47 protein-coding genes (1 of these 47 running past the window's edge) are annotated in these 57,671 nt (G+C 50.2%); 30 read left to right on the top strand and 17 right to left on the bottom strand.

Translation table 11 applies throughout. The features are described from left to right. Window positions 1-338: 338 nt before the first annotated feature. Window positions 339-2,033, top strand: a complete 1,695-nt coding sequence (locus ACO0LI_RS26215; RefSeq protein WP_423036355.1) for a thiamine pyrophosphate-binding protein — start codon at window positions 339-341, stop codon at window positions 2,031-2,033. A gap of 20 nt (window positions 2,034-2,053) precedes the next feature. Here the strand turns inward: ACO0LI_RS26215 and ACO0LI_RS26220 are convergent, their stop codons facing one another. Next, window positions 2,054-2,242 (bottom strand): hypothetical protein, encoded by a 189-nt coding sequence (locus tag ACO0LI_RS26220; RefSeq protein ID WP_423036357.1) that lies wholly within the window; start codon window positions 2,240-2,242, stop codon window positions 2,054-2,056. A gap of 85 nt (window positions 2,243-2,327) precedes the next feature. Between ACO0LI_RS26220 and ACO0LI_RS26225 the strand changes: the two genes are divergently transcribed. Next, on the top strand, window positions 2,328-3,161 hold the full coding sequence (locus ACO0LI_RS26225) for an alpha/beta hydrolase family esterase (protein ID WP_423036359.1): 834 nt from the start codon (window positions 2,328-2,330) through the stop codon (window positions 3,159-3,161). A 196-nt stretch (window positions 3,162-3,357) separates the two neighbouring features. Continuing rightward, window positions 3,358-4,266, top strand: coding sequence for a hypothetical protein (locus ACO0LI_RS26230; RefSeq protein WP_423036361.1), 909 nt, complete (start codon window positions 3,358-3,360; stop codon window positions 4,264-4,266). 268 nt (window positions 4,267-4,534) lie between these two features. Here the strand turns inward: ACO0LI_RS26230 and ACO0LI_RS26235 are convergent, their stop codons facing one another. Then, window positions 4,535-4,987: a TM2 domain-containing protein gene (locus ACO0LI_RS26235; protein ID WP_423036363.1), complete on the bottom strand. Its 453-nt coding sequence runs from the start codon at window positions 4,985-4,987 to the stop codon at window positions 4,535-4,537. A gap of 184 nt (window positions 4,988-5,171) precedes the next feature. Here ACO0LI_RS26235 and rpsP point away from each other — a divergent pair, with 184 nt between their 5' ends. The 9 genes from rpsP (at window position 5,172) to ACO0LI_RS26280 (ending at window position 11,666) form a co-directional block, all read left to right on the top strand. After that, complete coding sequence (rpsP, locus tag ACO0LI_RS26240) at window positions 5,172-5,423, top strand: 30S ribosomal protein S16 (protein ID WP_110255824.1); 252 nt, start codon at window positions 5,172-5,174, stop codon at window positions 5,421-5,423. 17 nt (window positions 5,424-5,440) lie between these two features. Continuing rightward, window positions 5,441-5,983: a ribosome maturation factor RimM gene (gene rimM, locus ACO0LI_RS26245; RefSeq protein WP_422953011.1), complete on the top strand. Its 543-nt coding sequence runs from the start codon at window positions 5,441-5,443 to the stop codon at window positions 5,981-5,983. 25 nt (window positions 5,984-6,008) lie between these two features. Continuing rightward, entirely contained in the window at window positions 6,009-6,755 is a 747-nt protein-coding gene (gene trmD / locus ACO0LI_RS26250; protein ID WP_423036365.1) for a tRNA (guanosine(37)-N1)-methyltransferase TrmD, read from the top strand. Window positions 6,756-6,887: 132 nt separating this feature from the next. Then, the gene (rplS, locus tag ACO0LI_RS26255; RefSeq protein WP_186947495.1) at window positions 6,888-7,271 is read left to right on the top strand and encodes a 50S ribosomal protein L19; all 384 of its coding nucleotides are present in this window, start codon (window positions 6,888-6,890) and stop codon (window positions 7,269-7,271) included. A gap of 125 nt (window positions 7,272-7,396) precedes the next feature. After that, the gene (locus ACO0LI_RS26260) at window positions 7,397-8,065 is read left to right on the top strand and encodes a CoA pyrophosphatase (protein WP_423036367.1); all 669 of its coding nucleotides are present in this window, start codon (window positions 7,397-7,399) and stop codon (window positions 8,063-8,065) included. Between the two features lie 118 nt (window positions 8,066-8,183). Further along, window positions 8,184-9,134, top strand: a complete 951-nt coding sequence (locus ACO0LI_RS26265; protein WP_423036369.1) for a CobD/CbiB family protein — start codon at window positions 8,184-8,186, stop codon at window positions 9,132-9,134. A gap of 103 nt (window positions 9,135-9,237) precedes the next feature. Continuing rightward, complete coding sequence (locus ACO0LI_RS26270) at window positions 9,238-9,807, top strand: GNAT family N-acetyltransferase (protein ID WP_423036371.1); 570 nt, start codon at window positions 9,238-9,240, stop codon at window positions 9,805-9,807. 58 nt (window positions 9,808-9,865) lie between these two features. Continuing rightward, a complete protein-coding gene (locus tag ACO0LI_RS26275) occupies window positions 9,866-10,939 on the top strand; it encodes an acyltransferase family protein (RefSeq protein ID WP_423036373.1) in 1,074 nt (357 codons plus the stop codon). Window positions 10,940-11,030: 91 nt separating this feature from the next. After that, window positions 11,031-11,666: a tetratricopeptide repeat protein gene (locus ACO0LI_RS26280; RefSeq protein WP_423036374.1), complete on the top strand. Its 636-nt coding sequence runs from the start codon at window positions 11,031-11,033 to the stop codon at window positions 11,664-11,666. A gap of 172 nt (window positions 11,667-11,838) precedes the next feature. Here ACO0LI_RS26280 and ACO0LI_RS26285 read toward each other — a convergent pair whose 3' ends face one another. From ACO0LI_RS26285 to ACO0LI_RS26300, 4 genes are read right to left on the bottom strand one after another with little or no spacing between them, the layout of a single operon-like run. Then, window positions 11,839-12,543 (bottom strand): hypothetical protein, encoded by a 705-nt coding sequence (locus tag ACO0LI_RS26285; RefSeq protein WP_422953004.1) that lies wholly within the window; start codon window positions 12,541-12,543, stop codon window positions 11,839-11,841. 1 nt (window position 12,544) lies between these two features. Further along, a complete protein-coding gene (locus ACO0LI_RS26290) occupies window positions 12,545-13,042 on the bottom strand; it encodes an RNA polymerase sigma factor (protein ID WP_423036376.1) in 498 nt (165 codons plus the stop codon). A 20-nt stretch (window positions 13,043-13,062) separates the two neighbouring features. Beyond that, window positions 13,063-14,328 carry an acyltransferase family protein gene (locus ACO0LI_RS26295; protein WP_423036378.1) on the bottom strand — a complete coding sequence of 422 codons (1,266 nt, stop codon included), beginning with the start codon at window positions 14,326-14,328 and terminating at the stop codon, window positions 13,063-13,065. A 6-nt stretch (window positions 14,329-14,334) separates the two neighbouring features. Next, entirely contained in the window at window positions 14,335-15,114 is a 780-nt protein-coding gene (locus ACO0LI_RS26300) for a hypothetical protein (protein WP_423036380.1), read from the bottom strand. 346 nt (window positions 15,115-15,460) lie between these two features. Between ACO0LI_RS26300 and ACO0LI_RS26305 the strand changes: the two genes are divergently transcribed. The 7 genes from ACO0LI_RS26305 to ACO0LI_RS26335 all read left to right on the top strand — a co-directional run bounded on the left by ACO0LI_RS26305 (window position 15,461) and on the right by ACO0LI_RS26335 (window position 33,353). Further along, window positions 15,461-17,689, top strand: a complete 2,229-nt coding sequence (locus ACO0LI_RS26305; RefSeq protein ID WP_423036382.1) for a peptidase domain-containing ABC transporter — start codon at window positions 15,461-15,463, stop codon at window positions 17,687-17,689. Window positions 17,690-17,775: 86 nt separating this feature from the next. Beyond that, on the top strand, window positions 17,776-19,281 hold the full coding sequence (locus ACO0LI_RS26310; protein WP_423036384.1) for an HlyD family type I secretion periplasmic adaptor subunit: 1,506 nt from the start codon (window positions 17,776-17,778) through the stop codon (window positions 19,279-19,281). 2,168 nt (window positions 19,282-21,449) lie between these two features. After that, window positions 21,450-30,857 (top strand): putative Ig domain-containing protein, encoded by a 9,408-nt coding sequence (locus tag ACO0LI_RS26315; RefSeq protein WP_423036386.1) that lies wholly within the window; start codon window positions 21,450-21,452, stop codon window positions 30,855-30,857. Between the two features lie 177 nt (window positions 30,858-31,034). Beyond that, the gene (locus tag ACO0LI_RS26320; protein ID WP_423036388.1) at window positions 31,035-31,451 is read left to right on the top strand and encodes a DUF2946 domain-containing protein; all 417 of its coding nucleotides are present in this window, start codon (window positions 31,035-31,037) and stop codon (window positions 31,449-31,451) included. A 113-nt stretch (window positions 31,452-31,564) separates the two neighbouring features. Beyond that, a complete protein-coding gene (locus ACO0LI_RS26325; protein WP_423036390.1) occupies window positions 31,565-32,140 on the top strand; it encodes an SCO family protein in 576 nt (191 codons plus the stop codon). A gap of 22 nt (window positions 32,141-32,162) precedes the next feature. After that, window positions 32,163-32,612 carry a copper chaperone PCu(A)C gene (locus ACO0LI_RS26330; RefSeq protein ID WP_422952998.1) on the top strand — a complete coding sequence of 150 codons (450 nt, stop codon included), beginning with the start codon at window positions 32,163-32,165 and terminating at the stop codon, window positions 32,610-32,612. A 210-nt stretch (window positions 32,613-32,822) separates the two neighbouring features. Continuing rightward, entirely contained in the window at window positions 32,823-33,353 is a 531-nt protein-coding gene (locus tag ACO0LI_RS26335; RefSeq protein WP_423036392.1) for a YcnI family protein, read from the top strand. A gap of 63 nt (window positions 33,354-33,416) precedes the next feature. Here ACO0LI_RS26335 and ACO0LI_RS26340 read toward each other — a convergent pair whose 3' ends face one another. The 5 genes from ACO0LI_RS26340 to ACO0LI_RS26360 all read right to left on the bottom strand — a co-directional run bounded on the left by ACO0LI_RS26340 (window position 33,417) and on the right by ACO0LI_RS26360 (window position 36,401). After that, window positions 33,417-34,328: an alpha/beta fold hydrolase gene (locus ACO0LI_RS26340; RefSeq protein ID WP_423036394.1), complete on the bottom strand. Its 912-nt coding sequence runs from the start codon at window positions 34,326-34,328 to the stop codon at window positions 33,417-33,419. Between the two features lie 38 nt (window positions 34,329-34,366). Continuing rightward, window positions 34,367-34,558, bottom strand: a complete 192-nt coding sequence (locus tag ACO0LI_RS26345; RefSeq protein WP_422953517.1) for a helix-turn-helix transcriptional regulator — start codon at window positions 34,556-34,558, stop codon at window positions 34,367-34,369. Next, on the bottom strand, window positions 34,555-34,947 hold the full coding sequence (locus tag ACO0LI_RS26350; RefSeq protein WP_423036396.1) for a hypothetical protein: 393 nt from the start codon (window positions 34,945-34,947) through the stop codon (window positions 34,555-34,557). Before ACO0LI_RS26350 ends, ACO0LI_RS26345 begins: the two co-directional genes overlap by 4 nt. Window positions 34,948-35,257: 310 nt before the next feature. Further along, window positions 35,258-35,677: an organic hydroperoxide resistance protein gene (locus ACO0LI_RS26355; RefSeq protein ID WP_110257224.1), complete on the bottom strand. Its 420-nt coding sequence runs from the start codon at window positions 35,675-35,677 to the stop codon at window positions 35,258-35,260. Window positions 35,678-35,948: 271 nt separating this feature from the next. Continuing rightward, window positions 35,949-36,401, bottom strand: a complete 453-nt coding sequence (locus tag ACO0LI_RS26360) for a MarR family winged helix-turn-helix transcriptional regulator (protein ID WP_162042109.1) — start codon at window positions 36,399-36,401, stop codon at window positions 35,949-35,951. Between the two features lie 180 nt (window positions 36,402-36,581). Here ACO0LI_RS26360 and pyrF point away from each other — a divergent pair, with 180 nt between their 5' ends. Continuing rightward, window positions 36,582-37,403: an orotidine-5'-phosphate decarboxylase gene (pyrF, locus tag ACO0LI_RS26365; protein WP_423036398.1), complete on the top strand. Its 822-nt coding sequence runs from the start codon at window positions 36,582-36,584 to the stop codon at window positions 37,401-37,403. Window positions 37,404-37,409: 6 nt separating this feature from the next. Here the strand turns inward: pyrF and ACO0LI_RS26370 are convergent, their stop codons facing one another. Both ACO0LI_RS26370 and ACO0LI_RS26375 read right to left on the bottom strand, forming a co-directional pair. Then, complete coding sequence (locus ACO0LI_RS26370; RefSeq protein WP_423036400.1) at window positions 37,410-38,171, bottom strand: substrate-binding periplasmic protein; 762 nt, start codon at window positions 38,169-38,171, stop codon at window positions 37,410-37,412. A gap of 171 nt (window positions 38,172-38,342) precedes the next feature. Continuing rightward, complete coding sequence (locus tag ACO0LI_RS26375; protein WP_423036402.1) at window positions 38,343-39,422, bottom strand: porin; 1,080 nt, start codon at window positions 39,420-39,422, stop codon at window positions 38,343-38,345. An 806-nt stretch (window positions 39,423-40,228) separates the two neighbouring features. On the opposite strand from ACO0LI_RS26375, the gene ACO0LI_RS26380 reads away from it, so the two are divergent. Beyond that, window positions 40,229-41,887 carry a methyl-accepting chemotaxis protein gene (locus ACO0LI_RS26380; protein WP_423036404.1) on the top strand — a complete coding sequence of 553 codons (1,659 nt, stop codon included), beginning with the start codon at window positions 40,229-40,231 and terminating at the stop codon, window positions 41,885-41,887. Window positions 41,888-41,990: 103 nt separating this feature from the next. Here the strand turns inward: ACO0LI_RS26380 and ACO0LI_RS26385 are convergent, their stop codons facing one another. Next, entirely contained in the window at window positions 41,991-45,632 is a 3,642-nt protein-coding gene (locus ACO0LI_RS26385; protein WP_423036406.1) for a hydantoinase B/oxoprolinase family protein, read from the bottom strand. Window positions 45,633-46,023: 391 nt separating this feature from the next. Here ACO0LI_RS26385 and ACO0LI_RS26390 point away from each other — a divergent pair, with 391 nt between their 5' ends. From ACO0LI_RS26390 to ACO0LI_RS26425, 8 genes are all read left to right on the top strand, one after another. Continuing rightward, window positions 46,024-47,064, top strand: coding sequence for a TRAP transporter substrate-binding protein (locus ACO0LI_RS26390; RefSeq protein WP_423036408.1), 1,041 nt, complete (start codon window positions 46,024-46,026; stop codon window positions 47,062-47,064). Window positions 47,065-47,181: 117 nt separating this feature from the next. Further along, the gene (locus ACO0LI_RS26395; RefSeq protein ID WP_423036410.1) at window positions 47,182-48,459 is read left to right on the top strand and encodes an ABC transporter substrate-binding protein; all 1,278 of its coding nucleotides are present in this window, start codon (window positions 47,182-47,184) and stop codon (window positions 48,457-48,459) included. A gap of 134 nt (window positions 48,460-48,593) precedes the next feature. Continuing rightward, window positions 48,594-49,460: a branched-chain amino acid ABC transporter permease gene (locus tag ACO0LI_RS26400; protein WP_423036412.1), complete on the top strand. Its 867-nt coding sequence runs from the start codon at window positions 48,594-48,596 to the stop codon at window positions 49,458-49,460. 21 nt (window positions 49,461-49,481) lie between these two features. Further along, the gene (locus ACO0LI_RS26405; protein WP_423036414.1) at window positions 49,482-50,552 is read left to right on the top strand and encodes a branched-chain amino acid ABC transporter permease; all 1,071 of its coding nucleotides are present in this window, start codon (window positions 49,482-49,484) and stop codon (window positions 50,550-50,552) included. Further along, entirely contained in the window at window positions 50,549-51,262 is a 714-nt protein-coding gene (locus ACO0LI_RS26410) for an ABC transporter ATP-binding protein (protein WP_423036416.1), read from the top strand. Before ACO0LI_RS26405 ends, ACO0LI_RS26410 begins: the two co-directional genes overlap by 4 nt. After that, complete coding sequence (locus tag ACO0LI_RS26415; protein ID WP_422953504.1) at window positions 51,262-51,966, top strand: ABC transporter ATP-binding protein; 705 nt, start codon at window positions 51,262-51,264, stop codon at window positions 51,964-51,966. Before ACO0LI_RS26410 ends, ACO0LI_RS26415 begins: the two co-directional genes overlap by 1 nt. A gap of 116 nt (window positions 51,967-52,082) precedes the next feature. Continuing rightward, window positions 52,083-53,729, top strand: a complete 1,647-nt coding sequence (locus ACO0LI_RS26420) for a methyl-accepting chemotaxis protein (RefSeq protein ID WP_423036418.1) — start codon at window positions 52,083-52,085, stop codon at window positions 53,727-53,729. 162 nt (window positions 53,730-53,891) lie between these two features. Then, window positions 53,892-54,455 (top strand): winged helix DNA-binding protein, encoded by a 564-nt coding sequence (locus ACO0LI_RS26425; RefSeq protein ID WP_422953502.1) that lies wholly within the window; start codon window positions 53,892-53,894, stop codon window positions 54,453-54,455. 48 nt (window positions 54,456-54,503) lie between these two features. On the opposite strand, the gene ACO0LI_RS26430 is transcribed toward ACO0LI_RS26425, so the two are convergent. After that, window positions 54,504-54,779: a hypothetical protein gene (locus ACO0LI_RS26430; protein ID WP_423036420.1), complete on the bottom strand. Its 276-nt coding sequence runs from the start codon at window positions 54,777-54,779 to the stop codon at window positions 54,504-54,506. A gap of 249 nt (window positions 54,780-55,028) precedes the next feature. Here ACO0LI_RS26430 and ACO0LI_RS26435 point away from each other — a divergent pair, with 249 nt between their 5' ends. Next, on the top strand, window positions 55,029-55,886 hold the full coding sequence (locus ACO0LI_RS26435) for an HDOD domain-containing protein (protein WP_423036422.1): 858 nt from the start codon (window positions 55,029-55,031) through the stop codon (window positions 55,884-55,886). A 39-nt stretch (window positions 55,887-55,925) separates the two neighbouring features. Here ACO0LI_RS26435 and ACO0LI_RS26440 read toward each other — a convergent pair whose 3' ends face one another. Together ACO0LI_RS26440 and ACO0LI_RS26445 are read right to left on the bottom strand one after the other, a co-directional pair. After that, window positions 55,926-56,699, bottom strand: coding sequence for a LytR/AlgR family response regulator transcription factor (locus ACO0LI_RS26440; protein WP_422953499.1), 774 nt, complete (start codon window positions 56,697-56,699; stop codon window positions 55,926-55,928). A gap of 22 nt (window positions 56,700-56,721) precedes the next feature. Beyond that, window positions 56,722-57,671 carry the 3' portion of a sensor histidine kinase gene (locus ACO0LI_RS26445; protein ID WP_423036424.1) on the bottom strand. Its footprint extends 121 nt past the window's final position, so only the last 950 of its 1,071 coding nucleotides appear in the window; its start codon lies beyond the right edge, outside the window — the gene reads right to left on this strand; it ends in the stop codon at window positions 56,722-56,724.

Below are 57,671 nucleotides of genomic sequence, written 5' to 3' on the forward strand. Positions count from 1 at the left end.
CAGGAAGATGAGCGTTACGACCAAATGAAATTGGGACTGTAGCCGCCTTTAGGCGGCTCAAGGGTTACCAGCGCCTTTGAGGCGCCCCAGCAATAAACCTCCGGCTTTGCCGGAGGTAATTTAATTTGCCTGTTGTAAAAAATGGCTCATTTATCTGAATGAGCCATTTTTTTATGGCGGTATCCAGTCTATTTTTTCTTTTATCCTCTGTGAATCCTGTGTGCGTTAGCGCATAGAGCATTGTCGTATTCGTCTCTATTATTAGTAATCGGCATCTTTTGCCTATTATTAATGCTGCCCGCCAAGATCGTGTGGCTGTCCCTGATGAGGAGTATCCCATGCAACAAACAGTCGCTGAGTTTTTGGTCGCTACTTTATATGACATTGGTGTGCGTCAGATATTTGGTGTCGTGGGCGATGCGCTTAACCCCTTTACTGATGCCATACGCCGCCACAAAGACATAGAGTGGATAGGCGTAAGGCATGAAGAAGGCGCCGCCCTCGCTGCTGCAGGCCAGGCCAAATTGACTGGCAAACTGGCCGTCTGTTGTGGCACCACCGGCCCGGGCGCCAATCACCTGATTGCCGGTTTGTATGAGGCGCACAAAGACCATGCGCCGGTATTGGCGATCTCTGGCGGCGTTCCTGCTGCCCAGCGGGGTAATGACTATCTGCAAGAAAATACACCTGATTTATTGTTCCGCGATGTTGCGGTGTATACCCAAACCCTGACAAATGCCGAGCAGGCCGCGCATATATTCCACCAGGCGATTGCGCATGCTTATGGCATGCACGGCGTGGCCCATCTGAATATTCCGCCAGACGTATTTTCTGCAAAAACCGATGCCAAAATGGGTAGCCTCGCCACTTTGCGCGCTTCGCCAGAAATGGCGGCTGATCCTGAAGACGTGGCCGTGGCAGTGCACCTGATCAAGCAATCAAAGAAAATCGCGATTTTTGCCGGCACTGGTTGCCGCTCGGCTGTCACGCAAGTGCTGCAACTGGCAGAACGCTTGCAGGCGCCTGTGATGCACACCTTTCGAGGCAAGGACATGGTGGTACACAATCACCCGCTGTGGATAGGCGGGGTCGGTCTGATCGGTGGTGCACCTGGTGTTGATGCCCTGCAAAATGCAGACATGGTATTGATGCTGGGTACAGACTATCCCTATACCGAATACCTACCGAAGAACGGCAAAGTGATACAAATCGATTTGCGTGCTGAGGTACTGGGGCGTCGCACTGGTGTGCAGCTCGGCATAGTCGGTGCCATCAAGCCCACTCTCATGCAGCTTCTTGAACAATTGCCACAGCGCGAAGAACAAGTTTTTTTGCAAACTGTGACAGAAGCTCGCAAAAAGTGGGATGAGATGCTGGACAAGAAAGCCGAGTTGGAAGACGGCAATGAACCTGTTAATCCACAAGCCCTGGCACGTAGCATCAGCAGACATGCGAAAGCAGATGCCGCCATCATTATTGATACTGGTGAAGTGACAATGTGGTGTGGTAACTGGCTGCAACAATCCGGCCAGCAAAGGATACTTGCTTCATTCAATAATGCCGCAGTTGGTACCAGCCTTGGCCAGGCCAATGGCGTACAGGCCCTGAACCGCGACAGGCAAGTCATCGTCGCGGTGGGGGATGGTGGCTTTACCATGTTGCTGGGCGAATTCATGACCAGCGTAGAACATCGCCTGCCTGTGAAGGTGGTGGTATTCAATAACCAGCAATGGGGCCTGGTGCATATTGAAATGGAAGAGGCAGGCTTGCCTGCAGATAAAGGCAGTACATTTCCGAATATGGATTTTGCTGCCTTTGCCGTCGCTTGTGGCGCATCTGGATTCACGGTGAAGAAATCGAGTGAACTGGAAGATGGCTTGCGCCAGTTGCTGGCGGCTAGCGGCCCGGCAGTCTTGAATGTGTTTATCGATCCTTCTGAATTGCCATCCATGCCGCATATTCATCTAGACCAGATCTGGCGGTTTGGCCTGGCGCGAGTGAAAGAAGCTTTGCTCGCCTTGCGCGGTGGCTGAGCAACTGAGTCACTAAGCCATTAAGTCAATAAGGGATAAATGACCAAGCGCACCAGCAAGACAGTATGGAGCAAATCCTTCAAAAGCATCTTGAACAAGATGACAAAAGCGGCAACGCGGACTGGTGCCAGTGCGATCAAAAAAACACTGGCAGCAGTTGTACCAAAGGTGACCAAGCGCAAGCCAGCCAGCTTAGTTAAGAGTGCCAAGCCACGCGCATCAGCGAAAACAAAAAAAACCACAAAGTCAGTGTCAAGCTCAGGCGCAGTTCAAAGGGCCAGCTTGGCCTCAGGTATGACACCTGGCATGGTTGGCTTGCGGCGCTATTACCTGTACCGGCCGCCCGGTATCACGCGCACTGAGCGTCTGCCTCTCATGGTCATGTTGCATGGCTGTTTGCAAGATGCCGGGGCACTGGCGGCCAGCAGCAAAATGAATCAGCTTGCTGCGCGTAAGCGGTTTCTCGTGCTTTATCCAGAACAAGAAAAACTCTCGAATGCCCAGGCATGCTGGAACTGGTATGACACCCGTTCTGGCCGCGCGCAACGCGAGGCGGCGTCCATTGATGCCGTGATTGATCAGGTACGCCTGTTGCAGCCTGTAGATCAGCAACGTATTGCAATAGCAGGGCTGTCTGCCGGTGCCAGCATGGCAGCCTTGCTGGCGGTGAGTCACCCCAGGCGCTTCTGCGCGCTAATCATGCATTCAGGCATCGCCACAGGGCTTGCCCATTCTTCAGCGACTGCCATCATGGCAATGCGCGGGCGGCGCTTGCTTCCAGCGCCTTTGCCTGCAGGTATCAAGCTGCCTGCCTTGCTGGTGATACAGGGTAGCAAGGACCGCATAGTCTTTCCTGTCAATGGCACACTGGCCGCGCAGCAATGGGCTATGCAGGCTGGTGCGAAAGCAGGCAAGCCGCGCACTGTGCAGCGCGGTGTGCGTTATCCATCCACGATGATTGACTATCGTGCGCAGGGGCAAGTCGTGGTCAGTTTGTGTGAAGTAAATGGGCTGGAGCATGCCTGGAGTGGCGGTGCCAAGGGGTTTGCTTACAGTGATCCCAAAGGGCCAGATGCCACCGCCATGATCTGGGCTTTTGCCAGCAAGCAGTTTGCTTATTCATCCTGATCAATTCTGATCGCTGTTGCGCAAATACATCTCCTGCTTTATCTGCAAAAAATCATTTCCCAGTGTTAAGCAACACACAGACGTAAAAGCTGGCATGACCTATTCTGAAGCTGTTCTCCGGTCATTTTTAATTAAGAAAAAAGCCTGAGATTTTATTGCGTAAGTCCTAACCAATTGAAAGCAGATGGATACCTATATGAATAACAATACTACTGAAGCAAACATGTTGGTAGTCACTCAAGAAAATGCATCCCGTACCGGCACTTCTGGTGTGTCCTGGGGTGCAGTAATTGGTGGCGCGGTGGCGGCAGCGGCGCTGTCGCTGATTTTGTTGATGCTGGGTGCCGGCCTTGGCCTATCCGCAGTATCACCGTGGTCTTATAACGCGACGGTGATGGGTATTTCCACCATCGCCTGGATAGGCTTCACGCAACTTGCAGCGTCTGGCATTGGTGGTTATATCGCAGGTCGCTTGCGCACCAAGTGGAGTAATGTGCATGACAATGAAGTGTATTTCCGTGACACAGCGCACGGCATGCTGGCATGGGCAGTTGCCTCGTTGTTGACGGTGGGCTTGCTCGCCAGTGCAGCGCAAAGCATGCTCAGTGGCGCAGCAGATGCCGCAGGCACTGCTGTGACTGCAACAGCAGCGGTAGCGGGTAATGCCAAGGTCAATCCGGCAGATTATTTTACGGATATGCTTTTGCGTACTGAGCAAACGGCGACGGCACCTGCCGATGGCGCTAGTGCTGGCACTGGCAATAGCAGCGGAGCTCGCATGGAAGTTGGCCGCATCCTGGCGACGGGTATCGCCAACGGTTCGCTGTCACCAGGTGACCGTGATTACCTGGCCAAGCTGGTTGCCAAGCGCACCGACATGACACAGATAGATGCGACAAAACGCGTTGATACTGTATTTAATCAACTGAACCAGTCAGTTACCGACGCAAAAAATACGGCCAAAACCGCCGCTGACCAGGCCCGTAAAGCTGCTGCAAACTCTGCGCTGTGGATGTTCGTGGCTTTGCTGCTGGGTGCATTCGTCGCCAGCCTGGCAGCAACACTGGGTGGTCGTCAACGTGACGAAGCACACGTGATTGTATAAGTCAGCAAAAATAAGTCAGCAAAAACATCTGCTTAAAACTCATCCCTGCTCCATAGCGGAGCAGGAGCAAACAACAAATTATTATTATCTGGAGCCTATCATGCGTTCAATCCTGCTTTTGTTACTCGGCATACCTCTTCCTATTGTTATTCTGATTGCCTTGTTTGTGCGTTAAAAAATATGCCTGCAATCAGATTGCAGGCGTTCAAATAAAAATGGCTCATCTTTACGATGAGCCATTTTCTTTGGGTGCTGCATTAGACATTCATCAGCCGTAGGCACCACCCGTATATAACAAATCAAAGGTACGTGCGATGGTGGCAATCAGTGCAAACGCGCCTACGGCCAATGTCAATACCAGCAACAATGCCAGCGGCCAGTTGGATTCGCTGGTTTTGCCGGATTTGCTATTATGGCGGGCATCCCATTTTTCATCTGGCGTCAGACCCATCACCAGCGCTTCCAGTATGGCAATCAAAAAAGACACTAGCAAAAAGCTGTATTGAACAATCTCGGGTTTGCCAAAATAGAAATAGTGAATCACCATGCTGATCGGCAGCGTGATGAAATGCAGCCAGCCCCATTTGTCTTTTTTGCCACCCAGGTAAAAGCGGTGCAAACCTATGGCGCCAAATAAAGCGGCCAGTAAAGTTGCCAAGGTTTTATTTTTATGTGGCGTTATATGATTGCTTATATCGTTGCTTGTATTTGTCGGTGTCATTGCAAAAACCATCAAAGTTGAAGCTGTAATTGTATGCGATGACGGTATAGTGTGTCTCAATAGTCACGCTGATCAATAAAATCACCCTTCGGCAAGGGAAAAGTGGGATAGTCCTTGCGACTTACTCAAGAAGCGGGCTATAATCTACAGCTTTTTCCGCGTTCAGACATTTTTTGGAAATATTATGGTCGTTATTCGTTTAGCTCGTGGTGGCGCAAAAAAGCGCCCTTTTTACAACATCGTTGCAACTGATTCCCGTAATCGTCGCGATGGTCGCTTTATCGAGCGCATCGGTTTCTACAATCCAGTAGCTACTGGCAATGCAGAAACAGTACGCGTTGCAGCTGATCGCCTGGCTTACTGGCAAGGTGTTGGCGCTCAATTGTCTCCAGCAGTTGCTCGCCTGGTAGCTCAGTCCGGTAAAGCAGCAGCTTAATTGCTGCAAGCTGTATCATGACTGCTGCAGTCCATGCTCCTGATGATCTGGTCCTGGTTGGCTATATCTCGGGAGCATTTGGTATTCACGGCTGGGTAAGGATACGTCCTTATTCTGCTGATGCTGACGCATTGATGTCAGTAAAAACCTGGTGGTTGGATAAGCCTGAGTTGCGTGATGTCGATCGTCTGGAAGTTAAAATCCAGGGCGAAGACGTAGTTGCGCGGCTGGTGGGTGTGCCTGACAGAAATTCCGCAGAAGCACTGAAAGGTGCAACTGTACACATTTCTCGCAAGCATTTTCCTGTCTTGGCGTCCGGTGAATTCTATTGGCTCGATCTGATAGGTTTGCAGGTAGATAATCTTCAGGGTGAGAATTTAGGTGTGGTCAGGGATTTGATGGACAACGGTGCGCATCCGATTTTACGGGTGGCGGCAGCGGATGTACCTGAAAATGAACTGGCGAAACACGAACGCCTGATCCCTTTTGTAGAAGCTTTCGTCAAGGAAGTCGATCAAAAAGCAGGCAAAATCCAGGTCGACTGGGGTAGTGATTATTAAGGTGATGAACTCAGAAGGCATGCACATGCAGTTTGATGTCATTACACTGTTCCCCGAAATGTTCGCTGCCATTACACAATCAGGTGTAACGAGGCGGGCTTTCGAGCAACAAAAATGCGAATTAAAGCTGTGGAATCCGCGTGATTTTACGACTGACAGACATCGTACTGTGGATGACCGGCCTTATGGCGGTGGCCCGGGTATGGTGATGCTGGCAAAACCCTTGCAGACCGCAATCGAGTCTGCCAAGGCACGTCAGGCTGTCTTGTCTGCAGTGGCACCCAAAGTGATCTATCTGTCACCACAGGGTAAGCCGCTGACACATGAAAAGGTCATGCAACTGGCGGCAACGCCGGGTCTGGTCTTGTTATGTGGCAGGTATGAGGCAGTTGATCAGCGCTTGCTGGATAATTACGTCGATGAAGAAATCAGCCTTGGCGATTTTGTCTTGTCTGGCGGTGAATTGCCAGCGATGGCCCTGATGGATGCTGTCATACGGCAAATCCCTGGCGTCTTGCATGATGACACCTCGGCAATACAAGACAGTTTTGTCAATGGCTTGCTGGATTGCCCGCATTACACCAGGCCAGAAATCTTTGAAGATCAAGCTGTGCCAGCCGTGTTAATGGGGGGTAATCATGCTGAAATCGAAAAGTGGCGGCGTCAGCGTGCACTCGAAGCCAGTCAGTTAAAGCGCCCGGATTTAATCATCGCAGCGCGTGCGGCGGGATTGTTAAGCCGTGCCGACGAAAAGTTTTTAAGCAGTTTGTAGTAATTTTCAGCTCTTGAGCTGAAATATTTAAGCGTGAATCTTCAATGATTCACATGTTAAACCCCATCCTCTACCGGGCATTAGCCAGAACCAGATTCTGCAGCGTCGGCAAGATGGTCATAGGAGTAAAAAATGGATCTGATCCAAAAATTAGAGCAAGAAGAAATTGCTCGCCTCGGCAAGAACATCCCTGACTTTGCGCCAGGTGATACAGTAGTTGTGAGCGTCAACGTTGTTGAAGGTACTCGCAAACGTGCACAGGCTTACGAAGGTGTAGTTATCTCTCGTCGTAACCGTGGTTTGAATTCCAACTTCATCGTCCGTAAGATTTCTTCCGGCGAAGGCGTTGAGCGTACATTCCAGTTGTACTCCCCACTGATCGCTTCTATCGAAGTGAAACGTCGCGGTGATGTACGTCGTGCAAAACTGTACTATCTGCGTGAACGCTCTGGTAAATCTGCTCGTATCAAAGAGAAATTGCCAGCACGTAAAGTTGTTGCAGCAAAAGCAGAGTAATATCTGTTCTAGCCGTATTGAAAAAGGATGCTCCGGCATCCTTTTTTTATTGGAAAATAGGCGACAAATGCTTTTTGCAATGCCAGCAAAAAATAGCCAGACCAACAATAAAGTTAATTGTCATTGTGAGTAAACAGGTTTTTGACCCTCAGACTTTCCCTATCCATTCCTTGGGTGAAGAAACGGCTGTGCCTGCGGCACATCTGTCACCAGCCTGGTTGCGTCAGCGTTTTTCGCAACAGCATGAATGGACGCCAGAAGTTGTCGATGAAAGTTTTTTCTCCAAAAACCTGCCTTTCCGGCTGGCCTCGGTCTTGATACCCATCGTCATGCATGATGAGGGCTTGACCGTGCTTCTCACTGAACGAGCTGCACACCTGAACCATCATCCCGGGCAAATCAGCTTTCCTGGAGGGCGTTTTGAGGAGGAGGATATTGATCCGGTGACTACAGCTCTGCGTGAGGCAGAAGAAGAGATAGGCCTGCAACGCGAATATGTTGAAATTCTGGGACGCCTGCCAGACTATAAGACAGGTACTGGCTATCAGGTTAGTCCCATCGTTTCATTGATCATGCCTGGTTTTCCGGTGCGTAGCGATCCCTCAGAAGTCGCCTCGGTTTTTGAAGTGCCGCTGGATTTTTTGATGGATGGCAAAAATCACCAGCGCCGCAGCTTTGATTTACCTGACAATGCAGGCAAACGGCATTTTTATGCTATGCCATACGAGCAGCATTTTATCTGGGGCGCAACGGCGGGCATGCTGCGCAATCTGTTTCATTTCCTGCGTGCATGAGTCTTAAGTTCTTGCCTTGAAGAACAAAGCTTCATAATCTGGGCAAATCGGTTTACACTTGCCGCATTTGCAAATTGATTGTTTGCAGCATTGCGCTGCAACATAAGCCCAGTCTATCATGACCTTTATTTCCATCCTGTTAGCGCTGTTGATTGAGCAGCTCAAGCCCTTGCGGGCAGATAACCCCATCTATACGCAAATCCAGACGCTGGCTGACAAAATCGAAGCCTCCTTCAATGCAGGCAAGGTCAAGCATGGCCGTCTGGGCTGGTGGATAGTCATCGGCTCGCTGACGCTGCCAACCGCACTTATCTACTGGCTGTGCCTGCGCCTGAACCCGATTGCCGCCTTGCTGTGGAATGTGCTCATCGTCTATCTGACCCTGGGTTTCCGTCGCTATAGCCATTATTTCACTTCGATACAACTGGCCCTGAGTTCAGGTGATGAAGATACCGCCAGACGTTATCTGGCTGAGTGGACGCATCTGGATACCACCGGCATGGAGGCCTCAGAAATTTCCCGCCTTGCCGTCGAACGTTCATTGATCGCCACCCACCGCAATGTATTTGGCGTGTTCTTCTGGTTTCTCATGCCTGTCGGCCCCGCTTGTGCTGTCATGTACCGTGCGGCTGAATATCTGTCGCGTGCCTGGAACGAGCCTGAGCATATGAAAAACGAAGAATTTGGTATCTATGCAGCCAAAGTCTTTTACTGGATAGACTGGGTGCCAGCCCGCCTGACCGCCGTCGCCTTTGCCGTGGTCGGCAATTTTGAAGATGCGGTTTACTCTTGGCGCAATTATGCTGACCGCTGGTCAGATGAGCTGGTCGGCATCATCCTGTCTGCCGGTGGCGGTGCCCTTGGCGTGCGTTTGGGCGAGCCAGAAGAAAAAGCCATGGTCTTGCAGGCTGATGCAACGGCAGTTGATGTTGATAGCCTGGAGCTGGAAAGCCAGCCTGGTGCAGAAGCTTCGCCACGTGCATTGCAAAGTGCAGTCGGCCTGGTCTGGCGGGCGCTGTTGCTGTGGATGCTGCTGCTACTACTACTTTCTTTCGCCGTCTGGATATAAATTGAGGCCCTGTTGAACAACAGGGCTTTTTTCATTGATCCAGTTGACTACCGGCTGTATTGCTCAGGCTATACTCGTGCTGTGTACATATTAACGATTTATAATGAAAAAAATCACTGCCCCCGGTATCTGCCTGCGTGCTTATGAAGCTGACGATGCGGACATGTTTGCTGCCGTAGTACGTGAATCGGTAGCGAGCGTTGGACGCTGGATGAGCTGGTGTCATGCTGACTTCAATAGTGACCACGCACGTGACTGGTTTGCTGCATGCGACAAAGGGCGGGAAGAAGGCACGGCCTATGAGTTTGGCATCTTTAGCGAAGATGGCAAGGAATTGCTCGGTGGTGCAGGCCTGAACATGGTCAGTAAATTGCATAATTACTGCAATCTCGGTTACTGGATCAGGCAGTCTGCGCAAGGACGGGGCATCGCCAGTCAGGCGGCGATATTACTGGCCGATGCAGGCTTTAAGCAACTGGGTTTTCACCGCATAGAGATTGTCGCTGCCGAAGGCAATGTCGCCAGCATTGCCGTTGCAAAAAAAATTGGTGCGCAACTGGAATGCATGGCACGTAACCGCCTGGTGGTTGGTGGTGTACCAGTGACAGCCGCCGTGCATGCATTGTTGCCGCAAGACTGGCAGGCCGACTTGAATTATCTGGTACAAAAATAAAAGCTTGCGGGCAGCAGCTTGCAGGCATCAGCCCGCTTGTTTCCATCTATGGAGATCCATGTCAGAGCGCAACACCAGCATCGATATTGCCAAAGGCATAGGCATCATCCTGGTTGTCTTTGGACATAACTGGATCATCGCGCATGATCATGGCGAGCTGTTCCGGATTATTTTTTCTTTTCACATGCCCCTGTTTTTCTTCTTGTCCGGGGCCGTCCTGCACCAGGATACTGGTTTCAAAGACTTCCTGGCCTTCAAGATTGATGCGCTGTTAAAGCCTTTTTTCGTCGTGCTGTCAACCTGGGGCCTGGCACGCATACTCTGGTCGGGTATCGATGCCCGCAGCTATTTTCTGGGTATGTTGTACGGCACAGGCAGTACCATAGAATGGGTGCCGCTGTGGTATCTGCCGCATTTGTTTCTGGCCATTATATTGGCCTGGATACTTTTGCGTCTGATGAACCGTCTGCGGCCCGGCATGTTGCTGCCCGCTCTGAGTATTATCGTCCTGTTAGCCCTGGGCATCATCATGACTCAGCAATTTGCCGGGATGGATAGCCAGAAGTTTGAAGGCCTCAATCTTGTGCTGGGTAACCGGCAGCACAATTTCCCCGGCTTGCCGTGGAGTCTGGATTTGGCGGGTATCAGTACTGCTTTCATCTTGCTTGGTTATGTCATGCATGAGCATGTCATGCGCTTTCGTTTCCAGCCCTGGGTTTTTGCGATTACCTTGCTCCTGTTCGCTGCTCTCCATTTCTTTTTTGATGAAACCATAGACCTCAACATGCGCCTGTATGGCAACTGGTGGGTTTCAACTGCCCAGGCCTTGCTGGGCATTTACCTGGTGCTGTCGTTCTCAAGCTGCCTGCAATATGCTGGCAAGCCGGGCAGGGCACTGGCATATCTGGGTATCAGCAGTTTATTCATCATGATTTTTCATTCATGGATAGAATGGAAAATATTTGGCCTGCTGTCGCGGGTGAGCACGTATGCCTACCTGAACGCCAGCCTGGCATTTGTGGCTGGACTATTGCTACCCCTGTTGTTATTGATGCTGGTCAAAAAGAACAAGTTCTTGCATAGCCTGCTCTTACCCAGTACTCATATACCTAAAGTGCATGGCAGTGCCTGATCAGATCGGGTGCATTTGCTTTTGCATATTGCGCTAAATTGATTATTAATTTGCGGTACACATACCAAGGTCAAAAAGGACAATGACTATCATGACCAGTGAGCTCCTCGATGAGATTTATAAACGTGCAGAATATCTGTCAAAGACAGATATTCATCCCAGCCATGTGGTAGAGCTTTTGGAAGTATATGTAAAATCACGACCGCAGCATGGCAGGGCTTGGTCACTCTATGGTGTGGCTCTCAAGGATCTGAGCCGGAATAAGGAGAGTTTTCAGGCCCTGATCACCGCCTATGAACTGGCACCCGAAACTTACAAGGGGTTCGTCGCAATGCAGATTGCCATACTGGTGCAGGATTTTCAGTCCCCCAAAGATGCATGTGCCTGGTTTGAGGCTGGTTGCAAGCATGCCGATATTGATCATGGCTGGCCCTGGATACTCAAGGGAGCAAACCTCATGTACATGGAGGAATTTGATGCAGCGATCATCTGCTTCGAGACAGCCTTGCGTGAAGACCATGACTTGAAAGATGAAGCCTATTTCAATTTGGGTCTGGCTTACCGCGCACAAGGCAGGTATGAACAGGCAATCGACTGTTTTAAAAGTGCACTACAGATTAATCCCGCTTATGAAGAAGCGATTAATGCACTCGCGGGGATGGATAACTTGCCTGATACATTCAGGCTGATAGCAGAGTACAGAAAAAATTCTGGTGAAATACATTAAATTAATTACTCAGCATATTTCAGCACATTCATGCGACTAATTTATTTGCCAGCCTGCCCCAAAGGCACACGGATATAACTGTCACTGATTAATTGCAATTCAAACGGCTGGCCTGCATCGGCAATCGTCTCATCACTGTTGTGACATAATTTATCGAAACTGACTTTAAAAATCAGCTGCCTTGATTGCTGGCGTGTGTGCTGAATTCTTCAGGCATTTCTTCAAACTGCGCAATCCTGGCCAGGAACTGGCGTGTCCGGATAATGTCATTGCCTGCCAACATATCGGTAAAAGCCTGGAAGCGGGCAGAGTGTTGCAAGCGGCCCGACAACAATTTGGACATGCCTATCGCCAGCGGGATGAACAAGAAACCACCTAACAGGCTGGGGCCTATGAAGTTAGAGGTTTTAAGGTACAGATCCACGCCAAACACACCCTTGAACAGCACCAGTATGAAAGGAATGAACCAGACTATCTGCCCCAGCAAAAATGCCCACTTGAGCAGACTCAGGCGCCTGGCCTTGTGTTCTGCCAGCTGCTTTTGCACGACAGTGACGGGCTGACCAAAATCCATATCCTGCAAGGCATGCCGCAAGCGGTGATTGCATATCGGCATGGCGATGGTCCATGCCAGCAGGGCAAACGCAGGCAAGGCAAATTGCCAGTGACTGATGTGGTGCGATAGAAACCAGATCAGGTAAATCAAGACTGGTGTGCCAGCGATGATTTCATATTTATCGGTCCAGCTCCATTTGGCGATATCGCGCCTGTGCTGCTCCAGCAAGGATAGGCGCAGCATCTGGGTATTCATTCTGACGGCTTGTTCCAGGCGCTGGTCGCGGGCTTGCCATTCGGCTTTCAAGAGATCGAGATTCATGTCAGCTACTTTCTGCAAAGCGGGTTTGCAATTTCTGTTTGATGCGCGTCATGCGCGTGGCAACATTGGCGGCACTCAGCCCCATGATGCTGGCGATTTCGTCATTGCTGTGGCCATCCATGAACAACATGATCAGGGCGCGGTTAAGTTCATCAAGCTCGCTGATGAGTTTATCAAGCGTGCGCATATTGTCACTCTGGGCGTTGTAGAGCTGGTCTGCCTCGGCTATGTCGAGACCAAATTCTTCCAGCGGCAGGGTATCGCGTACCTGTCGCGTTTCACTGCGGTAGTGTGAGATAGCGACATTCATGGCGATGCGGTACATCCAGGTAGAAAACAGTACCCGCTGATCAAAGCTGCGAAAAGATCGCCATAACTGCATGACCATGTCCTGCACCAGGTCACGCCTGTCTTCTGCCTGGCGGCAATAGCTATAGGCGAGCTTGTACAGCAGGCGTTTATGCGCGGCGAGTTGCTGCAAGAAGAGTTCTTCGTCCATATGCCCGTTCATATACTCGTTCATACACCTCGGCCCCGCGCAGGCCGCTGGCCATTCAAGAGCTTGCCTATCCACGTAAATCTGACCAGATAGTGATAACTGAGCAAAGCCACAGCCAGCGTCCCCAGCAAGACAGCTGCCAGTTTGATGGACCAATGCCATTCACTGCGCGATACCAAAGCCTGCAAAGCCATCACCAAAGGCAGGTGCACCAGATAAATCCAGTAAGACGCATCAGCCAGATAGCGTACGCGGGTATTTGCTTGCCCCATGCCGCTTAACGCCAGACCAGTCAAGCCAAAACAAAAATGCCAGGCAGCCGCCGCATATAGCCAGGCAAAAATCAATTTGCTTTCATCATGCACTGCCGGCACCAGTTTTGGTACCAGCCCTCCCAGATACAGGCAGATAGCCGTCATCAATAGTGCAAGGCTTAGATGCCAGCGCCAGCGTTGCTGCCACTGTGGCAATGTAGCAGTTGATTGCTGCAACATCCAGCCAAAGCCAAACGCCATGCCAAAACTGAGCCAGGCTGCCCGCCCAGGGTAGAGTGATTGATCTGGCGTAGGCACGCCAAACCAGCTCACCCAATAAGGCGTATAAAACAAGGCCAGCGCCACCGGCAGTGCCAGCAATATGGGGCCAAACCAGCCTGATATTACGGGCATGAGCCAGTCTGCACAGCGCCTCATTTGCGGCAAGATACCCAGTTGCCTGCAGACAGCCCAAAGACTCAGATAGACCACATACAGCAGTGTCAGCATATACAAAAACCACAAGTGCGCAAGCGGAAAACTGTCAGCCGTAAAAGCCGGTGGGGGCGGTGACTTTTGCGGCAGGCTGCCGCCATTGCGCACCCAGGCAGCCAGCACGATGGCGGCAACGATCGCTGCAAATATCACAGGCCAGCCAAGTAGCAAGGGCAGGGTGATGCGTTTGAACCTGTCCTTGATAAAACCAGCCCAGCCTTTCTTTTGCAAAACCAGGTGGGCAAAATAACCGGCCAGCATGAAGAACAAAGGCATCCTGAACATATGGATGACAAAAAATACCGGCCCCAGCAATACGGTTTTTTGATTGTCGCTGACCATCCAAAAGAATTTGGCGCCAGGCAAAAAAGAAATGCTCGCATGTAAAAGCACACCCAGCAGCAAAGCCCCGGCACGCAAGGCATCCAGGCCATGCAGGCGTTCGCTAGTTACTGCGGTTTGCACGGTACTGGCATGCGCTGGCGATATGGCAGGGAGGCCTGCATTATCAGCATCGATAGTGACATCGTTTTGCATGATGGTTCAGTTCGCCAAATTCGCAACGCGTTGAAACCGGCTGCCAGCAATTGCCGGATTATTTTCCACCGCATCCACCACCATGCTCATGCGCTGCGCAGAGCCTTTGATGCCTATCTCAAAACGATAAGCTACCATCAGGCCGTCATGCAGGCGATAGTCACTGGTATAGACTTCCAGCTCAGTCATGCGACCCATGACAGGGCGCTTTTGCAGGCGTTTGATTTCCAGAAAACTGTCAGCATCCAGATAGATAGTCGATTCACCCGTGGCAGGAATGCTGACCTTCAGCACATGCACGCGCCGCCCATCAAGCTTCTCTATACCCGCATATTGCAAGGGAAAGCCGAGCTTTTGCGCCGCCATCAGTATGCCGTCGAAATAACTTTCTTCGAGCATGGCAGGTAATTCTTCGGCTGATAAATCAACCGCCTTTTTGCCGCTAGTCAGAAAGGGGTCTATCTTCCACGCATCTTTACCATCATAAGCCGATACCTGTGTTTGCCCTTGCACCAGCACATCCCGTCGTAACAGGTTGGGGCGCTTTGCTTCTACTGTTACCGGTATTTCAAACGGCGCCATCCCTATGATGCGCAATTTAACGCGGCGCGACTGCAACTTGCCCACATCCCCCAGCGCTGCCAGATGCGCTTGCATCACGCGCTCCAATGTCATATTGGCAGTTGCTGGCAAGCTGGCTTTGGCAGGCTGCGCAAATGCGCTGCAAGACCAGCATGCATAAAATAAGACAAGTATAAAACCGCGCATTAAAATCAAACCGTACATGATATCTCCCAGAAATAATGAGTTCATGTCTAGCGAGCTTGATGCATAGCTTCGCTAAACCCTTGCACTGTTATTCGCAGGGGATAAGAAAAATTTACAGCTTCTATGAAATTATTTTGAGCGGCAGCGCGAAGCTATTTTGGGCTGGTGATGTGGTGAACGCAGAATACAAACAGGAGCAAGCAGAGTGAAAAGTTTCTTAATGAAAATTTCTACACGGAAATTGATCTTTGCGCAAGAAATTCACAAAATATTGCATTTTTTGTGAATATAAAGATACAATACGATACATATTGTAGGATCCATCCTACGGCATTAACCATTTTTCTCATTTTATCCATCCTTCATGATCTCTCATTCTCTAGACCGTAATGCCTGGTTCTGGGCATTACAGGGGCTTTGCGCGCTCCATCGCAAGCCATACTCCCCTGAACTGGCAGCGCAGCAGTTTGCTGCCCCTTACACCAGTGATGGTTTGCTGATAGCCGTCAAGGCTTATGGTTTCAATGCCGACACCCGCAAGTGCAAGGGCGGCAAATTGCAGCACGAATCATTCCCTCTCATCGCCTGGCTCAGCCCTGCACTAGAAACAGCAAGCGATATCAGCGATGTCGCTTTTCAAACCGAAGAGCGAAGTCCCACCGCGGGCGAACGACCGGACAAGTCAGAGCCTGCCTCCGCACCTGTCCCTACGTTAGTCCCCGCCCTGATCCTGCAAGCCGATACCAGCCAAGTCCTCATCGTAGAACCTTCAGACACCAGCCCTCGCAGCATACTTCTGACTGAATTTCAGCAGAGATACCAGGGCCAGATTACCCGCATTACCCCGCAAGCTGATCCGGCGGCAGACCCGGACAGTGACCAGGCCACCAGCCAGCAACGCAAATTCGGCTTTCGCTGGTTTATCCCTGAATTGCTCAAGCATAAAAAGCTCTGGCAAGAAATTTTGCTGGCTTCTCTGGTGATACAGCTGATTGCCCTGGCCACTCCCTTGTTCACCCAGGCCATCATCGACAAGGTTGTTGTGCATCACACCCAAAGCACATTGATCGTCATTGCTATCGGCATGGCCGTGTTCATGCTGTTCTCGGCAGGTTTGTCGTGGCTGCGCCAATACCTGATTTTGCACACCGGTAACCGCGTTGATGCCGTACTCGGCTCAGCCGTGTTTGAGCGCCTGTTCAAACTGCCACCTATGTACTTCCAGCACCGGCCCACAGGCGTCATTGCCGCCCGCCTACATGGCGTAGAAACCATACGCGAATTCATCGCCAGTGCTGGCGTTACCCTCGTGCTTGATTTGCCCTTCCTGCTGATCTTTGTCGGCATCATGTTCTACTACAGCGTTACCCTGACCCTGATCGCTTTAGCCATACTGACCACCATCGTCATACTCAGTACTGTTGTTGCCCCTTTGTTCCAGCAAAGACTGCAAGAGCAATTCCAGCTCGGCGCACGCAATCAGGCATTTTTGACCGAGTACATTGTTGGCCTTGAAACCGTTAAATCGCTGCAGCTAGAACCACAACTCAACAGCAAATACAGCGGCTTCCTCGCCAGCTACCTGCAGGCAGGTTTCGCCACCAAACAACTCGCCAACACCTACAACACCTTCGCCAACCTGCTTGAACAAATCATGAGCTTGTTGATACTGGCAATTGGTGCCTACACAGTCATGCATGACACTGCCTTTACCATCGGTATGCTGGTGGCCTTCCAGATGTTTTCTGGTCGTCTGTCACAACCCATGTTGCGTCTGGTCGGCCTGTGGCAACAATTCCAGCAAGCCAGCCTCTCCATAGACCGTCTTGGCGACCTCATGAACGCACCGGTAGAACCTTATTCGGTTATTCCTGCGCGCGATAGCAACAAGGCAGGCAGCATACAAATCCATAATCTCGCCTTCAAATATGGCGAGCATCTGCCCACCGTTTACCAAAACCTCGACCTGCACATACCTCAAGGCCAGACCATCGCCATCATGGGCCCATCTGGTTGCGGTAAAAGCACGCTTGCCAAACTCATGCAAGGCTTCTACCAACCTAGCCAGGGCCGCATCCTCATCGACAATGTTGATATACGCTACCTGTCTGCCAATGAATTGCGCAGCCACTTTGGCGTCGTGCCGCAAGAGACTACCCTGTTCTCAGGCACCATCTACGACAACCTGCAAATGGCCAGCCCCAATGCTGGGTTTGAACAAATCGTCGCCGCCTGCAAAATGGCAGAAATTCATAGTGTCATCGAAGGCCTGCCCAAAGGCTACCAGACAGAAATCGGTGAACGCGGTGCCGGTCTTTCAGGCGGTCAAAAGCAGCGCATTGCCATCGCCCGTGCTCTGCTCAAACGCCCCAGCATCCTCATCTTTGACGAAGCAACCAGTGCCCTTGACACCACCACGGCAGAACACTTCGCACAAACGATCAATGCCCTCAAAGGCAAAGTCACCATGCTCTTCATTACCCATGGCTTGCCCAAGGGTCTCAAGGTCGATGCCGTCTATCGCCTGACCCATGCTGGTGCCCAGCAAATGCACCCGGCACCGGTAGCTGTGCAGGCGAGTACCGCCGCATAGGGCAAGGCAAACAGGGCAAAGAAATAAGACAAGCCCGACAAAAAAACCCAAAATTGAGCAAGTAAAAATAAGACAGGTAAGCACCCATGCATCAAGTACCAATACCCCAGCCCGACCAGGGCATGACAACGCCAGATGCGGCGTCAGCGGCACCAACAACAGCGCAAGCAGCACAAGCAGCACAGTCCGCAGCACCAGAAAAGACCGCACCCAGTACCGCCAAAGTCATCCCCCTGCGCCCACCCAGCCGCTGGCATGACCCTTTGCATCTCATACAAACCCAGCAGCCCAGCCACATAGGCCGCATCGTCCTGTGGGCAGTCTGCGCACTCGTCTTTATTTTGCTGGTCTGGGCAGCCATAGGCCAGCTCGACATCATCGCCACGGCTGAAGGCAAACTCACGCCTCAGACCCTGGTCAAGATCGTGCAACCGGCAGAGGCAGGCGTGCTCAAAGAGATACTGGTACAAGAAGGTGATAGCGTCAAAGCCGGACAAGTTCTGGCCAGGCTCGATACCACACTCGCCAGTGCCGACAAAACCAGCATCAGCAGCGACCTCAATAGCCAGCAACTGCAAGTGCGCCGCATAGAGGCAGAACTCAGCAACCAGCCCATGCTCATCAAGGCAGGGGATGACGCCACCCGTTTCGCGCAAGTGCAAAGCCAGTACCAAGCCCACCGCAAAGCCTATCTCGACAGCCTTGATCAGGAGAGATCATTGTTGAGCCGCGCAGAACATGAACGCAAAAGCGCCACAGAAATTCTAAGCAAGCTAGAACAAACCCTGCCCACTTATAAAAAGACCGCAGACGCTTACAGCAAGCTCGAAAAAGAAGGCTATGTCGGCAACCTCGCCAGCGCCGACAAACAACGCGAAGCACTGGAAAAATCCAAGGACCTCGACGCCCAACACGCCAGCGTTGCCGCACTCAATGCCACCATTGACGCCCAGCAAAAAAAGCTCAGCCAGATCCAGAGCAACTACCAGTCTGAACTGCAAAAAGAACTGGCAGACATCCGTGCACGCATCGCCCAACTCCAGCCAACGCTGGACAAAAGCAATTACAAAGAAGGCCTGATGGAACTCAAAGCCCCGCAAGACGGCATCATCAAAGACCTTGCCACGACAACGCCCGGCGCAGTCGTGCAACCCGGCAGCGTAGTACTGACCCTCGTCCCCAAAGATGAGCAACTGTATGCCGACGTGCAAATCAAGAATGAAGATGTCGGCTTCGTACAAGTCGGGCAAGAAGCCCAGATCAAACTCGCTGCCTACCCCTTCCAGCGTTACGGCATGCTCCACGGTAAGGTGATACATGTCAGTGCAGACGCGACTGAAGTCAGCAAGCAAAACAGCAATCAAAGCACAGACAGCAACGGCAGCAATGGAAGTAACAACACCAGCATCGCAACCTACAAAGCCAGATTACAACTGAACCAGCAAACACTGATTGATGGGCAAGGGAGCAAACTCAGCACGACGCCAGGCATGCAGGTGGTGGCGGAGATTAATCAGGGCAAGCGTAGTGTGCTGGAGTACCTGTTGTCGCCGGTGCGGAAGGCGGTTAGTGAGGCGGGAAGGGAGCGGTGATTGTCATCGCTCATGAAAATATTTACTTAAATAAACAAAAATATTGAGCATATCAATTTGGTTCGTGTAATTGCACGAAGGATATTGGTAAGAATTAAATTTAATACATTTTTTAGCAAAACTCAAAACTTAGAAGAAACTTAATAGTTATGACAAACTCATCTGTAGCAGTCACATATACGAATCCGATTATCAAATATTTAAAATATGCCAATCTTCAATTAGCTGCTGAAGCCCTATATGGAAATCAACACGCGTTAGCTGGATCTACTTTTGAAGGTAGCATTGATATCGGCGTGCTTACAAAAGGGAATACTCGCTCCAGTCGATTTTCAGAAACTCAAGCAACAGAATTCGCCAGCAATTGGGATGTTGTTGAGCATCTTTCAAATACAAAAACAGGATTTAGCGGCACTTTGTTTAAGTGCAAAAAAGATGACCCTGAGCGTGGACTCGTAGCAGGGGAATTGGTTATAAGTTTTCGCTCTACAGAGTTTGCTGACGATGCTGTTCGTGACAACAAAGAAACTAATACTTTAGAAGTTAAAAAGTTTGGCTGGGCTTTTGGCCAGATCAGTGACATGAAAAACTGGGTCGATGGTCTTTATAAGGATGGGAAAATACCCTCAGGTCAACCTTTGGACGTTACAGGATATAGCCTAGGTGGGCATCTTGCTGCTGCATTTAATCAATTGTATCCTGCAGCGATTCATGAAACTTATACCTTCAATGCCGCTGGGGCTGGCATAGTGAAAAATGGATCTCTAGCTGACGTCATAAATAATTTTGATCGCCAAAGAGTGAATGCTGATGGGCAGCAAATTATTTTTGGTGATGGGCCGTCAAATGTTGTGTTCCAAGAATTAAGGAAAAAATTTAATGGTGGCATTGCGCCTACATTAAGTGATATCGAGAAGGTAGAGGCACTGGGGCTGAATATTAGTGTCAAAGAAAGCTCCATGCTTATAACTGCCTTAAAGCGTGTTAAGTCTATTTTTGATGAGATTGACTACATTAAAGGCATATCTAATTCAGGGTCTCCACCTTTGCAAATTGATGCCACTAATATTGAGGCAACGAAGCTGGATTACCAAATGGCGGTACTTTTGGCAGGTGAAAATACTTCGAGTGTCTACTCAGACCCAGTTACTGGTAGTTGGGCAGCGTTTAGAGGGCGTCACATCGCGCCTGGTGGAAGAATTCCTGGATTCTATGATTTGTTTGGAGCGAATAAGCCTTCTGCAGTGGCAAATTCTCAATACCATTTTGGATTGGAAACGCCAATTACGATTGAAAATCAACCGCTATTTCGCGGATCTTATGTTGCCAACGCGTTGAATGAATCAACATGGAATGTTGATCTTAAGTTGATTGTAAATGACTTTGACAAGAATGACTTTGGTGACACACATAGCCTCGTTCTGATTGTTGATTCTCTCAACGTCCAGGCTACTTTTGCAAAATTAGATGACAAATTTGACGAGGAAAAGTTTAGCGCGATATTTCAAGCTGCCTCGTACCGAGATTCGCAAACGGCGATAGGCACACAAGGACTTGCTGAAGGTGATGTGCTTGAGAATTTGGTTAACGCGCTGGCGGACACCTTAGGATTAGGTTGGAAAGATAGTGATCGACTGAAAGGAAATTTGAATGGAGGAACTTGGGCTATTTTTGATCAGGAACAGGAATCTGAAGGATACTCTAGCCGGACAATATTCTATGAGAAATTAAAAATAGTTCAGGATTTGCTCAATAATGATGCACTTAAGCGTAATATAAACATCGAAACCACAACGGCAAATAGTTATCGCGAAGCTAAAGAAGATTTTGGTGTATTGCTTAGTTTGCTCTATTTGACTCCATTCACTATAAAGGTGAAAGAGAACGGAGATGCAACGAATTACCTTAGATCTTTACACGCATCAGATCAGATAGGTGAAAAATGGGAAGCTGATCGCACACTGACGGAAAAAGATCGTGCGGCAGGCAAGGCCAATTTTAGCGACGAGTATTTGAAAGACCGCCTAGCACTTTTAAATGCAATCATTTGCCAAAACAAAAAAAACGTAGATTCAGAGACTGTCATTGATGACACTCTTGCTGATGATCACGTCTATACATTTCTCTATTTTGGTGGGGTTCCGCGTCAAGGTGAGATATTAACTTCATTGAAGAAACTCACTGTAAAAAATGAAACAGGTGAAAATAAAAAAACACAATTTACGGTTTTTGGAGACGATACAAACAATATCATAGACGGTACTGACAATTTCATTGGAGATCATCTTTATGGAGGTAAAGGTAACGACACTATTAACGGTGGTAAAGGCGATGACCTTCTCGAAGGAAACGAAGATAACGACCAACTCACTGGTGGCGAAGGTGATGATATCTTACGCGGGGGTAAGGGCGATGACACATATTTATTCGACGGCAATTATGGCAAGGACACCATTTTCGATAGTGATGAAGGTGGTGCTGTTCAAATAGGTAGCGGTGTACTGACTGGCGGCAAAAAACTTGCTAAAAATGTCTGGAAAGGTACTGATTCCAATAACGTCACTTACCTGTATACCCTACTCGATGATGGATCTGGCGGTAAAGATTTGTATATCAAAAAAGAAGGTAGCGATGGCAGCAACAGTATTACTATCAAAAAGTGGGAAAACAAGCATCTTGGTATAAATCTCGAAGAACCGGAGAAGGAAACAGAGCCAGGTTTTGAGCTTGTCTTGCGCGGTGATACCGATGTTGTGAAAAATGATTTTTTGATTGCCTATAAAGAGTCTGTACACATAATCGGCGGAGCTGGCGATGATCATTTGATGAGTAGCATGGCCTCACAACTGTCATTAACATGGGGCATGGGGAAAAATGACTGGCTCGAAGGCAATGACGGGGATGATACGTTGGTTAGTGGTTGGGGAGATGATACTCTTGATGGTGGTGCTGGCAACGATTACCTGAATGCTGGAGATTATGCCCAAGATCGTGAAGGTGATACGGGAGAGTTTGTACATACCAGCGGTAGTGACAATAACGTGGTTAATGGTGGTAGTGGTAACGACTGGATTGCGGCTGGAAAAGGGAACGATTTACTTAATGGTGACGAAGGGGACGATATCATTGTCGGTGGTTGCGGCAAAGACACTATCAATGGTGGCGATGGCGATGATTGGATATTTGCTGTTGGTGGCTTTATTACTGTGCTGGGATTTGGAGTCAAATACGCAGGACTCAAAGACTATCTGGATTGGGACTTTAAATTTCCAATTGAAGACAGGGTATTGCAAATGGATTCAAATCCTAATTGGGATGTGCCGAAAAAATTATTTTCATATCGAGACGAGGATACGGGTAAACCAAATTATTCAAGTTATATTGGAAGCACCAATAGAATTTATATTACAGGAAAAACGGATTATTCAGAAATTGCGCTACACACAATCAGCCGGAATATTGGCGGAAATGTAAGCGACGATTCGAATTCATTACATTCAGACCCGGATATCATTGATGTCGGCAGTATTACTGACGGTGGCGCTGGCAATGACAAAATACTTGCCTCTCTTGGGAGCGACACGGTAAGCGGTGGCGAAGGCGATGATTATATCTGGGGCCGTGGCGGTGCAGACGTATTGAATGGTAATGAAGGTAAAGATGTTATCTACGGAGATAGCTCTCCTGCGCATTATGTTGGCCTTGTTGGCAGTACGATGGATGTTTGGAAAGTTAAGGCGTCCTTGCATGCTGCTGATTTGATCGACGGCGGTAAAGGTAACGATATTTTGTTTGGCCAGGGCGGTGCAGACACTGTCCTGGGTGGCGAAGGTGATGATGATATCTATGGTGATGACGTCTATGACAATCTGACTCCGCTCAGCGTGCATGGTAATGACTCGCTTGACGGCGGTGATGGTAATGACACGCTCACTGGTGGCGGTCGTGACGACAGGCTCGATGGCGGCAAAGGTGATGATGTCTTGTGGGGAGATGGCTACGTCGATGGTAAAAAAATACTCGACGCAGACTTGCATGGATCAGATTATCTGGACGGTGGTGAAGGTAATGACACTCTCGTCGGCGGTGGTCGTTCAGATACCTTGTATGGTGGCACTGGCAATGATCAGATGTACGGTGATGACGCTTTCATCAATATGGACAAGCTGGGCAGCAATTATGGCAATGACTACCTTGATGGTCAGGCTGGTGACGACATTGTGGATGGTGGTGGCGGCAATGACACCGTGATTGGTGGTGACGGCGATGATGTGCTGTACGGCGACAACGGCAGTGAAAGTGTAGAAGTCAACAGCCAGGGCGATGACTTGCTGATAGGTGGCAAAGGTAATGACGACATTAAAGGTGATGCCGGTGCTGATACGCTGGATGGCGGCCTTGGTGTTGATGTTCTCAAAGGTGGTGCTGGTGCAGATACCTATCGTTTCAATATAGGTGATTCACAAGCCATACAAAATATGACTGATGGCATAGACGACAGTGCTGGCGGTAACGAAATAGAATTTGGTGCAGGCATAGGCGAAATGGACTTGAAAGTCACTGAATCAGGCTCAGGTGACATGATACTGCACTACTCTCAAAGTGATGCCATCGTCATCAAGGGCGGTATGAGTGGCACTATATCAACGTACAAGTTTGTCGATGGTCATACGATCACGAACCAGCAATTACTTGAGGCTAATCATCCTGGTGGTATGGATGTTGAGTCAAATACAGAAAGTGATACCGTTGTTGGTGGTTTTGGAAATGACCATATTACTGCCAATGGTGGCAAATCTACTGTCACAGGCGGCACAGGTGACGATAAAATCACAGGCCGCAACGGTAATAATACCTATATCTTCAAAAAAGGTGACGGTGCGGATGACATCAATGATGCAGGCCTCAGTTCGACTAGTCAAACAGTCATCGGTGGTAACCGCATAGTCATGGGCGCAGGCATCGCTGCAAAAGATATCCGCCTGACGACATCTGGCGGTTCTTTGCAATTGAACCTGGAGTCTGGTGATTCGATCAAATTGTCTGCTACTGATATCCAGAACCTGCAAGCCAGCCACGCGCTTGATACAGTCGTGTTTGCTGACAACAGCAGCGTCACATATGCTGATTTGCTCGCCAAAGGTGTTGAAGTCAGGCAGGCAACGACAATCAATGGCGTGAGTGTTTTGCAAGGTACTTCTGTCGATGACCGTATCTATGGCACGTCTGGCAATGACAGGATGCTGGCTGGTGCAGGCAATGACATCATGTACGGTGGCGAGGCCGATACCATGGATGGTGGCACGGGTGATGATACTTACTACATCAGCCAATCTAACAGTACGGTTGTCAATGTCCTCATCAATGATGTCAGTGGCAGTTCAACTTTGAAGTTGGGTGCCGGTTTTAGCAATACTGATTTTAGTCTCGCACCCGCGGTGAATCCAAAAGACCTGGTATTCAAGAGCGGCAACAACACTATCACCATACAAAATGGTGTCGCCAATCTGGGTAATATCGACAGTATCAGTTTTAGCAACGGCGTGATCTTGAATAAAGACGCCATTGCCAAACTGAGCGCCCCCGTCGCTATTGACGGCACGCCCGGCAACGATAAGCTCACCACTGGCGATGGCAGTACCCGCATCCATGGCTATGCGGGTGATGACAGTATTACTGGTGGTGTTGGCAATGACCTGTTCTTTGGCGATGCCGGTAACGACACATTGCTAGGTGGTGATGGCAATGACCGTTTGTTTGGCGGTGAAGATGATGACCGCATCGTCGGTGGTGCAGGCAATAATGTGCTCGGTGGTGATGACGGCAATGACATTCTCATTGATGGTGCTGGCACAGGCGTATTGATGGGCGGCTATGGCGATGATACCTATCAGGGCGGTGCTGGTAACGATACTCTGGTGGATGACTTTGGCAGTGATACCTATGTATTCAACATCGGCGATGGCAAGGACACAATTGCCGATGGTACTTACAGTGAACATGACAGTAATTCTGTTGATGTTATCCGCTTTGGCGAAGGCATCAATGCCAGCGACCTGCATGTCAGCCTCAGCGAAAGTGGCACAGACCTGATCATTGCTTATGGTAATGGTGATCAGATCACCATACTTGGTGGTGCGGATGGTGCAATCGAGACCTATGAGTTTGATAATGGCCAGGTGTTGACGCATGCTGATGTATTGGCTACCAGGGCAGAAGTGCAAATCCTGAACGGTAACAACGACAATAATTTACTGTTGGGCGCCAGAGGTAACGATCAGCTCAGTGGCTACGGTGGCGATGACACGCTGAATGGCGCTGGTGGCAATGATACCTTGCAAGGTGGTTCTGGCAATGACACCTATATCTACAAGGCAGGCGATGGTGTGGATACCATTATCGATGCAGAAGGCAATAACACCATCAGTTTTGCTGCCGGAGCACAGATGTCAGATTTGCGCGGGCATTTTGTAAAAAATGACCAGGGCAGTTTCCTGCAGGTGCAGATTGGTAGTAACGGCGACCAGATTTTGCTCAAAGATGGTTTGAAACTTGCCAACACTTCTTATAAATTTGCCGATGGCAGCGTGCTCAAGCATGGCCAGTTCATGGATTTGTTGTATGCAGATTCTTTGAATTTGATCGGCTCGGCTGCCAGTGAAACACTATATGGTGGCAAAGGCAGTGATGTCATCGATGGTGGTGCTGGCAATGACATACTCATAGGCGGACATGGTATGGATACCTATCTGCTGGGCCGTGGCAATGGACAAGACATCATTACCGAGATCGCAGGCGAAGCCAATCTGGTCAGCCTGGCGACGGGGGTTGAACTGGCTGATCTTGCTGTACAGCGTCAGGGCGACAATTTGTATATCGGTATTAACGGTAGCGGAGATGGCTTGACCGTCAATAATTATTTTGCTACCGGCATGAACTGGAATATCAAAACTGCTGCAGGTGGCGTTGCTGCGGTCAGTAGTTTGATTACCGCAACATCGCTTACACCTAATACTGGCAGTGCGCAAAACATTGAGGGTTACCGAAACAATTTTATGCGCGCCCATGAGAAATATATGGCAGCAGCACAAAGCGCAGGCGGAATCAGCTCAGATAATTACATGGATGGTGACATAAGAGTCATCGCGAAGAAAACCACGAGCGTATCTGCGATTACCACGACCAAAACCGTTTCAGACGCCGCAGAAATTATGGCACTTGACCCGGCAGTCAATGTACAGACATCTGTGTTGTCTGATCAGACGGTGAGCTATACCGTCAAGACGACAGACTCAAGCTCGGTAAGTAGCAATGCCGCCTTTGTACGCAGGATAGATTTAGATGAGTTGGCCAAGACTGGTGGTGGGATTACTAGTCCACCAAATAGTACCGTGTCGGTTTATGTCGATAAGATAGACCCGGCAACTGGCAAGGTAACGAAAGAGCTAAGCCATTTTGATCAGTATCAGAATCTGCAATCTGTGAATGTCAATAAGACCAGCTCGACTGCAACCACTCTTAATGAACGGCATCTTGAAACCACGACCAAAATTGCTTTGAGTGTGGAGGATATGCGTGCAGGTGCATCTGATAACCATATTTTGTATGCACAGGCAGTCAATGGTTTGTATGCCACTGGTTATCAAATCATAGACGCAGGTGATGGCGACGACTTTGTTGACAGTGGCATGGGACAATTCTCTGCTGCTTATGAGCTGGTAGACTGGACCTTTAACAGCGGTCGCAAAAAGACAGATGCATTTAATGCTACCAGGTCAGAGGTTGATGCCGTCTTTTATGCGAATGATAATGGCGCATCCGGCAGCTTTGTTTATGGTGGTGCTGGCAACGACACCATTGTAGGTACATATGGCAGGGATGAAATTATTGGCGGTGCAGGCAATGATTTCATGAATGGTGGTGCTCAGGGCGATTGGTATCGTTTGTCTGGCGGTGATGAAGGTTGGGATGTGATCTATGATTCTGGTGTATCGCAATCAAGCAGATTCGGTTTCCCAGCTGAGGATTTCTTCTGGATTGATATCGACCAAAGCACACTGCCACAAGATAGCGTCATATTTGAAGCTGGCATCAAACGCTCTGATTTGACGTTCTCGTGGGGCAGGTTTGAGGCAGAGACGACACATCAGACCCTGAATATTTCCTGGGGCGAAGGCAAGGGCGTGCGTGTCGTCTTGGCCAACGAACAGGATGCGACAGGCTTTGGTGTCGAAGTGTTTGAATTTGCTGATGGTAGTAAATTGACTCTGGACCAAATGATTTCACTTGCGCCAGCGCGACCAATCCTGGGTGCGAATAATGCCCCAAATGGAGTAGGATCCATTTCCCAGCAAAAAGTGGCTGAGAACAAGGTCTTCAGCTTCACTTTACCTGGTGGCCTCTTCAGTGACCCTGATGCTGGCGATATCCTGACCTACAGTCTCAGTCTGTCCAATGGCGACGCCTTGCCTGCCTGGCTCAAGTTTGATCAGAAGACCGGCAAGCTGAGCGGAACACCAGGACATGAAAACATAGGATCACTTTCCATACGCATTACCGCCAAAGACGAAGGTCAACTGACGGCAAGCCTGGACTTTAGTTTGAGCGTGACAGCAGTTGAGGCGGTCAATACCGCACCGGAGGTTAAAGCCAGCCTGGCAGATCAGGCGCTGACTGAGAAGAAAGCCTTTAGCCTGGTTATACCAGATACGCTCTTTGTTGATGCAGACAAAGATGACGTGCTGACTTACAGTGTGACACTGGCAGACGGCAAGGCATTACCGACCTGGCTGAGCTTTGATGCAACGACCAGGACGTTGAGCGGTACCCCTGACCATGCTGCCGTCGGTGATATGGCCTTGTCTGTTTCCGTCAAAGACAAAGGTGGTTTGACAGCTAAAACGGCGTTGAATTTACATGTGGCAGACTATGTCGCACCAAACACAGCACCAGTTGCAGCAAAGACTCTGGCAGACCAAAGCCTGACAGAAAAAGCCGCCTTTAGCTTTGCGGTACCTACAGGCACCTTCACCGATGCCGACGCAGGTGATGTGCTGACTTACAGTGTGACACTGGCAGACGGCAAGGCTTTACCTGCCTGGCTGAGTTTCAATGCTGCGACCAGGACATTGAGCGGTACACCTGACCATGCTGCTGTCGGCGATTTGGTACTGTCTGTTTCGGTCAAAGACAAAGGTGGTCTGACAGCTAAAACGGCCTTGAATTTGCATGTGGCAGACTATGTCGCACCAAACACAGCACCAGTTGCAGCAAAGACTCTGGCAGACCAAAGCCTGACAGAAAAAGCCGCCTTTAGCTTTGCGGTACCGGCAGGCACCTTCACTGATGCTGACGCAGGTGATGTGCTGACTTACAGTGTGACACTGGCAGATGGCAAGGCCTTACCGACCTGGCTGAGCTTTGATGCAGCCACCAGGACGTTGAGCGGTACACCTGACCATGCTGCTGTCGGTGATCTGTCCTTGTCAGTCTCTGTCAAAGACAAAGGTGGTTTGACAGCTAAAACCGCGCTGAATTTGCATGTGGCTGATTATGTCGCAACAAACACAGCACCGGTCGCTGCCAAAACCTTCGCAGACCAGAGCCTTACAGAAAAAGCCGCCTTCAGCTTTGCGGTACCGGCAGGCACCTTCACTGATGCCGATGCAGGTGATGTATTGACCTACAGCGCCACACTGGCCAATGGCAGCCCGTTATCAACCTGGCTGACATTTGATGCTGCGACCAAGACGCTGAGTGGTACACCTGATCATGCTGCTGTCGGTGATCTGGCGGTCACTATCCAGGCTAAGGACAAAGGCGGTCTGACAGCAACAAACAAATTGGTCTTGCACGTAGCAGGTGCGACAGCAAGTGGCCTGACCGGCACCGATGCAGCAGACGTACTCACGGGTACAGCCGCAGCCGATGTCATGAATGGTGGTGCCGGTGCTGATACCCTCAGCGGTGGCGCAGGCAACGACAGCCTCACAGGCGGTACTGGCAATGACGTCCTCAATGGTGATGCCGGTGATGACCAGTACTACTATGCCCAGGGAGATGGCCTCGACTTCATCACCGATACATCCGGTGTTGACAGCCTCAACTTTGGCAGTGGCTTAAGTCTCGACAACCTGATCGGCTCGGTCGGCACGGTCGGCAACAAAAAGTTTGCCCAGATCCGCGCCATCACCGCAGAAGGTGATGCCAGCCAGGGCATAGACTTTGAAGTCACCGTCGATGCCCAGGGCAAGGTTATTTCGCCTATAGAGAAATTCATCCTCTCAGACGGCAAACAAGTCAGCTGGGATGACCTCCTCGTCAAACAAGTCACCGTCAATGGCGGCAACGCTGCTGATGTTGTCCGTGGTGGCCGTAACGACGATACCATCTTTGGTGTGGATGGTAATGACACGCTGTATGGTGGCTACGGCAACGACAAGCTCGATGGTGGCAATGGCGATGACGTCGCTTACGGCGGTGTCGGCAATGACCGTCTGTACGGCCAGAGTGGTAACGACACCCTGTATGGTGAAGATGGTGACGACCTGCTTGATGGCAGCAGCGGCAACGACACTCTTGACGGCGGCAATGGCAACGACACCCTTGACGGTGGCGATGGCATCGACATCCTGTATGGCCGTGCTGGTGACGACAAACTCACCGGCAGCAATGGCAATGACATGCTCGATGGTGGTGACGGCAACGACACCCTTGATGGCGGTGATCAGGACGACACCCTGTACGGTGGCAATGGCGACGACACCATCAGCGCAGGTTATGGCAATGACTACGTCAATGGCGGCAACGGCATAGACACCATCACCCTCGCCAACGGCAATGACGTCGCCCAGGGCGGTGCAGGCAATGATGTCATCACCGGCGACTATGGCAACAAGCTGGTTGATGGCGGCGATGGTGATGATGTGATCACCATGAACGTCGGCAACCACTGGTATGCCGGTGGCAAAGGCAATGACACCATAGACCCAGGTCAGGGCCTCAATGTATTTGCCTTCAACCGTGGTGACGGTGCCGACATCTACAAAAACAACAAGGTCAATGGCAATACGATCTCTCTGGGCAAAGGCATCAAATATGCTGATCTCTCACTGAGCAAGGCAGGCATGGATCTGGTGCTTAACCTTGGCCAGGGCGACAGCATCACTCTCAAGGACTGGTACACCAACCAGGGCTTGCGTGGTGTAGATCGTCTGCAATTCATCACCGAAGGTGGTGATTATGATGCCGCATCAACTGACAAGACCAAAAACAGCAAAGTCGAAGTATTTGACTTTAGCAAACTGGTCCAGAAGTTTGATGCCAGCCTGGCAGCTACACCAAGCCTGAACCAGTGGGCAGTCATGAGCTCTATGCTCGATGCGCATCTGTATGGATCGAACACAGTTGCCATTGGCGGTGACCTCAGTTACCAGTATGGTTTGAACGGCAACCTGACCGGCATCGGTTTGAGTGTCGTGCAGACCAGCCTGGCAGCCAATGACTTTAACAATAACAAGGGCCAGACTTTACACACCAGGCCTCAACTGGAAACGGGGGCTTTGTTGTTGATGTGAGTTTGATCTGTATTTGATCTATGCCTGATCTGAAACTTGTTTTGAACAAGTGCTAATGAGCAGGACGGGAGGGCTGGTTTCGCGACTAGCCCTTTTTGTTTTTTGTGCAAGCGCAAACTTGCGATTCATTTATCTGCATATTTTTTTGATTGATGCAGGTTTTGTTATAATCTGCCCATGCGCATTTCTTCCTCATTCCGGCACCTGACGATATGGCTTGCATGTCTTGCCTTGTTGTTCAATGGTTTGCTGCCAGCAATGGCTGGCGGGATGGGGGCGGGCGTGCCTGTTATCGTCGCACCTGGGGTGGTCGAGGTTTGTAGTGTTGAGGGTGTCAAACTGGTTGATGCCGTGACGGGCAAGCTGATCAAACTGGTTGCGGGCAAGTCTGCGCAAGACAAGCAGCATATGGCGGCGCATTGTGCCTATTGTGTGCCGCATGCAGGTCATGATTTTATGCTGCCTGGCGCTTTGTCCAGCCCGCCAGAGGGCAAGTTGGCAGCGGCAGCGCCTTTGTTGTTTTATCAATCTCCCCACGTTTTATTCATCTGGACGGCTGCGCAGCCGCGTGGCCCGCCTCTCCATCTGGTTTGATTCTCTCTGCTGTTTTACCCCTCGCTCACTGGTGTTGTTCGTGAGCAGGTAAGACGATATCAATCCATCATCTCATTATGATTAATGGCGATGAATGAAGAAAAGAAATCAACATGAAACGTCGTTCTGTACTGACGCTGCTGGGCAGCATGTCTTTGCTGGCTTGTAGCCGCACGCCTGTAACTTTTACCGGCATTGATATTACGGGTGCCAATTATGCCAATGATTTTCATCTGCGCGGGCACGATGGCAAGGACTACAGCCTTGCCAGTTTCAAGGGTAAGCATCTGCTGATATTCTTTGGTTTTACCCAGTGCCCTGATATTTGCCCAACAGCCCTGAGCCGTGCGGTGCATATACGCAAATTGCTGGCAGACAAGGCTGAGCAATTGCAGGTGATATTCATTACCATAGATCCGGAAAGAGATACCCCTGAATTGCTGGCACAATACATGAAAGCATTTGACCCCAGCTTTTTGGGCCTGTATGGCGACATGAAAGAGACGCAGGAAGCGGCAGCAGCCTTCAAGGTGTTTTACCAGAAGGTGCCCGGCGGCAGCTCTTATACCATGGACCATACCGCAATCAGCTATGTGTTTGATGACAAAGGCAAGATACGCCTGGCATTGAAGCACGAACAAACCGCAGAGCAATGTGCAGCAGATTTGCGCGCACTGATGACTGCCTGAACTACATTAAAGGAAAAACACGATGAACAAAATCAATCAAATCATGATGGCGGTAGCTACTACTGTAATTGCAATCTCTGCACAGGCACAGGTCACAGTCAGTGATGCCTGGGTGCGTGCGACTGTTGCGCAGCAAAAGGCGACAGGTGCTTTCATGCAGATCAAGTCCGTCAAAGATGCACGTCTGCTGGAAGTGCGCTCGCCGGTCGCAGGTGTGGCAGAACTCCATAAAATGGAAATGACCGACAATATGATGAAGATGCGCCCCGTCGATGGCCTGGACCTGCCTGCAGGCAAGCTGGTGGAACTCAAACCCGGTTCTTACCACATCATGCTGCTGGATTTGAAGGCACAGGTCAAGGAAGGGGATATGGTGCCTGTGACCCTGGTCGTCGAGGGCAAGGACAAGAAGCGTGAAACTCTGGAGATCAAGGCTATCGCCAAGCCCCTGAATCAGGCAACGCAGCATTGATGGAGGCAATATGAGTATAAGCAGAAGAGCAGGACGTAACAGTTTTATCCAACTGCTGCAGTGCTTTAATGTTGCGGCAATCTGCGCGCTGGCAGTGTGGCATGCCTATGCATTTTATTTGCATCAGGCCATGTCGCGCGTAGCCAGACCAGCCGTGATAGAGTTTTTGCCATTGCCTGCACATCAGCAAACTACCCCGAGGATAATCACATGAAAAAATTTATGTTTATCAGCATGTTCACCGCAAGCAGCCTGCTGGCACAGGCTGCTCATGCCCATGTCACACTGGAGCAGGCTACTGCCGCCGCAGGCGCCTACCATAAGCTGACATTCAAAATCGGCCATGGTTGTGAAGGCAGTGCCACTAATGCGGTCAAAGTCAGCATTCCTGAAAACGTCAGCGGTGCCAAACCCATGCCCAAGGCGGGTTGGAAAATCGATACCAGTATACAAGTGCTCAGCGTGCCTTATAACTCGCACGGCAAGACCATTAGCCAGGATGTGCGTGAAGTAAGCTGGACAGGCGGCCCCTTGCCTGATGCTTATTACGATGAGTTTTCGATACAGGTGAAATTGCCAGAGAAAGCAGGCAAGGTGTATTTCAAGGTCACGCAGTTATGTGAAAAAGGCAGGCTGGACTGGGTGGAAATCCCGGCAGATGGCCAGACTGCCAAGGGCTTGAAAACGCCAGCGCCAGTGTTGGAAGTGCTGGAAAAAGCAGAGACCGGGCATCATCACTAAGCTGTTTTCATTGCAAAAAAATCCCTTACACAAAAAATGTAAGGGATTTTTTATGAGGGCAGCTTATTCAACTGTTTTCAAAAAATTGCTGATCGCTTCATTAAATGCCTGTGGTTGATCAAACATCGTGAAATGGCGGGCATTATTGATGGCAATGACTTGCAGTTTCGGCGCGCCTTGCAACAAGGATTGGTAATAGGCATTCTTTGCTTCCAGACTGATATTGCGGTTCGCAAAATCTGCTGTGTAGTATGGTGATATTTCCAGTAAAGGCACGAGGACTTTTGCCATGTCCTTGCGCAAATCCATACTGACGATTTCACTCACATAGTCTGCGGTGGCAGCTGGGTAGCTCTTGCCAGTGTGTACCGCCAGTTTTTGCGCGAGCTGTTCATCGATTACGCCGATGGTGCGCATGTATTGCAATTGTCTGGCAGCGAAAATTTCCGGGGTTTGCGCTGTCATCTGTGTTTTGAAACGCGCTGCCAGAGCCGGGCGCTGGTCTGCCGGTGTGTGCTCTGTGCCAGGGAACACTGGCAAACCATCTACTGCAATCACCCCACGGATTACATCACTGTGTTGCTGGGCAAACCAGATCGCCAGTGTGCCGCCCATGCTGTGGCCCAGCAATACTGGCTTGTCGAGTTTTTGCTGCTGTATCAATTCCAGCAGGGATGTTTTGGCTTTCTCAAGCAGTGGGCCTTCCGTCGCAGGCTGGCCATCAAATCCTGCAAGCGTGACGACATACAGAGTGTGATTCTTTTCCAGTTGTTTAACGGTGTCTTGCCATACCCAGGCACCGCTGGCAAGACCAGGTATAAGTACGATAGACGTGCCTTGCTTGCCGTGGCGTTCTACATGCAGGCTGCCGACCTGGAATTGATTGTCCATGTCCGCAGCATGAGACGGTAGAGCACTGCCAAACAGGCAGGTGGCGCTGACAAGAAATGCTGAGATGTAGTGTTTGATATGCATGATGGTCTCTTGAATTTGTGTTTTATAACCAGTTTTTTTTATTCAGCTTGAAAGATGGTTTCTATCGCTTGCCCGAATAGTTTTGCGATGCTGAAAGCCAGTGGCAGGCTGGGGTCATAGCGCCCGGTTTCTATGGCATTTACAGTCTGCCGCGATACTTCCAGCAGATCTGCCAACTGCGCCTGGCTCCATTCGCGCTGGGTGCGTAATTCCCTGACGATGTTTTTCATGATGACTTTTCTTTCCAGTTACGCAGACAAGTAATAGCACCCCATGAACCCATGATCAAAGACCAGGTCGCAAACATGCTGAGTTTAGGGAAGCCTGTAATTTCCATGAATCCATAACTAAGGGAAAAGGCGGCTGTGAAGGCGGCTGCCATACCCAGGTTCTCAAGCGACCAGATGCGTACATATTCGTCCATGCGCTGGAATTGCCGCACAATGGCCCACACCATCAGCAAGGCAGGCAGGATAGGGCTGGCAATTAACAGACTGCGTAGTGGCCCGGCGGGCACTGAGTCTGCGTAGATACTGCTGGCAAATACAAGCAGGCAATAGATGCCCAGTGCAGCAAACAGCTCGCGAAAATAAAGGGACCTGGCTTGTTTCTCACGCATCGTGTTCTCCTGTTATAGATCGTATTTTGTAAGTAAAGTTTGCTTTACATGGGTGGGCAAAAAAAATGCCTTTGTATCCAGGCTTGCTCAACTAAGTCGCCTGTTTACGCGATTTGGGCTGACGGTTTATATATCTGGATGTAAAGCATGCTTGTCATCATATATCAAAAATTAAGCATGTCAAGCACGCTTTACATCGGTTTGAAATTTAAGCTGGAAAATGAAAAAGGCTTGCAGAAGAATATTTCTGCAAGCCTTGTTTCTGGTTCCTGATCTCATGCAGGCCTTGCGGCCCAGACGATCTATGAAATTACAGGATGTTCAGAGTTACTTCGATATTGCCGCGTGTTGCATTGGAATATGGGCAAACTTCATGTGCCTTGTGTACCAACGCTTCTGCTTCTGCGCGGTCCATGCCAGGCAGGCTGACATTCAAAGTCACAGCGAGACCAAAGCCGCCTTTACCATTTGGGCCTATGCCAACCAGGCCATTGATGGAAACATCTGCTGGCAGGGCGATTTTGCCGGCGGCGGCAACAAATTTCATCGCGCCGATAAAGCAGGCGGAATAACCGGCAGCAAACAATTGCTCAGGATTAGTGCCTTCGCCACCTGCGCCACCCAATTCTTTTGGGGTCGTCAGTTTGACGGAAAGTTGATTGTCGCTGGAAACGGCACGGCCATCACGACCGCCAGTTGCTGTTGCATTTGCTGTGTAAAGTACTTGCATGATGAACTCCTGATGTAATTTGCTGGGTTATTTGGGGTTTGCTGCGTTTGTTTCCTGGTTTTTTCTTACGACTACTGAGTCGATGGATGAACTATAGCTAACAATTTAATTGTGTGCAATCTAAATTGCGATTGTTTTTTTCTATCATCGCGATAGCATGCGAATAACAGCTTAGTACAAACGAAGAAAAATATTAAGAATTTTTCAACTGATGGGTTTGGTCGCCATAACTTGAAAACTCAAGGATTTAATAACTCAAGGATTTAATAACTCAAGGATTCAGTAACTCATTACGCAAATCACTAAGCTGGCTGCGCAATTCCATCAGCGTCTCTTTGCTTTGCCCACTGGCACAGAGGATTTTTTGCGGGATATCAAGGGCGGCATTGCGCAATTCCCTGCCTGATGGCGTCAGGGTGATCCTGACCTGGCGTTCATCAGTCTCATCGCGATGCCTTTGCAGCATGCCATTGGCTTCCAGGCGTTTCAGCAAGGGTGTCAGCGTGCCAGAATCCAGGAACAGGGCATGGCCTATGTCTTTGACCAGCACATCATCCTGCTCCCACAAGACCAGCATGACCAGGTATTGCGGATAGGTCAGGCCCAGGGCATCAAGCATGGGCTTGTAGGCCTTGGTCAGCGCCAGGGAGGACGAATACAGGGCAAAGCAAAATTGGTTTTCCAGTGCCAGCATATTGATCGGTGTTTCTGCGGGTGTTTTCATTTTGGCACTCTGGCAAATTCGTGAATGGATGATATGCAGGCATGATAAACAGTTTTTGCCAGTAATGCGGCACTTCTGCAAAGTCCGGGGTATCGTCTTTTGCGCAGTCTGGCAAGTCGCACAAGGTATAATGTCGGCCATTGCGCGTGCGCCGCCACGCCCCACTGTAAGAGGTAAACCGTGACTTTCATAGAAAAACTTTCCGCTGCCTGGACAGCCAATAATTCCCTGCTGTGCGTAGGCCTGGACCCTGATGTCAGCCGCTTCCCTGCAGAGCTGACGGGTAAGCCGGATTCTATTTATGCATTCTGTAAAACCGTCGTTGATGCGACTGCTGACCTGGCTTGCTCCTTTAAACCACAGATTGCCTATTTTGCCGCCCTGCGTGCAGAAGACCAGCTCGAAGAAATCTGCTCTTACATCAAGACTACTTATCCAAATATCCCGGTGATACTTGATGCCAAGCGTGGCGACATCGGCGCAACAGCAGAGCAATATGCACGCGAAGCTTTTGAGCGCTATGACGCCGATGCAGTCACAGTCAATCCGTATATGGGTTTTGATTCAGTCGCACCTTACCTGGAATGGAAAGACCGCGGCGCCATCGTGCTGTGCCGCACTTCCAATGCAGGTGGCTCTGACCTGCAATTTCTCGATGTCGGTGGCAAGCCGCTGTATCAACATGTGGCGCAACTGGTGGCGGATAAATGGAATACCAATGGCCAATGCGCGCTGGTGGTTGGTGCTACCTTCCCAAGAGAACTCGCGCAGGTGCGTTCGGTGATAGGCGACCTGCCTTTATTGGTGCCGGGCATAGGTGCTCAGGGCGGTGATATTGCCGCGACTGTACAGGCTGGCAAAACCGCAAATGGCACAGGCATGATGATCAATTCTTCACGCGCCATTTTGTATGCCCAGCCAGCAGCTGGTGAAAGTGCTGCTGATGCTGTTCGCCGCGTAGCGCTGGAAACACGTGACGCCATCAACCTGCATCGCCAATAAAAAGCCTTACCGGGGTGTCACGACATCCCGGTATTTTTTGTATATCAAATCGTAGTAGCCATTCTGTTTGAGTTGTTTCAGCACCTGATCAAGCTCGTCCCTTAATGGTTCAAGATGCGCCCTTTTTGCAAAGCCAAAAAAAGTTTCCTGTTCCTGCACGACAGGGTAGAGCACCTTGAAATCATTCAACAGCCCCATCTTCTTCATTTCATGTATCGCCCCCGCATGGTTGCTGATGAGGATGTCGAAGCGTTGTGCCAGCGCCATTCTGATAGCGCTGGTCTGGTCGCTGGCGAGTTCCACATTCAGAACGCCACTGTTGATAAATTCGTCAAATCTGCTGCCATAGCTGATACCCCTGACTGCGCCAAACCGGTAAGGGGCGAGACGCGATAGCTCTCCGTCAAAATTGATATTGCTGTCATTCCTGGCCCACAGGCTGATAGTGAGCTGCAAGACTGCTTCATTGCTGTAGATGATGTATTTCTCACGTTCAGGGGTCTTGAAGACGGTGAAGATGCCGTCTGCCTCGCCACTCCTGACCATCTCCAGGCTACGCCGCATCGGGTAGATATTGATGCTGACCTGATGGCCCATGAGGCGAAAAGCCTCCTTGACGATATCGACGGCAATACCCTTGACCTCACCTTGTTCCACATATTCATAAGGCGGGTAATGCAGGCTGGCAAGTTTGAATGTGGCAGCAAAACTGGTAGAGCAGGAAAGTGCCAACAGGATAGCCAGCAAGGGGGAAATAAAGGTTTGCATCTTGTTGCCTCTTTCAGATGCCGTACTCATCAGTTGGCAATGAGCATGTACATGTAGTGCATGCCCATTGCCTGCCGCAAAATCAATTCACGATGCTGCCTGATGATGTGCGCTGATTTTGCATTTTTAGTTGCGTTCTTAGTTGCGTTCTTAGTTGCATTATTATCTGCATTAAAAACTATGACGTATGCCAACATGCAGGGCACTGTCACCAGAACCGGCTTCAATCGCGCTGCCTACTGTATAGCCAGCACCATTCTTGTTGTCTATCTTTGCATAGGCTGCATACAGATCCGTTCGCTTGGACAATGAATAGATATAGGCCACTGCCAACTGGCTGGCATCCTGGTTCTTGACCGTCTTGTCATCTTTGCGGATATACGATGCCAGTATTTTGTTGTTACCAAATGGCACGGTCACACCGAGCAAAAAGTCTGTGGAATCTGTCGATGCCGTTGGTGCAATCAGGCTGCCGAATGGATTGGCAGTATTGCGCAACGGTGAGCTGTTAAGACCCTTGTTGACACCGTATGCCAGATGCGCTTTTGCCACGCCAAAATCATAAGTCGCAGCCAGCAAAGTGGTTTTGCCATCATCGGTATTCTTCAATGTGGCTGTGTCGTTATTGCGGTTGTGGTAACCAAGGCGTACAGCAAATGGGCCAGAGGTATAGGCAATCGCGGCGCCAAGCTGGCGACCGGCAGAAGTGTCACCAGCGGTTTCACCGAAGCCATAAGCCAGTTCACCAGTCAGGCCATCAAAAGATGGTGTCACGTATTTCAGGGTATTGTCCATGCGGCTGGAGCCGGCACCAGAGTTAGGCATGATATTGGCAGCGTCACCCGCAAAACCGGTGACAAAAGGATCGGCAAAAGCCAGCGTCAAATATTCTGGGGTATATTGGCGACCAGCAGTCAGCGTACCAAAGTCACCCTTGACACCGACATAGGCCTGACGACCAAACATCAGGCCGCCCTGGCCCAGTGAACCTGTATCGACATTGATGCCGCTTTCGAGCAGGAAGAAGGCAGACATACCGCCACCGAGATCTTCAGTACCCTTGAAACCCAGGCGCGAGCCAGAACCTATGCCGCTGGTCAGTTTGCTGACCGAGCCAGCGCTGCCGCCTCTTTCTAATGCGATGCCGGTATCGACAATGCCGTAAATGGTGACGGATGATTGTGCCATGGCAGATCCGGCGAATGCGCTGATCGCGCCAAATAGGGCCAAAGCGAGGTAAGTCTTTTTCATTTGGTTCTCTCAAAAAATAAATAAGGAAACTAAGCCGCTGCTAAAAGAATCGCCTTTGCTGTCTAGCTTTGCTGCATTGATGCATGCGGCAGGCATGCAGGCCGTCTGTTGTGCAAGCGATAAGGTCGATTACCGGCTGTCTTTGCTGCGGTGCAGCCGATAATTTATTATCGATGAAAAATATGATGTTTACATATAAGTTATTTATAAAACGTCGATAAAAAACTAATGATGCGTTGTTAAAAAGTTGAAATTACTATCTGGGAAATATTTTGATTCCCACGTGGACGCGGATTGCTGGGTAAAAGAGGTGGCGGAAATATAAGTTTGTTGACCAGTTCAACAATCATATTTTTTCACTGGCACAGGCATGCGCTGGCAACCAAGGGACAGTCCGGTGATTGGCGTCCGCAATTTCACTACTTGCCCGCCAGGAAAAATAGCTGTGGGCAACTTAACGGCGGTCGTGTGAGTTGCGTCAGCGAGCGTGATCTGGTTTGCCTTATGCAAATGACTCGCGATCAATGCGATGCAGGGCATGACGAATGTGATTGAGTTCTCTCTAAACGTGTTGGATTGCCTGCAAGTAAAAAATAAGCAATGAAGTTTATTTTTATGAATAATTAAATAAAAATGTTTAACATTGAAATTAAAAATATCTGAACTATTCTGACATGGTCGGATTTGTTTTCTTACCGCCACTATTCCTCTGAGCTTGCGACTGCCCCGATACCCCAACTTGAATTTCCCGTGATGTAAACAGCTTTACTCTTTCGCCAATCTAAAGCACAGAGCAGGAGCATACTATGAGTATCCGAAGCAAATTGATGATAACTTTTGCGGCGCTGGCTGCGGTTGTGCTGATCGTTGCTGGCCTGTCTTTAAACTCGCTCGCCAATGCAGACCGGCAGTTCAGTAGTTATGTCCATGGCCTGATGGCGCGTGGCAGCGTCGCTGAAAAATTCAGGCGTGCTGTTGATGAGCGAGCAGTTGCCGTTCGGAATTTGGCGCTGGTGACAAAACCTGCCGATTTCGACATCGAAAAGGCAGTAGTCACGAGTGCACATCAGCGTGTGCAGACCCATTTGGCCAAACTCAAGGCTATGCTTGCACAAGCTTCTGATGTGAGTGAAAAGGGCCGCGCCATGGTGGCCGAGATGGATAGGCTGGAGACCGCTTATACGCCGGTTGCGCTGGATATCGTCAAAATGGCGCTGGAAAATAAACGCGAGGCAGCCATCACTAAAATGAACGAAGAATGCCGCCCATTGCTTGCAGCCATCGTCAAAGTATCCAACGATTACTCAGAAGTCGTTCAGGTTCGTTCCGAGGAACTTGTAAAAACGGCTGAGGATACGTATGCCGCCAGACGCAATTTGCTCATTTCCCTGTGCGTGTTAGCGGTTGGGTTTGCCATTGCCGCTGGCGCGCTGGTCACTCGCTCCATCACTCGTCCCGTAGATCAGGCTTTGCGTCTGGCAACTCGTGTGGCTGACGGTGATTTGACTGCAAGCGCAGACGGGCGGGGCAATGATGAGGTGGCTGCGCTGTTGCGGGCCCTGGGGGGTATGATAGGGAACTTACAAGGTATAGTTTCCAGGGTGCGTGCCAGTAGCGACAGTATTGCTTCTGAATCAGCCCAGATCGCTACGGAAAACTCGAATCTCAGTCAACGTACTGAATTGCAGTCACGCTCGCTTGAACATGCGGCGGACACCATGGCACAACTTGACGATAACATCCAAAAAAATGCCAACAGTGCGACACAGGCACATCAACTGGCCCAAGGCGCTTCCAAAGTTGCTGCCGATGGCGGTGTCGTCGTCGGGGAAGTGATCGAGACGATGCGGGATATCAACGAAAGTTCACGCAAGATTGGCGAAATTACCAGCGTTATTGACGGCATTGCTTTTCAGACCAATATCCTTGCGTTAAACGCCGCTGTAGAGGCTGCAAGAGCCGGTGAGCAAGGCCGCGGCTTTGCCGTTGTCGCTTCTGAGGTGCGTAATTTGGCGCAGCGATGTGCCGCTGCTGCCAAGGAAATCAAAACGCTTATCGATCTTAGTGTTGACCAGGTTTCCAGAGGGTCGGCATTGGTGGACCGTGCCGGTAAAAGGATGGAAGACATCGTGGAGTCGATTGAACGGGTATGCAATGTAGTCACAGAAATTACCGAGGCTACAGTGGCGCAGGGTGTCGGCGTACACAAGATAGGGACTATCGTAACGCAAATGCGTGAGAGCACCCAGAGCAATGCCGTACTGGTCGAGCAAAGTGCCGTTGCGACGGTTAGCCTTAAATCACAGGCAGACCAGTTGGTTGAGGCGATGGAGGTGTTCAAATTATCGACACCGAAGTCAGGCACCGGGGTAAAGGCATTTACACCAGTTGTTGATATCAACAGCAAAACATCATCAGGCGCAGTGCCAGTCGTCGATCATGTATATAAACTTTCTTTGCGCTAGCGAGAATTCAGATATGCTCTAATTGTAAAAAAGGCCAGTGATGACAAGTCACTGGCCTTTTTATTCTTCTCTTACTCTTGAGTTAGCATGATGATGGGCAGTATTACGCTTTACCGTAGCCACCGCCACCCGGGGTCTCGATAATAAAGATTTCTCCTGCCTGCATTTCGGTACTGGCGACAAAGCCTAATTCTTCCATGCTGCCGTCATTCCTGATAACATAGTTCTTACCGCAGGCACCTGCTGCACCGCCCGCCGCACCAAAAGGCGCATAGACGCGGTTATTCGACAGGATGGAGGCCGTCATGTTTTCCAGGAAGCGTATCTTGCGCACGCCGCCATTACCACCATGCCAGCGGCCTGCACCGCCCGAATCTGGCTTGATTTCATAGCTCTCCAGCCTGACGGGGTAGCGCCATTCCAGTATCTCTGGATCAGTCAGGCGTGAATTCGTCATGTGGGTTTGCACGACATCCGTACCATTGAAACCTTCACCCGCACCAGAGCCACCAGAGATGGTTTCATAGTATTGATAATCATCATTACCAAAGGTGAAGTTATTCATGGTGCCCGGTGAAGATGCGACCACGCCCAGCGCACCATATAGCGCATTGGTGATGCAGCTTGAGGTTTCCACATTACCTGACACTACCGCCGCCGGATAGCGTGGATTGAGCATCGAGCCTTCAGGGATGATGACTTTCAACGGCTTCAGGCAACCGGCATTGAGCGGGATGTCGTCGTCTATCAAGGTCCTGAACACATATAAAACCGCGGCCATGCAAATCGCGCTCGGTGCATTGAAATTGTTATTCAGTTGCGGCGAGGTGCCGGTGAAATCCACTTCTGCAGAACGTGATGCATGATCTACGCGAATCGCAACCTTGATGATGGCACCATTGTCGAGTTTGTATTCATAGCTGCTGTCTTGTAATGCGGTGATGACACGTCTTACAGCCTCTTCAGCATTGTCCTGTACATGGCCCATATAAGCTTGTACGACATCCAGGCCATAGTGCTGCACCATCTTCAGTAATTCATCGACGCCTTTCTGGTTGGCGGCGATCTGGGCCTGGAAGTCAGCCAGGTTTTGATGGATATTGCGGCAAGGGTATTTGCCGGAAGAGAGCAGGGCTATGGTTTCTTTTTCCAACAACTTGCCCGCGCTGACCAGTTTGAAATTGTTGATCAATACACCTTCTTCTTCGACTACCGTGCTGTCTGCCGGCATGGAGCCAGGTGTGATGCCACCTATGTCAGCGTGGTGACCGCGTGAGCCTACATAGAACAAGACTTCGGTGCCTTCTGCATTGAAGGCAGGCGTGATGACTGTAACGTCAGGCAGGTGGGTACCGCCGTTATACGGGTCATTGAGCATATACACGTCACCCGGCTGCATGCTGCCTGCATTGGCGCGGATGATGGTCTTGATACTGTCGCCCATGGAGCCCAGATGCACAGGGATATGCGGCGCATTCGCAATCAGGTTACCTTCTGCATCAAACAGGGCGCAAGAGAAATCCAGGCGCTCCTTGATGTTGACCGAGAAGGCCGTGTTTTGCAGGCGCAAGCCCATTTGCTCGGCGATGCTCATGAAGAGATTGTTGAACACTTCCAGCATGACCGGGTCAGCCTTGGTTCCTATGGCCTGGCGTTTAGGGCGTGCTTCCAGGCGAGTGAATACCAGGTGATTCAGCGCCGTCACTTCTGCTCCCCAGCCTGGTTCTATGATGTTAGTGGCATTTTTTTCTGCAATGATAGCCGGGCCCTTGATCTTGTCACCAGGGCGCATGTCATCACGGTCATACAAGCCAGTGTCATGCCATTGTCCACCAGAGAACAACTGGACGACTTCCACTGGTTGCAAGGCCTGATTGTTTTCTCGTGGTGGCAGGTATTCGACGCTTTCATTGCCTTCACCAGAGCTACCTATGGCTTCGACAGAAATCGCTTCGATGACGAGCTGCTTATTGGACATCAGGAAGGAATAACGTTTTTTGTAGGCAGATTCAAACTGCTCAATCATGCTGGCAATATCCTGCATGGCCACCACGATGACAGAGTCGGTACCTTCATAGCGCAAGTGCACACGTTGCTTGACGCTCAGGTTTTCTGATGCAACACCCTGGCTCAGCAAATCATTGCTGGCTGCATCGGACAAGCGTGCCAGTTCTTTTTCCAGCGCGGGTATTGAGGTAGGGGCAAGTGGCAATTCCATTGCCAGTTCGCGCATGGCAGTTTGGTCTGCCAGGCCCATGCCATAGGCAGACAAGACACCTGAGAACGGGTGGGCAAATACTTTAGTCATACCCAGTGCATCTGCCACCAGGCAGGCATGCTGGCCACCTGCGCCACCAAAGGTGGTCAGGGTATAGTCAGTCACATCATGGCCACGCTGCACCGAGATAAATTTAATCGCATTGGCCATATTGCCAACGGCAATTTCAATAAAGCCTTCTGCCACTTCTTCCGGCGATTTGCGTATGCCCGTGGCTTTTTCTATCTCCGCTGCCATGGCTGTAAATTTTTCTACAACGGCATCACGATCCAGCGACATGTCGGCTTTGGGACCAAACACTTTAGGGAAATAAGTTGGCTGGATTTTACCGAGCATGACATTACAGTCAGTCACTGCCAACTGCCCACCGCGCCGGTAGCTGGTGGGGCCAGGGTTGGCGCCTGCACTGTCAGGGCCTACGCGGTAACGGGTACCGTCAAAATGCAGGATGGAACCACCACCGGCAGCAACAGTATGTATGCTCATCATCGGCGCCCGCATCCTGACACCGGCGACTTGAGTTTCAAACTCACGCTCAAACTCACCAGCGTAATGGGAGACGTCAGTCGATGTACCACCCATGTCAAAGCCAATGATCTTGTCAAAGCCCGCAGTCTGGGCTGTGCGCACCATGCCGACGATGCCGCCTGCCGGGCCTGACAAAATAGAGTCCTTGCCCTGAAAGCGGTGCGCATCTGTCAGGCCGCCATTGCTTTGCATGAAGAACAGACGCACGCCATCCATCTTGCTGGCAACCTGATCAACATAGCGGCGCAGGATAGGGGACAAATAAGCATCCACTACCGTCGTGTCACCGCGCGAAATCAGCTTCATCATTGGGCTGACCTGATTCGAAATCGAAATCTGGGTAAAGCCTGCTTCAGCAGCGAGTTTGCCTATGATGTCTTCATGCTGGGTATGTCTATAGCCATGCATGAGAACGATCGCCAATGCGCGGTAGCCATCTTTATATAAAGCAGCGAGTTCTTTTTTGACTGCAGCTTCATCCAGGGCTTGCAAGACATTGCCATGCGCATCGATGCGTTCATCAACTTCCACGACCTTTTCATACAAGAGTTCTGGCAAGACGATATGGCGGTCAAACAGACGGGGGCGGTTTTGATACGCAATGCGCAGGGCATCGCGAAAGCCTTTGGTGATCATGAGCGCAGTCGGGTCACCTTTGCGTTCGAGCAGGGCATTGGTGGCAACGGTGGTGCCCATCTTGACGGCAGACACCAGCTCAGGTGAGATATTCTGATCTGCTGTCAAGCCCAGCAAGCCTTGTATACCTGCAACAGCTGCATCTTTATATTGTTCAGGATTTTCTGACAGCAGTTTATGGGTCAGTAATTTGCCATCCGGGCGGCGTGCCACGATATCAGTAAACGTACCACCTCTATCTATCCAGAATTGCCAGCGTTGATCTTCAACGAAGTCATTGTGTGCCTGTTTCTGTTCGTTCATTTTGCAACCACCTTTCATAAAGAGATGTTGCCGTTTCTTCGGCAAAGTCTTATCCCGGTCTGGAGCCATCTCTGTCCGTGCCTGCAAACTTTGTGTCAAAAATCAGACAAATATTTGTTTGCGCTGCATGCCCGGAAATATCAAGAGTAATGGATATCCAATATTAAAAAAGCAAAAAAGTTCACTGTTCTTGTGCATCGCCGCTACAGCGTGGTGCAGTTCTTTTTCTACTGGTTTTCATCTTAATAACAGCAAGGAAAAAAACTTTATAAACATCTTGTAGATTTTTCCTTTGATGATATTGTAGTAGTTATTGAGATTAAATGTAAGATATTTTATTGACGATTTATCGATAAAACGTTTACGATGTAAAACAGTGAGGGAGCAAATGATGTCAGATTCAATTCGCAACAAGCTGAGTTTTTCCTGCATATCTGCTCCTTCTCGCAAGAGATTTGTCGGTATTTATATGTTGGTGGTAGCCGTCATGACAGCCAACGCGCAGGCTGAGACAGTGGATATACGCATCGCTACTGCCTATGCTGCAGATAATTTCCAGACGATGAATTTGCAACAGTTTGCCAAAGAAGTAGCAGTTGCCAGCAATGGCCAGGTGAAGATGACGGTGTTCCCGGCGGGTAGTTTATTGAAGCCGGCTGATATATTTCCTGGTGTGGTGAATGAAAAGGCTGAGGCTGGTGAAGTCATTATGTCCAGCCTGGCGAAAGAGATACCGGTGTTTGGTCTTGATTCTTTGCCATTCACTGTCAGAGGTTATGAAGATGCACATAATCTGTGGATGGCTTCAAAGCATGAAGTAGAAAAAGCACTGGTCAAGCGTGGTTTAAAGTTACTGTATTCAGTACCGTGGCCACCACAGAATCTGTATTCGAAAAAGCCATTGAGTTCACTGGCAGATTTCAAGGGTATGCGCATGCGCAGTTACAACCCGGCCAGTGAACGTATTGCCGAACTGGCGATGGCGACGGCAGTGCCAGTGCAGGTGATAGACCTGGAAAAAGCAATCGCCAGCGATAAACTGGATGTGATGATCACTTCGAGCTGGACCGGGGTTGAAACCAAGGCCTGGAGCAAGATGGGGTATTACTACCAGGCGAATGCATGGATACCAAAAAATATTGTCTTCATCAGCCAGAAAGTGTTTTCCAGACTGGATGCTGAAACGCAAAAGAAAATGATGGAGGCAGCCCAGGCCGCAGAAAAGCGTGGCTGGAATATGAGCCGCGACAGTGATGCCGGGTATGAAAATCAGCTACGCAATAACAAGGTCAAGATAGACCGGGTAGATGCACTATTAAGAAATAACCTCGACAGGCTGGGGGAACAGTTTGTCAGGGAATGGTTGAAAACCGCAAGCAGTGAAGAAGTATCGATTTTATTGAAATACACGACTGAAAGGTCGATGAAGTAAATCTTTGACTGGCAAATACAGCATGTCCAGACGAAGGCAGAAGTAGCAGCATAAGAGATGGCTCTCATCAGGTTGGTCACAAGAGTCCTACATTTAATTAAATTGGAGCGTTTAATAATGTTTACAAATACCATCAAAAAAATTGCCCGCGCCGGTCTTCTGGTCAGCCTGGGTCTGAGTTTTTGCTATTCTGCCTATGCGCAGCAAGAAATCAAGATAGGCGTTATCTATCCATTGTCCGGTGCTGCAGCATCGTCTGGCAGTGAAATGAAAAACGCGCTGGAACTGGCTGCCGACATCGTTAACAACGGTGCCAAAAGTGTGCCCAATCTGCCGTTCTCTACTGGGGGTGGCTTGCCTAATTTGAAGGGCGCAAAAATCAAACTGGTGTTTGCTGACCATCAGGGCAATCCACAAATCGGTGCAACAGAAACCGAGAGACTGATCACTCAGGAAAAAGTGGTTGCTGTGGTCGGCGCCTACTTCAGCAATGTGACTGCGACTTCCAGTCAGGTCGCAGAAAAATACAAGATTCCCTATGTGAATCCTGAATCTTCCTCTTCTACCCTGACGCAACGCGGCTTTAAATGGTTCTTCCGCACGACGGCCCATGATGATTTGTTCGTCCATAATTTCTTTGATTTCTTCAAAGAGCTGGAAGCCAAAAAAGGCATCAAGGTCAAGCAACTGGCTACCTTCAATGAAAATACTTTATGGGGTAATGAAACCACCAAGCTGGAAACCAAGCTGGCAGCAGAAAAAGGCTACAACCTGGTCAAGACCATCGTCTATCCAGCAAAAAGTACACAACTGACTTCTGAAGTGCAGCAATTGAAATCAGCCAGCCCGCAAGTCGTCATGCAATCTTCTTATCTGGGCGACGCCATCATGTCCATGAAAACCTATAAGGAGCTTGGTTTTTCACCTGACATGATTTTGGCAAATAATGCCGGTTTTACTGATACAGAATTCCGCCGCACGCTGGGCAAGGATGCTGACTACGTCATCACCCGTGAAGTCTGGTCGCCTGATCTGGCCAAAAATAATCCGCTGATCAAGCAAGTCAATGATTTGTATAACAGCAAATACAAGGCTGACTTTACCGGCAATTCTTCCCGTACATTTACTGGTCTGATGACACTGGTCGATGCCATCAACCGCGCCGGTTCTACCGAACCAGAAGCCATCCGCAAAGCACTGACAGAAACCAATATCCCTGCCAACAAACTGATCATGCCGTGGAAGGGCGTGAAGTTTGATGAACATGGCCAAAACGTTTTGGGTTCCGGCATCCTGGTACAGATCATCGACGGTAAATACAACACGGTATGGCCTTTTGACCTGGCGACTAAAGATGTGGTCTGGCCTATGCCTAAGTGGGATCAACGCAAATAATAAAGCTCGTAAAACATGAAGAATGCTCGTCCGGCCCTTGGCTGGGTGAGCAAAAAGATACTCAGTAAATTGTCTGACGAATACCTGACGTCGGTTTTACATAGCTATACATAAGAGGAAGTGCGAGGAGAAATATGTCTCTTGAAATTATTATTCAAACCCTGGCGTCAGGGATCCTGATCGGCTTGATCTATGCGCTGGTGGCGATAGGTTTGACGCTGATATTTGGCGTCATGGATGTCGTCAACTTTTCCCATGGTGAGTTTCTGATGTTCGGCATGTATTCCAGTTTCTGGATGTACTCGCTGTTTGCATTGGACCCCATATTTACCCTGCCTTTAACGGCATTGTTCTTGTTTGCGCTTGGTGTGATCCTGTACAAACTCATCATCAAAAAGATCACTAATGCGCCGATGCTCTCGCAGATTTTTACGACCTTTGGTTTGATGATGCTGTTCCGTGGCCTGGCACAATTTTTCTGGAAGCCAGATTTCAGGACGGTTGATCATTCTGTCGTCTCCGGTGCGGTGCAGGTATTCGGCATACAGGTGGGTATGCCGCAGGTGACTGCAGGTGTTGGAGCAATCCTGGTGACCATGGGGATTTACCTGTTCCTGACCAAAACCCGCGCCGGTGCTGCGCTGGAAGCGACCGCTGCTGATAAAGAAGCCGCACAACTAATGGGCATAGATTCACAAAAAATGTTTGCCATGGCCTGGGGCATAGGCGCTGCCTGTGCTGGTGTGGCGGGTGCTTTGCTGTCCACCTTCTTTCCCATCTTCCCGGAAGTGGGTGCGAACTTCATCCTGATTGCTTTTGTGGTGGTGAACCTCGGTGGTTTTGGTAGCGTCATTGGTGCCTTGTTTGCCGGGATTATTGTTGGAGTTATCGAGGTCATGGGTGGCTTCCTAATCGGGCCGCAATATAAATTGGCATTGGTGCTTGGCTTGTTCCTGGCGGTGTTGATGTTCCGTCCGCAAGGACTGATGGGTAAGCAATAAGGTCAAAAATAAGGTGGAGATATGAACATACAAGACAAAACCGTGATCTCGGCGCATGAGTTGCTGGCGCCAGATTCACATGGCAATTCCTCGGTGAAATACTTACTACTGGCTTTGTGCGTGATTGCCGCATTGCTGGTACCTGTGGTGGTTAAAGACCCGTCGCATCAAAATCTGGCGATATTGATTTTGATGGCAGCGCAACTGGGTGTTGCCTGGAACATCGTCGGCGGTTATGCCGGTCAGGTTTCGCTGGGGCATGTCGCTTTTTACGGGCTGGGTGCTTACACTTCGACACTGTTGTTGACGCAATTTGGTCTGAACGCCTGGGTCGCTATGATCTGTGGCGGCATACTGGCCGCAGCAATCAGTCTCATCATAGGCTGGTCATGCTTTCGCCTTAACGGGCATTACTTTGGCATGGCGACTATCGCAGTGGCTGAAATCATCCAGATCATTTTCACGAACTGGGAATATGCCGGTGCTGCTGTTGGCCTGACCATACCGATGGACCAGCAAGGCTGGGGCAGCATGATATTTACTGACAAGGCACCGTATTACTACATCGCGCTTGGTCTCTTGCTGGTGACGCTGGCGGTGAATTACTGGATAGAACACAGTTATCTCGGTTACTACTTCCGCGCCATCAAGGATGAGCCAGATGCCGCGCGCAGCCTGGGTATCAACCTCAGCCGTTACAAGCAGATTGCTTTTGCCGTCAGCAGTTTTTTTACGGCGATTGGTGGCAGCCTGTATGCGCAGAAGGAGTTGTATATAGACCCGGGCTCAGTCCTGCATACCGGCCTGTCGATCAAGATGGCACTGGTGTCCATTCTCGGTGGGGTAGGTACTTTGCTGGGGCCAGTCATAGGCGCAGGTGTGCTGACCTTTATTGAAGAAGGTACGCGTACCCTGTTTGGTGGCTCTGGCCGTGGTACTGATCTGGTCATCTATGCCGCATTGATCGTGGTGATTGCCGTGTATTACCCGACCGGTGTACTGGGCTGGATCAAGCAATTTTTTGCACGCAGAAAAGCAGTCAAGGCACAAAAAGAACAAGATGTACAAGAGGCAAAAAGGGAGGCAGCATGAGCTTGTTGCGAGTAGAGAGCGTCAGCAAACGCTTCGGCGGCATTACCGCCAACCAGGATGTCTCATTTGAAGTAGGTGCAGGCAAGATCGTCGGCCTGATAGGTCCGAACGGTGCAGGCAAGACCACGATGTTCAATTGCATTGCCGGTTATGCTCCACCTACGACTGGTGAAATCTGGATGAATGATATCAAGGTATCCGGCATGAGCCCCGAGCAATGCGCGCGTGCTGGCATAGGCCGAACCTTCCAGGTGGCGCGTACTTTCACCAGCATGACAGCGCTGGAAAACGTCATGGTTGGTGCCTTCCTGATCAACAAGAATGTCAGTGATGCGCGGCAGAGTGCCACCAAGTTGCTGAACTTCGTCAACCTTGGGCAGTTCAAGGACAAGCCTGCAGGCAGTATGACTATCAGTGAACAGCGCCGCCTGGCGGTGGCACGTGCACTGGCAGTCCGGCCACGTCTGTTGCTCATGGATGAAGTCATGGCGGGCCTGAACCCGACAGAAGTCAAAGAGACGGTAGATGTGGTCTTGAAAATTCGTGAAGAAGGTATTTCCTGCCTCATTGTTGAACACGTGCTGGAAGGCATCATGCCAATTGCTGATGCGATAGTGGTGCTTGATTATGGCAAGAAAATAGCCGAAGGCAGTCCTGAACAAGTATCTAACGATCCCAAAGTGATCGCTGCCTACCTGGGAGATGAATGATGCTGCAAGTAAGAAATTTGAGAGTCAGTTATGACGGCGTGCTGGCCTTGTCCAAAGTCGATATCGATGTAGAGAAGGGCAAGATCGTCGCCCTGGTCGGCGGCAATGGCAATGGCAAGACCACTACCTTGCGGGCGATCGCTGGCCTGAATGCGGCAGACGATGGCCAGATCGTATTCGATGGCAAGCCGCTGGAAAAAATCCCGGCCAGCAAACGGGTAGGGCTGGGCTTGTCGCTGGTGCCGGAAGGACGGCGCATCTTTGCCCGCCTGACGGTAGAAAGAAATCTGCAACTCGGTGCCTACACCCGCCGTGATGACGACGAAGTGGCTGAATCCATAGACACCATGTATACGCTCTTCCCCATTCTCAAGGAAAGGCGTTACCAGCTCGCTGGCACCATGAGTGGTGGTGAGCAGCAGATGCTGGCAATTGCCCGTGGCCTGATGGCCAAGCCCAAGATGCTCTTGCTGGATGAGCCATCCTGGGGTATCGCCCCCAAGTTTGTCACCAAGGTACTCGACACCATACAGCTGATCAATCAGCAGGGTATGTCGATACTGCTGGTTGAGCAAAACCTGCACAAGGCGCTGGCAATTGCGCATCACGGTTATGTCATACAGACAGGCCGTATCGTCATGCAGGGTACTGGGCAAGAATTGCTCAACAATGACGACGTCAAGAAAGCTTACCTGGGCGTCTGACAGCAGATAGTCTGACAGAAGATAAATGGCAGTAAGCAGATCGACGGCAAGTGCCTGCACTTGCCGCTGGCCTGACTCGTCCGCAAATTTAGCAGGTTTTGAATCAGGGGTTAGCCATGTTGAACAAGTACATCAGGAACTGGAAGATAGGCCATAAGCTGGGCCTGGGTTTTGCATTTGTTATCTTGCTCATGCTGGCACTGACGGTGACGGGATACACGCAACTGGGTCGGGTCAACCAAGGCGTGAATCTCGTTGTCAAGGAGGTGTATCCCAAGACGGCGACAGTCAACCGCATCAAGGCTGATCTCGACCACATCGCCCGCAGCATGCGCAATCTCTTGCTGCTATCGACTCTCGATGAAAGAAAACCTGAACAGGCAGCCATCGATAAATCAGGCAAACAGATAGAGCTTGATCTTGCACAATTTGGCAAACTGGCCAGCTCGGCAGAAGAGAAAAAACTACTGCAAGCCGTCCTAGCAGCGAAGCAGCGCTACCAGCCTGTGCTCCACAAATTCCTCAAGCTGGTGGTGGAGAATGAGGTGGAGCAAGCCAAGGATCTGGTCTTGCCAGAGATCGCTCCTTTGCAAGACCAGTATTTTGCCGCACTTGATCAACTGGTGACATTGCAAACCAGCCAGATGGAACGTAGCGGCAGCGATGCTGCATCCATCTCTGGTGCAGCGCAGGTATTAATGATCATCTTGCTGGCTTTCGCGGGCTTGGTGGCAGTGTTGATTGCTATCTTGACGACCAGGGCGATTACGGCTTCCCTGAAGGCGGCTATCTTGCTTGCCGAGTCTGTGGCAGGAGGCGATTTGCGGGCTGACATAGAAGTCAGGAGTAATGATGAAACAGGTCAATTGTTGACATCGTTGAACCAGATGAGCCAGAGTCTGATTAACACTGTAGGCCAGGTCAGGAAGAGTTCAGAAAATATCGGCCTTGCCTCACGTGAAATTGCCAATGGCAATATGGATTTATCCAACCGTACTGAGCAGCAGGCATCTGGCCTGGAAGAAACTGCGGCGTCGATGGAACAACTGACAGCGACTGTCGGCCAGAATGCAGAGAACGCCGCGCAGGCACATGATTTGGCGGGCAAGGCTTACCAGCACGCGGGCAAGGGTGGCAAGGTCATCGATCAGGTGGAACTGACCATGGGTGCGATCAAGGCCAGCTCGAACAAGATAGTCGATATCATCGGTGTCATTGACGGCATTGCTTTTCAAACCAATATCCTGGCATTGAATGCAGCGGTGGAAGCCGCACGTGCCGGTGAAAATGGCCGTGGCTTTGCAGTGGTGGCGGCTGAAGTGCGCAACCTGTCGCAAAGATCAGCCAGTGCGGCAAAAGAGATCAAAACCCTGATTGCCGATTCAGTCGGGCAGGTCGATGCTGGCGGCAAGCTCGTCAATGAAGCCAGCCTGACGATGCGCGATATTGTCAGCTCAGTCCAGCATGTGGCTGAGATCATCAGCGAAATCAGCGCGGCCAGCCGCGAACAGAATACCGGCATAGTCCAGGTCAACCAGGCCATCAGCATGATGGACCAGATGACGCAGCAAAATGCAGCCCTGGTCGAGCAGGCGGCTGCGGCAGCCAGGAGCATGCAGGATGAAGCTGAATTACTGGTGGAGACGGTGGCGGTGTTCAAGCTGGAAAAAACCATGCAGGCCGCACCAGCACGGGTGGATATACCGGTACATGCCAGACCGGCATTGCGCATGTCCAGCAATAGCAAAGTGCTGCGTAGCTAAAGTGAATATGGCAGACGAAGTATCAAGGCTGTGGATAAAAACATAAAACATCGATTTTTTATTGATAAATCAACGCGAAAAGACTGACTTTTTTCTCAAAGAAGATAAAATCAGGCTATGAATTACGCCAGTTTTTATTCAATTTATCTTTAAAGAATCATTATGTCCACAACCAAACCTGTCAAAAAAGCCACCCCTAGTCCGGCTGCATCTACTGCCACGCCAAGGGTACCTATCGTCTCCTCTTCCCATCTGGCTGAGGGCAGGAGTGCAGAATTGAGTGAATTTGAGTTTGGAATGATCATTGCCAGCAATGCCTTCAACCGCTGGGCGGTCAGGTGTATGGCTGCGGTGGGCATGAAAGACATGACCATCACTGATGTGCTGGTGCTGCACCATATCAACCACCGGGCGCGTGAGAAAAAACTGGCCGACATCGCCTTCATCCTGAATATCGAAGATACCCACATCGTCAATTATTCATTGAAAAAACTGCAAGCGCTGAAGCTGGTGCAGACAGAAAAGCGTGGCAAGGAAATCCTGTATTCGACCAACGAAGCAGGCCGTGATATCTGCCGTCGTTATTCTGAAATCCGTGAGCAGGTATTGGTCTCGGCACTGACGGGTGATGGTACCGAGAGTTTTGAACTGAGTGAGCTGGCCCGCTTCCTCAGGGTATTGTCAGGTTTGTACGAGCAGGCAGCCAGGGCGGCAACGTCCCTGTAAACCCCGACCCCATGCAGTGTTTTCTGTCATGGGGAACAGTCCTGTTTGTTATTGCTCCTGATGTAATTGCCTGGCCTGCTTCTGGTTCTTGTTGATGTTAATCGCTAGCAAGATGACGATGAGCTTGAATATCATGAAAGCGATAAAGATACTCAGGGCCAGTGGCAATATCATCAGGGCAACAGCGATCACCATGCAGATCACCAGCAAATGTGGCAGTGGCAGGGCCATCATCGCCAAAAAGGCTTTGCGGCACAGGTAAAAAAACTCATGGGCAGCCTGGCGCATCAGTGTGAATAATTGTTCGGTTTGAGCAGATTTCATGTCATTTCCCTTTGTTTTCTGTTTTTTCAATATCTTGCTGCGATGAATACAGATTACGCCTTCGCCATCTGACATGCACCGGCTTTGCGACGAAATGCGTGAATACGGGATTAAAAGGTAGCCAAAGCCTGTGAAATGGATAGAGGCCAGTAAGTGCAATTGATAATTCATGTAAGCAGACTTTGCCAAACCTGCATAAACAGGTTTCACAAGGTACAATAAAAAATCGTCAGCATTCTTATTGCTATCATGACAGACCAAAAAAACACTGAATTCGCTTTCCTTGAAGCCTTTACTGCGGAATTGTCTGCCAAAAAACTGGTATTCCCCACGTCTTTGGGGGCAACCATGAAGATCAGGAAGGCGCTGAGCCAGGCCGACATCTCCACCGACATGGTGGCGCGCATCATAGGCACTGAGCCTGTCTTGTCGGCCAAGGTGCTGCACCTGAGTAATTCAGCCAGTTTTAATGCCCAGGGGCGCAAGATCGGTGACTTGCGTGCTGCCACCAATTTGCTCGGATTTTCTGCGGTACGCAATCTCGCCATTTCCATAGGCATGAAGCAACTAGCGGAAAATAAATACAATGGCAGCCTGTCTGCCCAGATGGATGGTCTCTGGCGGCGCAGCCTGCGGGTGGCAGCTCTCGCCATGGTCATAGCCAGGACATATACCCGCCTCAGCGCTGACAAGGCCATGCTGGCCGGCCTGCTGCATGATATAGGCAAGTTCTATATCCTGAACCGGGCTAACCATTACCAGGAATTGTTCAAATCTGAGCAGGTACTATGGGATTTGATCGACCACTGGCATGCCAGCATAGGCAGCGCGATACTGGAAGACTGGGAAATTTCTGACGATATCCGTGTCGCTGTCATGGATCACCGTGACCACCAGCCTGGCCCTACCCACAAAGTCGGTTTGATCGACGTCGTGACAGTGGCAGATTTTTTGGATGCGCATTTCGTCAATGAAAGCATAGACACGCTGGACTGGAACACCGTACCAGCCAGCTTCAAATTGCTGAGTATAGATAAAGACAATATTGAGGCCCTGATGCAGGAAACCAGGACGGAACTTGCCCTGGTATTGAAGGCAATCAACTAAGCTTTCAAAACTAAGCTCTCAAAACCAAGCTCCCAGAAACTAACTCAGCAAGGCACGTAAGCGTTCATTGCCTGCCCGGCTGACAGGTACCTGGGTACCGCTTTTCAGGACAGCAACCTGGCTGTCCTTGCTGGTTTTTTCCATTGACTGTACTGCAGTGATCTGTACCAGGAAAGAGCGGTGTACCCGTACAAATTTGCCAGCATCAAGCTGGCTTTCAAGTTCAGACAGGCTCTGGGTTTTCATATACGATTTGCCTGCCGCATGGATAAGGATATAGTCGTCCTGGGCTTCGACATAATCTATGCTTTCCAGTGGCACGACATGTACCTGCCCACGGTCACGTATCAGCAGACGTTGCAGTTTCTCGCTTTGCTGGGCCAGCATTGTTTCCAGGGCTTGCGTGCTTGATGAGTTAGGCGAGGTAGGTGAGTTGGCTGAGGTTTCCTGTATGAGCAGCTTGCGTGCCTTGCCCAGTGCTTCGTCAAAACGCTGTTGGGAATAGGGTTTGAGGAGATAGTCAACCGCATGCAGGTCAAAGGCTTTCAGCGCATATTGATCATAGGCCGTCGTGAAGATCACGCCGCTGCGCCTACCTGTCAGTTCCAGCACTTCCAGCCCTGACAATTGCGGCATCTGTATGTCCAGCAAGACTAGGTCGGGATTGAGTTTGTTGATGGCATCGACAGCTTCCAGCCCGGTTTCGCATTCGCCTATGACGTCGAGGTCAGGATGAGCACGCAAATATTCCAGTGATAATCTGCGGGCCAGTTCTTCGTCATCGACGATCAGGACTTGTAAGCGCTTATTCATACTTGCTCATGCTTATAGATGATTATTGGGTTTGATTATTGGGTTCAAAAGGTAAAGCCATTTCCAGCGTAAACTTTTCATCTCCACGCTGCCAGCTGACACGCGCCTGTTCGCCATACAAGGCAAAAAAACGTTGGCGCAGGTTGACCAGGCCGAGGCCATTGCCCGTACTGTTGACGGGCTCAGCGCTGACGGGATTTTCTACCGCAATATGCAGCCAGCCTTCGCGCTGGAATATCGTCACCCTGATGAGCCCGCCCTTGGGCAAATTACGTATGCCATGCTTGATGGCATTTTCCAGCAAGGGTTGCAGTATCATGGGGGGGATCAGGGCGCTTTCTGCTTCTTCCGTAACTTCAAACTCTGTATCCAGCTTTTTGCCAAAACGGATTTTTTCTACCGCCAGGAAGTTTTCGCACAGGCGCAATTCATCCTTGAGGCTGATTTTTTCTTTTTCGGCAATCGCCAGGGTTTGCCTGAAAAAGTCAGCAAGGGCTATCGTCATCGTCCGTGCAGCAGTAGCATCAATCGCTGTCAGGGCACTGATGGAATTGAGGCTGTTAAACAGGAAGTGCGGGTCAATTTGCGAGCGCAAGACCTGTAGTTCAGCGTCTCTTGCCAGCAATCGCGAGGCTGCTTCCCGTCTTTCTGCCTCACGTATATTGTCGAAGGCAATATATACATCAAAGGCCAGCAAGGCCAGCAGGTAAACTGCAAAGCCGGTGATGAAAAACAGCACCAGCAAATGACTGCTCAGGTGTAGCACCTCCACATCATCTGATGCCAATACCAATACCCGGTTCCAGCCATAACACAGTCCCAGCCAGCTAAGGCCAGAAATCAGGGCTGCACCGGCAAACACCAATGCAGCCAGGCTGAAGCTGCGACGGTTGAAGGGAATTGAGCGACAAACAAAATAGGCTGAAGAAGTCAGGAAGCTGCCAAACAGGGCCAAAGGTAAAGAGAATAGCA

It is taken from the genome of Undibacterium sp. Tian12W, from assembly GCF_049339405.1.
Taxonomy (GTDB): Bacteria; Pseudomonadota; Gammaproteobacteria; order Burkholderiales; family Burkholderiaceae_D; genus Undibacterium.

Excerpts from the sequence above, each read along its gene's own strand:
- ACO0LI_RS26325 (WP_423036390.1), top strand. The coding sequence starts at position 31,565 with ATGAAACGTCGTTCTGTACTGACGCTGCTGGGCAGCATGTCTTTGCTG.
- ACO0LI_RS26330 (WP_422952998.1), top strand. The coding sequence starts at position 32,163 with ATGAACAAAATCAATCAAATCATGATGGCGGTAGCTACTACTGTAATT.
- ACO0LI_RS26295 (WP_423036378.1), bottom strand. The coding sequence starts at position 14,328 with ATGCAAAACGATGTCACTATCGATGCTGATAATGCAGGCCTCCCTGCC.
- ACO0LI_RS26290 (WP_423036376.1), bottom strand. The coding sequence starts at position 13,042 with ATGGACGAAGAACTCTTCTTGCAGCAACTCGCCGCGCATAAACGCCTG.
- ACO0LI_RS26305 (WP_423036382.1), top strand. The coding sequence starts at position 15,461 with ATGATCTCTCATTCTCTAGACCGTAATGCCTGGTTCTGGGCATTACAG.
- ACO0LI_RS26410 (WP_423036416.1), top strand. The coding sequence starts at position 50,549 with ATGAGCTTGTTGCGAGTAGAGAGCGTCAGCAAACGCTTCGGCGGCATT.
- ACO0LI_RS26425 (WP_422953502.1), top strand. The coding sequence starts at position 53,892 with ATGTCCACAACCAAACCTGTCAAAAAAGCCACCCCTAGTCCGGCTGCA.
- ACO0LI_RS26415 (WP_422953504.1), top strand. The coding sequence starts at position 51,262 with ATGCTGCAAGTAAGAAATTTGAGAGTCAGTTATGACGGCGTGCTGGCC.
- rplS (WP_186947495.1), top strand. The coding sequence starts at position 6,888 with ATGGATCTGATCCAAAAATTAGAGCAAGAAGAAATTGCTCGCCTCGGC.
- ACO0LI_RS26370 (WP_423036400.1), bottom strand. The coding sequence starts at position 38,171 with ATGCAAACCTTTATTTCCCCCTTGCTGGCTATCCTGTTGGCACTTTCC.
- ACO0LI_RS26440 (WP_422953499.1), bottom strand. The coding sequence starts at position 56,699 with ATGAATAAGCGCTTACAAGTCCTGATCGTCGATGACGAAGAACTGGCC.
- ACO0LI_RS26265 (WP_423036369.1), top strand. The coding sequence starts at position 8,184 with ATGACCTTTATTTCCATCCTGTTAGCGCTGTTGATTGAGCAGCTCAAG.
- rimM (WP_422953011.1), top strand. The coding sequence starts at position 5,441 with ATGACTGCTGCAGTCCATGCTCCTGATGATCTGGTCCTGGTTGGCTAT.
- ACO0LI_RS26215 (WP_423036355.1), top strand. The coding sequence starts at position 339 with ATGCAACAAACAGTCGCTGAGTTTTTGGTCGCTACTTTATATGACATT.
- ACO0LI_RS26335 (WP_423036392.1), top strand. The coding sequence starts at position 32,823 with ATGAAAAAATTTATGTTTATCAGCATGTTCACCGCAAGCAGCCTGCTG.
- ACO0LI_RS26375 (WP_423036402.1), bottom strand. The coding sequence starts at position 39,422 with ATGAAAAAGACTTACCTCGCTTTGGCCCTATTTGGCGCGATCAGCGCA.
- ACO0LI_RS26385 (WP_423036406.1), bottom strand. The coding sequence starts at position 45,632 with ATGAACGAACAGAAACAGGCACACAATGACTTCGTTGAAGATCAACGC.
- ACO0LI_RS26235 (WP_423036363.1), bottom strand. The coding sequence starts at position 4,987 with ATGACACCGACAAATACAAGCAACGATATAAGCAATCATATAACGCCA.
- ACO0LI_RS26430 (WP_423036420.1), bottom strand. The coding sequence starts at position 54,779 with ATGAAATCTGCTCAAACCGAACAATTATTCACACTGATGCGCCAGGCT.
- ACO0LI_RS26435 (WP_423036422.1), top strand. The coding sequence starts at position 55,029 with ATGACAGACCAAAAAAACACTGAATTCGCTTTCCTTGAAGCCTTTACT.
- rpsP (WP_110255824.1), top strand. The coding sequence starts at position 5,172 with ATGGTCGTTATTCGTTTAGCTCGTGGTGGCGCAAAAAAGCGCCCTTTT.
- ACO0LI_RS26345 (WP_422953517.1), bottom strand. The coding sequence starts at position 34,558 with ATGAAAAACATCGTCAGGGAATTACGCACCCAGCGCGAATGGAGCCAG.
- ACO0LI_RS26300 (WP_423036380.1), bottom strand. The coding sequence starts at position 15,114 with ATGTACGGTTTGATTTTAATGCGCGGTTTTATACTTGTCTTATTTTAT.
- ACO0LI_RS26360 (WP_162042109.1), bottom strand. The coding sequence starts at position 36,401 with ATGAAAACACCCGCAGAAACACCGATCAATATGCTGGCACTGGAAAAC.
- ACO0LI_RS26395 (WP_423036410.1), top strand. The coding sequence starts at position 47,182 with ATGTTTACAAATACCATCAAAAAAATTGCCCGCGCCGGTCTTCTGGTC.
- ACO0LI_RS26310 (WP_423036384.1), top strand. The coding sequence starts at position 17,776 with ATGCATCAAGTACCAATACCCCAGCCCGACCAGGGCATGACAACGCCA.
- ACO0LI_RS26350 (WP_423036396.1), bottom strand. The coding sequence starts at position 34,947 with ATGCGTGAGAAACAAGCCAGGTCCCTTTATTTTCGCGAGCTGTTTGCT.
- ACO0LI_RS26340 (WP_423036394.1), bottom strand. The coding sequence starts at position 34,328 with ATGCATATCAAACACTACATCTCAGCATTTCTTGTCAGCGCCACCTGC.
- ACO0LI_RS26280 (WP_423036374.1), top strand. The coding sequence starts at position 11,031 with ATGACCAGTGAGCTCCTCGATGAGATTTATAAACGTGCAGAATATCTG.
- ACO0LI_RS26320 (WP_423036388.1), top strand. The coding sequence starts at position 31,035 with ATGCGCATTTCTTCCTCATTCCGGCACCTGACGATATGGCTTGCATGT.
- ACO0LI_RS26400 (WP_423036412.1), top strand. The coding sequence starts at position 48,594 with ATGTCTCTTGAAATTATTATTCAAACCCTGGCGTCAGGGATCCTGATC.
- trmD (WP_423036365.1), top strand. The coding sequence starts at position 6,009 with ATGCAGTTTGATGTCATTACACTGTTCCCCGAAATGTTCGCTGCCATT.
- ACO0LI_RS26390 (WP_423036408.1), top strand. The coding sequence starts at position 46,024 with ATGTCAGATTCAATTCGCAACAAGCTGAGTTTTTCCTGCATATCTGCT.
- ACO0LI_RS26225 (WP_423036359.1), top strand. The coding sequence starts at position 2,328 with ATGACACCTGGCATGGTTGGCTTGCGGCGCTATTACCTGTACCGGCCG.
- ACO0LI_RS26355 (WP_110257224.1), bottom strand. The coding sequence starts at position 35,677 with ATGCAAGTACTTTACACAGCAAATGCAACAGCAACTGGCGGTCGTGAT.
- ACO0LI_RS26275 (WP_423036373.1), top strand. The coding sequence starts at position 9,866 with ATGTCAGAGCGCAACACCAGCATCGATATTGCCAAAGGCATAGGCATC.
- ACO0LI_RS26405 (WP_423036414.1), top strand. The coding sequence starts at position 49,482 with ATGAACATACAAGACAAAACCGTGATCTCGGCGCATGAGTTGCTGGCG.
- ACO0LI_RS26420 (WP_423036418.1), top strand. The coding sequence starts at position 52,083 with ATGTTGAACAAGTACATCAGGAACTGGAAGATAGGCCATAAGCTGGGC.
- ACO0LI_RS26270 (WP_423036371.1), top strand. The coding sequence starts at position 9,238 with ATGAAAAAAATCACTGCCCCCGGTATCTGCCTGCGTGCTTATGAAGCT.
- ACO0LI_RS26230 (WP_423036361.1), top strand. The coding sequence starts at position 3,358 with ATGAATAACAATACTACTGAAGCAAACATGTTGGTAGTCACTCAAGAA.
- ACO0LI_RS26380 (WP_423036404.1), top strand. The coding sequence starts at position 40,229 with ATGAGTATCCGAAGCAAATTGATGATAACTTTTGCGGCGCTGGCTGCG.
- ACO0LI_RS26285 (WP_422953004.1), bottom strand. The coding sequence starts at position 12,543 with ATGAATCTCGATCTCTTGAAAGCCGAATGGCAAGCCCGCGACCAGCGC.